Annotated in this window: 29 protein-coding genes; all 29 read left to right on the forward strand. The window is 45.4% G+C overall.

The features are described 5' to 3' along the window. Nucleotides 1-325 precede the first annotated feature (325 nt). The 29 genes from FH749_07410 (at nucleotide 326) to FH749_07550 (ending at nucleotide 40,813) form a co-directional block, all read left to right on the forward strand. Complete coding sequence (locus tag FH749_07410; GenBank protein ID MTI95301.1) at nucleotides 326-1,990, forward strand: hypothetical protein; 1,665 nt, start codon at nucleotides 326-328, stop codon at nucleotides 1,988-1,990. A 95-nt stretch (nucleotides 1,991-2,085) separates the two neighbouring features. After that, entirely contained in the window at nucleotides 2,086-2,775 is a 690-nt protein-coding gene (locus tag FH749_07415; GenBank protein MTI95302.1) for a class E sortase, read from the forward strand. Beyond that, nucleotides 2,750-3,670, forward strand: a complete 921-nt coding sequence (locus tag FH749_07420; GenBank protein MTI95303.1) for an RluA family pseudouridine synthase — start codon at nucleotides 2,750-2,752, stop codon at nucleotides 3,668-3,670. The genes FH749_07415 and FH749_07420 overlap by 26 nt, the downstream gene beginning before the upstream one ends. Nucleotides 3,671-3,691: 21 nt before the next feature. After that, nucleotides 3,692-5,638, forward strand: coding sequence for a hypothetical protein (locus tag FH749_07425; protein MTI95304.1), 1,947 nt, complete (start codon nucleotides 3,692-3,694; stop codon nucleotides 5,636-5,638). A gap of 75 nt (nucleotides 5,639-5,713) precedes the next feature. Further along, nucleotides 5,714-7,105 (forward strand): phosphoglucomutase/phosphomannomutase family protein, encoded by a 1,392-nt coding sequence (locus tag FH749_07430; protein ID MTI95305.1) that lies wholly within the window; start codon nucleotides 5,714-5,716, stop codon nucleotides 7,103-7,105. 81 nt (nucleotides 7,106-7,186) lie between these two features. Further along, the gene (locus tag FH749_07435; protein ID MTI95306.1) at nucleotides 7,187-7,906 is read left to right on the forward strand and encodes a zinc/iron permease; all 720 of its coding nucleotides are present in this window, start codon (nucleotides 7,187-7,189) and stop codon (nucleotides 7,904-7,906) included. A 59-nt stretch (nucleotides 7,907-7,965) separates the two neighbouring features. Then, nucleotides 7,966-9,060 carry an undecaprenyl/decaprenyl-phosphate alpha-N-acetylglucosaminyl 1-phosphate transferase gene (locus FH749_07440; GenBank protein ID MTI95307.1) on the forward strand — a complete coding sequence of 365 codons (1,095 nt, stop codon included), beginning with the start codon at nucleotides 7,966-7,968 and terminating at the stop codon, nucleotides 9,058-9,060. An 18-nt stretch (nucleotides 9,061-9,078) separates the two neighbouring features. Next, entirely contained in the window at nucleotides 9,079-10,215 is a 1,137-nt protein-coding gene (locus FH749_07445; GenBank protein ID MTI95308.1) for a glycosyltransferase family 2 protein, read from the forward strand. A gap of 77 nt (nucleotides 10,216-10,292) precedes the next feature. Continuing rightward, on the forward strand, nucleotides 10,293-11,186 hold the full coding sequence (locus tag FH749_07450) for a glycosyltransferase family 2 protein (GenBank protein MTI95309.1): 894 nt from the start codon (nucleotides 10,293-10,295) through the stop codon (nucleotides 11,184-11,186). Nucleotides 11,187-11,205: 19 nt separating this feature from the next. Beyond that, entirely contained in the window at nucleotides 11,206-11,919 is a 714-nt protein-coding gene (locus tag FH749_07455) for a CDP-alcohol phosphatidyltransferase family protein (GenBank protein MTI95310.1), read from the forward strand. 28 nt (nucleotides 11,920-11,947) lie between these two features. Continuing rightward, on the forward strand, nucleotides 11,948-12,856 hold the full coding sequence (locus FH749_07460; GenBank protein MTI95311.1) for an SDR family oxidoreductase: 909 nt from the start codon (nucleotides 11,948-11,950) through the stop codon (nucleotides 12,854-12,856). A gap of 25 nt (nucleotides 12,857-12,881) precedes the next feature. Continuing rightward, nucleotides 12,882-14,126 (forward strand): LicD family protein, encoded by a 1,245-nt coding sequence (locus FH749_07465; protein ID MTI95312.1) that lies wholly within the window; start codon nucleotides 12,882-12,884, stop codon nucleotides 14,124-14,126. Between the two features lie 27 nt (nucleotides 14,127-14,153). After that, nucleotides 14,154-15,563 carry a LicD family protein gene (locus FH749_07470; GenBank protein ID MTI95313.1) on the forward strand — a complete coding sequence of 470 codons (1,410 nt, stop codon included), beginning with the start codon at nucleotides 14,154-14,156 and terminating at the stop codon, nucleotides 15,561-15,563. A gap of 47 nt (nucleotides 15,564-15,610) precedes the next feature. After that, complete coding sequence (locus FH749_07475) at nucleotides 15,611-16,021, forward strand: adenylyltransferase/cytidyltransferase family protein (protein MTI95314.1); 411 nt, start codon at nucleotides 15,611-15,613, stop codon at nucleotides 16,019-16,021. Between the two features lie 26 nt (nucleotides 16,022-16,047). Continuing rightward, complete coding sequence (locus FH749_07480; protein ID MTI95315.1) at nucleotides 16,048-17,331, forward strand: hypothetical protein; 1,284 nt, start codon at nucleotides 16,048-16,050, stop codon at nucleotides 17,329-17,331. Between the two features lie 49 nt (nucleotides 17,332-17,380). Next, nucleotides 17,381-20,215 carry an ATP-grasp domain-containing protein gene (locus FH749_07485; GenBank protein MTI95316.1) on the forward strand — a complete coding sequence of 945 codons (2,835 nt, stop codon included), beginning with the start codon at nucleotides 17,381-17,383 and terminating at the stop codon, nucleotides 20,213-20,215. Further along, nucleotides 20,212-23,064 carry an ATP-grasp domain-containing protein gene (locus FH749_07490; protein MTI95317.1) on the forward strand — a complete coding sequence of 951 codons (2,853 nt, stop codon included), beginning with the start codon at nucleotides 20,212-20,214 and terminating at the stop codon, nucleotides 23,062-23,064. Before FH749_07485 ends, FH749_07490 begins: the two co-directional genes overlap by 4 nt. Nucleotide 23,065: 1 nt before the next feature. Then, nucleotides 23,066-25,231, forward strand: a complete 2,166-nt coding sequence (locus tag FH749_07495) for a hypothetical protein (GenBank protein ID MTI95318.1) — start codon at nucleotides 23,066-23,068, stop codon at nucleotides 25,229-25,231. 97 nt (nucleotides 25,232-25,328) lie between these two features. Next, nucleotides 25,329-26,153 (forward strand): glutamate racemase, encoded by an 825-nt coding sequence (murI, locus tag FH749_07500; GenBank protein MTI95319.1) that lies wholly within the window; start codon nucleotides 25,329-25,331, stop codon nucleotides 26,151-26,153. 46 nt (nucleotides 26,154-26,199) lie between these two features. Beyond that, a complete protein-coding gene (locus FH749_07505; GenBank protein MTI95320.1) occupies nucleotides 26,200-28,278 on the forward strand; it encodes an ATP-grasp domain-containing protein in 2,079 nt (692 codons plus the stop codon). Between the two features lie 27 nt (nucleotides 28,279-28,305). Continuing rightward, on the forward strand, nucleotides 28,306-31,623 hold the full coding sequence (locus tag FH749_07510) for a DUF362 domain-containing protein (GenBank protein ID MTI95321.1): 3,318 nt from the start codon (nucleotides 28,306-28,308) through the stop codon (nucleotides 31,621-31,623). A gap of 69 nt (nucleotides 31,624-31,692) precedes the next feature. Further along, on the forward strand, nucleotides 31,693-33,198 hold the full coding sequence (locus FH749_07515; protein ID MTI95322.1) for a hypothetical protein: 1,506 nt from the start codon (nucleotides 31,693-31,695) through the stop codon (nucleotides 33,196-33,198). Between the two features lie 183 nt (nucleotides 33,199-33,381). Continuing rightward, nucleotides 33,382-34,161 (forward strand): ABC transporter permease, encoded by a 780-nt coding sequence (locus FH749_07520; protein ID MTI95323.1) that lies wholly within the window; start codon nucleotides 33,382-33,384, stop codon nucleotides 34,159-34,161. Nucleotides 34,162-34,221: 60 nt separating this feature from the next. After that, on the forward strand, nucleotides 34,222-35,475 hold the full coding sequence (locus tag FH749_07525; GenBank protein ID MTI95324.1) for a hypothetical protein: 1,254 nt from the start codon (nucleotides 34,222-34,224) through the stop codon (nucleotides 35,473-35,475). Nucleotides 35,476-35,518: 43 nt separating this feature from the next. Beyond that, the gene (locus tag FH749_07530) at nucleotides 35,519-37,027 is read left to right on the forward strand and encodes an ABC transporter ATP-binding protein (protein ID MTI95325.1); all 1,509 of its coding nucleotides are present in this window, start codon (nucleotides 35,519-35,521) and stop codon (nucleotides 37,025-37,027) included. A 122-nt stretch (nucleotides 37,028-37,149) separates the two neighbouring features. Then, complete coding sequence (gene galU / locus FH749_07535; GenBank protein MTI95326.1) at nucleotides 37,150-38,067, forward strand: UTP--glucose-1-phosphate uridylyltransferase GalU; 918 nt, start codon at nucleotides 37,150-37,152, stop codon at nucleotides 38,065-38,067. 30 nt (nucleotides 38,068-38,097) lie between these two features. After that, nucleotides 38,098-38,571, forward strand: a complete 474-nt coding sequence (locus tag FH749_07540; GenBank protein MTI95327.1) for a small multi-drug export protein — start codon at nucleotides 38,098-38,100, stop codon at nucleotides 38,569-38,571. Nucleotides 38,572-38,596: 25 nt separating this feature from the next. Further along, a complete protein-coding gene (locus tag FH749_07545; protein ID MTI95328.1) occupies nucleotides 38,597-39,763 on the forward strand; it encodes a nucleotide sugar dehydrogenase in 1,167 nt (388 codons plus the stop codon). Between the two features lie 135 nt (nucleotides 39,764-39,898). After that, nucleotides 39,899-40,813 carry a LytR family transcriptional regulator gene (locus FH749_07550; GenBank protein MTI95329.1) on the forward strand — a complete coding sequence of 305 codons (915 nt, stop codon included), beginning with the start codon at nucleotides 39,899-39,901 and terminating at the stop codon, nucleotides 40,811-40,813. Nucleotides 40,814-41,049: the final 236 nt, after the last annotated feature.

A 41,049-nucleotide genomic window follows, 5' to 3' on the forward strand; every position in this document is an offset into this window, starting at 1 on the left:
ACCCCTTATGCACCGATTATGTAGGAATAGCTCGATATTCCTAGGTATTACTTCAATTTCCGGGGTGCAAAATCCTGCCGTTAATGGAAGAAATTATAAGGGAAAAGGGACTTTCTGCAGTGGAATCACTAATATATAGCAAATAACATCCATTTTAATAAAATTTTTTTTATATTTAACAAGTTTAAGACAAGGCTTGTCACAGCTAGTTGTTAAAATAACACTGTGATCCTTGTTTTTGATTTTAACTCGGGTTTAAAAGGGGTGATTGATGAGATAGGAAGATGATTATTTGACAGTAAAAAATATTAAAGGAGGGTTTTTTGTGAAACGGTTTGGTATTCTGTTTGTTGTGGCAACAATGATTTTGGCTGCTTTTTCTTTTACTTTTGCCGTGGAAGAACCTGCAGAGGTTTGGGTAGGAGACGAATCAAAGCAAGAGTTGAATTTTGGTACAATCGCGGAAGCTATTGACGCAGTAAAAGATGGTGGGATTGTCAATGTTGTTGCTGGTGAATATGAAGAGAACATTGTTCTATCAAAATCCATTATTCTTGTTGGGCCTAATGCAGGAGTTGACCCCAATAGTGGAAACAGAGAAAACGAAGCAGTGCTCAAATCGGATAACGGGCATATCTTCAAAAATACTACAGACGAAATCGCCGTTACCATACAAGGGTTCACTTTTGAGGTAGGTGCAAACGACATTCGCTTTGTTTCTCAAACCAGCGGTAATGATACTGCGTGGACGATAGAGAATAATATTTTTGAAACAACAGATAAAAATTATGTCGTGAACGGTCATTTTTGGTTCACGGGTGGCTCCGGGCTTGTTCTCAAGTTCAACAACAACTATGTGTCTAACTATTTTTCCAATGGTTTAATGGTGGCCCGGGATGGGCAAATAGAAGTGATGAACAATGTTTGGGATGACTATTTAGGCTGGGCCTTAAACTTAAACAATGTTACTGGTGTAATCTCTGATAATGTTATTGAAGGTGCTATGGGTGGGGTCTTATTGGAGAACCCTGCAAATGACGTTGATATAATGGGCAATACTTTTACGGTTAGCGCCGACCCGGATTATGGTGGTGGCGTGGGACTAAATTTCTACCACCGTTTTGCAGGCACTGCCAATGTTATTGATAATCAGTTTGCCAATAATGCAATTGGTATAAATGTTCGGATCGAAAACGATGTTGAGCCGGATCTCGGTGATGTTGTTATCAGCGGTAATCATTTTGATGGCAACGAAAACGACATTGTTAATAATGCTAGCAGTTCAATTACTGCTCCGTTAAACTGGTGGGGAAGCGCGGATGAGCCTGTAGCTTTTGTTGGCGATGTTGATTATGCCCCCTGGGCCATCAGTGAAGACCTTACTACCTTCGCAACCCGCAAAGCCGTATCCAGCGCTGATGCTCCCGTAGAGCTTGAAGAAGACGTTAACTATATCAACATCAATGCCAACGACTTTGCTGACGAAGATGTTTTGACCCTCAAACAGAATGGAATGGAGCTTAACTTCCCGGTAAGCTTGTTGCCTGAAGGCGATGCTGAAATCACCATTACAAAGAAGGCTGCTGACGCTCCCGAAGGCTTCAAGCTTCTTGGTCAGGTGTACAGCTTCGTAATGAACGATGGCGCCAACACAGAGTTTGACGGTACATTCACTTTAGTCTTTACCTACGATCCAGACGAAGTGGACAACCCTGAAAATCTCGACATTTACTGGTTTAACAACGGAGAATGGGTGGCTCAGGGTGCTGTTGTTGACACAGACGCCAACACAGTCACTCTCGAACTCGATCATTGGAGCGACTTCGCCCTGATGGAAGAGGCTGCCGAAGAAGAGACCCCGGCTCCGATTGACGAAGATGATGACGATGAACTGGCAGAGACAGGTTCAAACATCATGTGGCTGATTCCCCTCGGCCTGATGTTGATTTATGCCAGCGCATTTGTTCTGCGCCGTCGGGTACTTGCATAAGTTTGTTTAGGGGCCAAACCTGGCCCCTTTTCTTATCACTTATACAACTAATATTTGTGTGAATTTATGGTATAATTAGCTGTGGGGGTGACTAAATGTCACGGTTTCAGAAATGGCGCGACATGCGCCACAAGACGAAAGTTAATATTGCAATTGGCCTCATTCTTGTAATTGGCGGTCTGGCTTTAGTCGGCTATCCTGCTTGGTTATGGGTGGAGGGTAAAATAGAGCAGTACCATTTGGAGCAGGCCTTCAATAATCCATCGATAGAGTTTCCCGATGAAGAATATGTTCGACCCCAGGTGCCTGGCAATGGCGACAATGATGACTATGTTGTCGACATACCGGAATGGACAGATTTTCCTCCCACAAAGGTGGTAATCCCCAAGCTGGATGTGGATGTAAATGTGGTGGCTGTAGATGATCTGGATATTTTCGCCCGACGGTTAAACCATCCCCCCGGCTACTACCCCACCAGCGCCTATCCCGGCCAGGTGGGCAATGTGACGATTGCCGGTCACCGGGACGGTCCCGCCGGTTATTTTCTCAGGGTAAATAACCTGGAGGCAGGGGATTTGGTCATTCTCGAAACTCCCGGCTACAGCTTCCGCTATGAAGTGGAGCGGGTGTGGATTGTTGAGCCCACAGACTGGAGCGTGGTTGCAGAAACAGACTACGCCGCTCTTACACTTACTACCTGCCAGCGGGTAGGCACCGATTCGTCTGCCAAGCGCCTGATTGTCCGGGCCAAATTAAAGGATGTGGTCCTCAATGACACAGAATAAGACATTGACCTGGACTGTAAGTCAGGATGAAGCCGGTGCCCAATTGCGCCGGCTTTTGTACAACAAATATGGCTTTTCCCGTCGCCAGTTAATCCGGCTTCGCAAGGAGGGGGTGGCCCAGGTAAACGGAAACCCGGTGTCGCTTACTGTCATCCTTGCCCAGGGTGACCGGGTGTATGTTGAGCTGCCGGAGCACCTTGCGCTGCCCGAGCCGGAGAACATCCCTCTCACTGTCCTCTACGAGGATGCGGAACTCACCGTTATCGATAAGCCCGCCGGCCTGGTGGTCCATCCCACCCGGGGCTACCCCAATGGCACTTTGCTCAACGGCCTTGCCTGGCGCTGGAGGGAGCAAGGGCGCCCCGGCCCGGTGCGTCTCGTTACCCGCTTGGATCGGGAGACCTCGGGCCTGGTTTTGGTGGCCGCCAATGCCTGGATGCATAACGCCCTGATAAATACACGAATAGACAAAGAGTATTTGGCTGTCACCCGGGGGGTGCCTTCCCCTCTTGAACGTACAATAGACGTGCCCCTGGGCCGAGTGCCTGACTTCCCCGGCCGGGGAGTGACGGCGGATGGCAAGCCCAGTCGCAGTCATTACCGGGTAGAATCGGTGGCCGGAGAGCTTGCGCTCGTGCGCCTCTGGCCGGAAACCGGCCGCACCCACCAGCTGCGCCTGCACATGGCACATATCGGCTGCCCGATTGTAGACGATTATCTCTATGGCCAGGAAGAAGGGCTAGTAGGTAGAGTCGCCCTTCACGCCTGCCACCTGACATTTAAGCACCCGGTAAGCGGCAGAGATTTGGAGTTTTCGTCACCCTTGCCAAAAGATATGGGGAAATTTTTTCCCGGCAGGGAAAATTCAGCCATGCGAAGAATTAATACCCTATAACTTTGGGCAAAGGGTGATGCAATGAAGAAGGGTATATTAATCACGCAAATTGTCGCAGGCGTCCTGGTCGTCAGCGTTGGCCTGACCATTGTCTTGGGAAGTGGTTTTGGCGGCTCTGCAACTGCACCCGAAAGCTACTCCAGTTTGGATCAGAATTTAATAACATATTACTCTTGGCGCGATGCCCTTAATGCACCGCCAACCATCGAGATCAGCACGCCGACTGATTGGCAGCTGCTCTTTGGCGGCATTGCCTCGGCTGCGCCAAAAGCGCCGTCGGTTCCAGTACTGGTGGAGCAGCCAGAGCCTGAGCCGGAACCACCGCCGCCACCACCGCGGAAGCGGACACTGCCTCCCGACACTTCTCCGGGCGAGGAGCCGGATTCCCGGCAGGATACACCCCCCAAAGAGGAGGCAACTCCACCACCTTCCTCTGGCAGCGGGCGTGAATTTGCCCGGGACTTTCCCCCAGATAATATTGAAGAGCCCGAGGACAGCCTAACCGGAAAGCGGGTTGTGATGTCCGCCAACACCAGCATGCGTGCGGAGCCCGGCGCCGGCGAGACTCGGCGCTACCCCTATGCCGGTTATGTAACCGAGGTCTTGGCAGATAACGGCGAGTACGTGTGGATTCGCTTTGGCAGCCGGGGCGGCTGGGTGCCTAAGGAAGATGTCTCAACCACCAGCCGCAGCGAGGATTACTACCGAGTTGCCTGGCAGTGGATTAGCGGCCGGGACACCAGTTGGCTGCAGCAGCGGCCGCAGAACTCCGGCTATAACGTGTATGCCCCGGTTATGTACTATGTCCGTGGCTCTCTGGGCTCAAGCTCCAATTATACTTACATCATGAGCGGCGCCAACTTTACCAACAACATCAAGTTTGCCCGGGAGCGGGGCTACCAGGTCTGGCTGACCTTCCAGCATTTCAGCACTTCACCGGGACTGGGCAGCGCATCTTCCCGCAAGGCCAAGATTGACGAGATCATCGGCCGCGCCCTGGAGCACGATGTCGACGGCATTAATATCGATTACGAAGCTCTGGGCAGCAGCAACCGCAGCGATTTTACCAAGTTCATCAGTGAAATGTACGTGGAGGCGAAAAAGTATGACTTAATCCTTTCGGTGGATGTGGTCCGCCCTGCTTCTGGTGTCTATGGCGAGTCCTACGATCGGCCTGCCCTTGCCAAAAACTCCGATTACCTGGTTTTGATGGCCTATGACCAGCACTGGGGTTCCAGCCCCACTCCCGGTTCGGTGGCCACCTTGGCCTGGACCGAGAGCGCCATTCAGGCCATGCTCAACCAGGGTGTGCCTGCAAGCAAGCTGATTCTGGGCATTCCCTTCTACAGTCGCAACTGGCGGGTGGAGCGGCCAACAATTACCCCCGAAGAAGATTCGGTGGTCACCACCGACGGTGTGAACATTCGCACCGAACCGTCCACCCGGGGCGGCAGCAGCACCGTAGAGTTTACGGCTTCCCGCTACTCGGTGTTCAAGTACTTGGATGAGGTTACACAAATCGGTGGCAGCGCTACCTGGTATAAAATTGAACATGAGGGGAAGGAACTCTACGTCCACAGCGATTATGCCCAGTTCGTAGCTGCAGGCGAAACCTTCACCGCTGGCAGCCTCAGCACCATCAGTTCGTACGCCATCCATCTGGAAGTCGGTCTGGAGATTCTTAAGAATTATGACCCGGAAACCAAGACCAGCCATTTTGAGTCCTTTGCCGGCACGCATCGGCCAATGACCGATGTGGAGATTACCAAGAATCATTCCTCAGGTCAGACTTTAATCACCTATTATGACCCCGATGGCATCTATAACATGATCTGGATGGAAAACTGGGACTCCCTTCGGGCCCGGCGTAAGTTGATGGAGAAATACAAGCTTCCTGGCCTTGCCGCTTGGAGCTTGGAGTGGATGGATAACAATCGGCAGGCATGGAACCAATTAATAAAAAATTAACATTACAGAGGGCTTCTGCCCTCATTTTTTTCTGCCAATTGTGGTATAATTTGACGGAAAGAAAGGGGTGTATGTATGCAGATAAAATTTGGGACCGACGGCTGGCGCGGCATCATCGCCGAGGACTTTACTTTTGGCAACTTGCGCCGGGTTTCAGCCGCCGTTACCGAGTATTTGCATCAGCAAGATCTGGCCCGTAAAGGGCTTGTAATCGGCTACGACACGAGATTCTTGGCCGAACAATTTGCCGAGACTGTGGCCGCTCACCTGACTGCCCGGGGCATCCCGGTGTACATGGCCAAGGCCGCAACGCCAACTCCGGTAATCGCCCATTCTATCCTGGACAAAAAAGCGGCCGGCGCTGTGATGCTCACCGCCAGCCACAATCCCCCGGAATACAACGGCTTTAAGTTTATCCCCGAATATGCGGGACCGGCGACTCCGGATATTACCGACGCCATCACCGCCCTGATTCCCGAAACAGCTGAACCAGTAAAAATCAACCGGGACCTGATAACCGAATTCGATCCTGCTCCGGCTTACAAGCAGTTCCTCGCACAGCAGGTAGATTTCGCTAAATTGAAAAAGATTACAAATAAAATTATAGTGAACCCAATGCACGGCGCCGGCGTCGGATATATGGAAGCAATTTTAGCTGACCTGGGATTGGACATAGATGTTCAGCGGAACTGGCGCGATCCCCTATTTGGCGGCATAATGCCCGAGCCAAAGCCTGAGTTGCTTACAGACCTTCGCGAGGCAGTCGTGGCAGCACAAGGTCTTGGCCTGGCACTGGATGGCGATGGCGACCGCTTTGGCATCATCGACAGCGCCGGTAAATATTTGCTGCCCAACCAAGTGCTTTGTCTGCTGGCCAATTACCTGCTCACCCAGCGGGGGATTAAGGGCCCGCTGGCCAGGACTGTTTCCACAACAACCATGTTGGACCGGATTGCCAAAAAGCATGGTGTCGAGATTATTGAGACGCCAGTGGGTTTTAAATTCCAGGCGGAAGCGATGCGCAAACAAGGAGCAATCCTCGCCGGCGAAGAATCCGGTGGGCTCTCGATTGCCGGTCACATTCCCGAAAAGGACGGTATCCTTGCTTGCCTGTTGATGGCCGAGATCACTGTCCACTACGGCAAGCCTCTGAGCGAGCTGATGGATGAGCTTTATGACGAATATGGCAAGCTCTACACCCGGCGACTGGATTTCCGCACCGATGCAGACAAAAAACAAGCGATCTTGAAACAACTTGAAGCATTTAAACCTGAGACCATAGGCGAAGCAAGGGTTACTGACATTGTCCGGATTGATGGCTGGAAATACCTGCTGGATGATGGCAGTTGGCTGCTGGTTCGCGCCTCCGGCACTGAAGCGGTGTTTCGGATTTACTGCGAAACCGATTCGGAAGCAAAGCTGGATACTCTGCAGCACGCGCTTGCCAAAGAGCTGGAATTAGAGTAACTTTTATTACCAAAAAAATCGGCAGGAATAGTTGCCGACACGCTTGAATACTAGATAGTAACCCAGTTGGAGGGGAGATTTATGGAAATAGTACTAATCAGCGCGCTCGCCGGTCTTGCTACCGGTCTGGGAGCTGTGATAATATTCATCTTTGGACAGCCTTCTAAGCGACTACTGTCCGGAATGTTAGGATTTGCCGCTGGCATTATGTTGGCAATCTCCGCCTTTGACCTTTTGCCGGAAGCTGTAGAGCTTGGCAGTGTCACCGGCGCTGTCCTCGGTTTTCTGGCCGGTGTGGCCCTGATGATGGGCCTCGACCTTCTGGTCCCCCACTTGCATATTGGCTCCGGGGAGCAGGAAGGTGGCGATCCGGAGATGGTCAAGGTTGGCTACTTCATCTTCCTCGGCATCGCTCTGCATAACCTGCCCGAGGGCCTGGCGATTGGCGCCGGCTACTCGGCAGATTTACGCCTGGGCGCGGCGATTGCTCTCGCCCTGGCCTTGCATAACGTGCCTGAAGGCATGGCAACTGCCATGCCACTAGTTGCCGGCGGAGTCGGCAAGTGGAAGGTAATTGGCCTCACAACTCTGGCCGGCCTGATGACTCCGGTTGGCACTTTGCTTGGCAAGGTTGTTTTTGCCGCCGGCTCCGGCCTAGTGGCTGCGGCCCTGGCCTTTGCTGCCGGCGCCATGGTCTATATTGTTAGTGATGAACTGATTCCCCAGTCCCATAGATTCCACAGCCACTGGGCCAACATCGGGTTGGTGGCCGGATTCGTCCTGGGCTTTGTAATAGCATAGTTACATTTCCTATGAACAGTTCGCAAGCCCTGCCTCAGGGCTGAAAGGCGGTGCTCCCATTGCAAGAAATAATCGTATTCATTACCGCAGCTGCGTTTAGCTCCCTGTTGGCACCGGCTACCATTAGATGCGCAACCAAGTGGTCCTTCATGGATAAACCAGGGGCACGGAAAATTCATGTCGCTCCCAAACCCTGTCTGGGTGGAGCGGTGATTTTCCTGTCCTTTCTCACGACAACGCTGTTTTTCATTCCCCTGAGTCCCAAAGTGCTAATCATCCTCGGGGGAGCGGTCTTTTATTTTATCCTCGGGCTGGCCGACGATCGGCAAAGTTTGCCGGCTGGCATGAAGTTTGTCGCCGAAATTATTGTCTCGACAATTATTGTCCTTCTGGGCATTAAATATGGCTACCTGCTTTCTAATCCCTTCGGACAGCTGGGGGCTAGCTTCGTCTGGCTCAGCGTGCCCTTTTATGTGTTTTGGATTGTCGGTATCGCTAACGCCGTCAACCTGATTGATGGCCTCGATGCCCTGGCCTCCGGCGTGGTGCTGATTGCATGTTTTGTCCTTAGTATTTCGGCGCTGCTTATTCCGGTAATCAGCCTCAACCCGTTGCTTTTGGCGATAATGGGCAGTCTTATCGGCTACATTCGCTTTAATCTCTATCCGTCTAAAATCATCATGGGCGATAACGGCAGTTTATTCCTTGGGTATCTGGTGGCGATTATCTCCCTTGTGTCCTATGTGAATGTAGACCGCTCAATTTTTCTCTCAATCATCCCCCCGGCCATGGCCTTATTTGTACCAATCCTCGATACGACTTTGGCTGTTATTCGTCGGGGCCTAAACGGCAGAAAAATATTCTCGCCCGACCAAAACCATCTTCATCATCATCTGCTAAAGAACTATTCCCACCCCCGGGCGGTACACATAATCTGGATTCTTAGTTTTTCCTTTGGCATGATTTCGGTGCTGCTCAGTTATTTGATTGAAAAGCAGGTCTATATTGCCCTCACGGTATTGGCAATTGTCTGCGTCTGGTCATTGTTCAGTGCCCGTCAAATGGGGCTCTTCCGGCATAAGGTTGAGAAGTTGCCCACCCAGGCCGCTATGGACACTGTCGCCATCAGCCGGGAGAAAGAATCAAGTGCATAGTTTGGAAGGTATGATGCAATGATTTATCTGTTTTGGACCAGTGTTGCCCTCTTACTCCTGACTTATTTGGGCTATCCATTGCTGTTGTCACTGGCGGCGGCAATAAAAAAGACGACACGTTTTGGGGCAGCAACAGAGCTGCCCTCTGTTGCATTAATCATCTCGGCTTATAACGAAGAAAAGGTAATAGCCGACAAACTAAAAAACAGCCTTGCTTTGGACTATCCCCCGGACAAGCTGCAGATAATTGTTGTCTCCGATGGCTCCACCGACGCGACCAACGAAATTGTGCGCTCCTTCGAAGATAAGAACGTAAAACTTATAGTCGTCCAGGGGCGTGGCGGCAAGACCCATGCCCTGAATGAGGTCCTGCCGACTTTGACCACCCAAGTTGTCGTATTCAGCGATGCCAACTCGATGTACCACTCCAATGCAATAAAAAGGCTTACTGATCATTTCAACGACCCCAAGGTGGGGGCGGTATGTGGCGAGCTGGTGCTAACAGATAGCGAGAATGGCACCGCCAAGTCCGAGGGGCTTTACTGGCGCTATGAACAAATGCTTAAAAAATTGGAGAGCAAAATCGGCCGCCTCACCACTTTCAACGGCGCCATCTACGCGCTCCGTCGAGAACTCCACAAACCGATGTTTCCCGGCGCCGCCAATGACTTCCAACATGCATTGCAGCTGGCAGCAAGAAAGCATAAGAGCGTCTACGAACCCAATGCCCAGGCGTATGAAGAAAGTGGCGATAACAATCAGGTTGAGTTTAGGCGCCGGGTGCGCATTATTGCCCGGGGCTGGTACGGCCTCACTGCCAACATCGCCGTACTCAATCCCTTCAATGTCGGTTTCTTCACCGTTCAGATTATCTGCCACAAGCTGCTGCGTTGGCTGGGGCCCGTATTCATGCTCCTTGCATTTATAAGTAACATCTTTTTGCTTGATATGCCACTGTACCAACTGGCTTTCATTGCCCAGGCAATTTTCTATTTGCTGGCGATCCTGGGCAAACACTTAACCGTAAAACCCATGGCCTTTGCTCATTACTTTTGCCTGATTAACTGGGCGGCTTTGCTCGGGTTTATCCGCTTCTTGCGGCGTCAAGACGCTTCGGTCTGGGTGCCCACCACCCACAGTCAGAAAGAAAGCTAAGAGCTGGACAAGCTGAAAAACTTGGAATTTTATGTTATATTATTCAAGGAAAAACACCACGGAGAGCGGTGAAATCTATGCGCGTCAGTTATTTAATCCTCACCTACAACCGCAAACATGATCTTCAGCGCTGCCTGGACAGTGTCATCAATCAGAATTGGGACGACTTGGAGATTGTTGTTGTGGACAATAACTCTGAAGATGGTACCGACCAAATGGTGACAAATAAATATCCCCAGGTCCAATACGTCCGGGTGGACTATAACAGCGGCGTCTGTCAGGGCCGGAACATCGGCTTCGAGGCGGCTACCGGAGATGTCATTGTCGTTATTGACGATGACGGCGAGCTGCCCGATAATAATGTTACCGAAGCGATAGCAAAAGGCTTTCAAGAACACCCGCAAATGGGTATAATGGCACTAAAGGTTTTAAATCCAGCCGACCCAGCCACCCGGCGGGTAATTCCCAGCACCGACAAGTCCATTGCCGATTTGCAAACCGATATGGAAGTAGCGTATTTTCTCGGTGGCGGCGTAGCAATACGCCGTGAGGTTTTGGACGCGGTCGGCACGTACCCCGCCGCTTATTTTTATTCCATGGAGGAATTGGATCTCTCCTACCGCCTGGCCAAAACCCAGTGGCGCATTCGCTATTTCCCCCAGATTACGGTCTTGCATCACGAGTCGGTGGGCCAGCGCCCCTCCTGGCGCCGGTACTACTACGACTACCGCAACCGTATCTGGCTTACAACCAGCTTTCTCCCTCTGCGTTATCTTGTCGTCAACTTGGGTCTATGGGGAGTGAAACTGGGATTAGGGGCCTTGCGCCATGGGCACTTTAAGAGCTTTCTCAAGGGGGCCCGGGACGGCGTTAAGGGGCTATCTCCCTACAAGCAAAGACGAAAACAATTGAAACTTAAACCGCAAGAAGTTAAGCGGATTCGTAATTTAAGCGGACGTTTGTATTACTAACCAGAAAGGGGTGGACTAGATGCAGCAGATATTCCAGCGCATTGAACAGGGTTATGCCGGCAAACGAGCCGGATTGCTATACACACGCTATGTGTCCCGGAAATTTGCCATGCTCTTTACCGCCCTGTTTTTTAAGTTAAATATCTCTCCCAACATTGTCACCGTCCTTTCGGCGGTCTTTGCCCTATCCGGAGCTGGCGTTCTGTTTTTGCCAGTGGGCAGTGTGTCTTCTGCAATAATTATGCTCATTTTTTTGCAAGTCTCATATGCCCTGGATTCAGCCGATGGCCAACTGGCACGGCTGTTGGACAAACCGTCCCCGATAGGCGCTTGGTTCGACCTGCTCATGGACAGGATTACCGGTTTTTTGGTAACCGCTGCTTTGTTATACTGGTATTGGGAGCAGGACATGTTCTCCGGTTTTCCGCAATTTTACGGCATTTTTGTTTTTGTCATGTTTGCAAATCTAACGTTTTCATATGCCACCAATCTGAAAGGTCTGGTCATCAAAGCCAAACCTGGCCCGGGCAAATCATCTCTGCTTAAGGAGCTGGTGTTGGCCCCTTCAGATACCGGTATATTCTATCTCATCTTGACACTGACTGTTCTGATTACCAATTATCTACCAGTACTTATCTACAGTGTTTATAAGTTCCTGCTCTTACTCACGGTAATTGGGCGTACTTTGTCGGCACCTGAGCAGATGGACAGGACAGAACAATCAGCTTCTTAGCTGTAAGCCTGGGGACGGAGGTGGAGTTGTGGACAACTGTTTGGTAACCGGCGGGGCCGGATTCATTGGCTCCCATCTTGTTGATGCTCTAATTGACCAGGGATACAAGGTTGTCTGCGTTGACGATCTGTCCCATGGCAAAGAAGAGAATATCAATCCCAAGGCGAAGTTTCATAAACTGGACATTCGCAGTCCCGAACTCATACAGCTAATCAAACAGAGCAATATCCGCTATGTTTTCCACACCGCTGCCCAAGTTGACGTGCAGACTTCGCTCCGTGAACCCGTGGAGGATGCCGGAGTCAATATAATTGGCACGTTGAACTTGCTGGAGGCGTGTCGCAGTGCAGATGTAAAGAAAGTAATCTATTCATCTTCAGCGGCTGTTTACGGTGAGCCGCAATACCTGCCCATTGATGAAGAGCACCCCGTCAACCCCTGTTCGGGGTACGGGGTCAGTAAATATTCAGCCGAGCTTTACCTACGGCTGTACCAGCAGCAGTATGGTCTGGACTTCACAATCCTTCGTTATGCCAATGTCTACGGTCCCCGACAGGACGCCACTGCAGACGGGGGCGTGGTGGCTATCTTCAGCGACCTTCTGGCCAAAAGGCAGTCGCCGGTAATCTATGGTGACGGCGAACAAACCCGGGACTTCATCTACGTCGGGGATGTGGTCAACGCCAACTTGGCTGCTATGCAAAGAGCAGGAGGACAAGTACTGAATGTCAGCACCGGTCAGGCCACATCTATCAACACGCTCTGTGCCTTACTTTTAGAACTAACGGGCCAGGATTGTCGCCCGGTTAATGAGGCGCCAAAGCCTGGCGATATCCGGCATAATTATCTCAGTGTAAACAAAGCGGCGCACGCATTGGACTGGCAACCCCGTTATAGCTTGCAAGCCGGTCTTCGTCAAGCAGTTAAAGTGGATTAAACAGAGGAAGTTTGGAGTGATTGCCGTGGAGGCGAAGAAGATTCAAAAACCATTGCATAGAAAACTGATTGACAGCACCTTGCATCGGAAGCAAGAACTACAATTCTTGGTCAATAACGTCCTCAGCAAAGTGCATATCTCAAGCGTTGAAGATCCACTGTTTAATTGTAAACTTACTGCGGGCAAGGCGGTCCAGCCCAAGTTTTCCGCTGCCTTTGTCATTGTGCCGCGTTCGATGGGCATAACGATTAAAGGTCATATGGAGCTTGATGAGTCTGCGGGCCGACCCGACTCAATTGAAGTGAAATTAGATGGAAAGACAATCCGCAAAGAGCAGCTGGTGTTCAAGAATAATCGCGCTAGTTTCGCGTTTCCTATTAAACGCCCTACCTTGGCCCATTTCCCTAAATCTTCGGAGCTCCAGGTTGTTACTTCCCTGGGGGATATAATTCCCTGGAAAAACTCGGATCGTGTATGCCTGGAGTACCCCAGCGGAACTGGTCAAATCCACCAGCTTATCGAGGAGCGTGGTCTACTGGATAAGAAGGGGTTTATCAGGTTGTCTGCTGAAGAGCTTAAAGAGCGACAGAACGAATATTTAAAGCTCTATGAAAAGGTCCGGGCGGTGTTTGACAAAGACGTTGGCAGGCCGCTGTTCATTATTTATGGCACACTCCTTGGCATGTACCGGGATGGCGATTTTATTCCCGGTGATGATGATTTTGATGTTGGCTACATTTCCAAGGCCCAGGACCCTCTGTCCGTAAAAAAAGAGGTGGAGGAAATAATCTTCACCTTGATGCGCTCTGGGTTTACGATTGTCTTTAATCGCCGTGGAAAACCGTTCCGAATTCGGGAAACGGGTGGCGACCCGGAAATTCACCTGGATGTAAGACCAGTCTGGTATCAAGATGGTCATGTCTGGGCCCATAAACAAGCCTGTATGCCCCTTAAGCTAGAGGGGTTTGAGAATATAGTTGAAGCTCAGTTGCGAGAAACCAAAGTTTATATCCCACAAGATACCGAAGGGTTCTTGCGCGCATATTACGGCGAGGGCTGGAAAACGCCTGATCCCAGCTTTTCGAATTCCAGCACCGCTGTTCCCGATCATGTGCGGCAGAATCTAAAAGCGAACTGTTTTAGCCCTTCAGAGCTGCTAAAACTCAAAAGGTTGGTTGAAAGAGAGAGAGCCCAAAATCCAAATATGGGCGAATTAATCGCTATCGGGCTGATGGATTTGTACCCGTTAAGTGATTATGAAATAAGCTAGGTTTTTTTGTTGGAAGGAGGTCGCCCAATGCCCAAACAATCAAGTATTCCACACGCAGTGTCAAGTGGTATAAAAAATCAGTCCCGGATATTACTTGGCTATTTCTCAAACAACCCGGTGTGGGCCATGCGAGCGGCTGAGAATTACCTTGAAGCAGGTAATAAATCAAAAGCAAAACACTTTTATCAAAAAGCTTTGGAGAGGGTTAATAACTCCCGAGATACAGTTGTCTTGGAAAAGCGCCATGAACTACAGTTTCGTATTTGCCATGGTCTGTATCAACTCGGCGTCGAAGTTGCGGATGATCCTTTGTTTAAATGCCGTGTTCGCCCCTGTAAATCTAGCGCCGGAAAACCAGCAGGACGTTATTGGACAGCAATGCGCCCGTTTGGCTTAAAAATGAAGGGTGAAGTGGCGTTGGAAGGGGCAGCATGCGCCCGCCCAGAGACAATAGATATATTTTTGGACGGAAATCTAATCCGCAAAGAACGCCTATATTTTCAGCAAAACCGGGCATCTTTTTCGTTCATGCTAAAACGTTCCACTCTAGCCCATTTGCCAGAGCAGAGCGAAATGGTCCTGAAAACTTCAACAGGTGATCACTTGTTGGACAACTACCATAAAACAAATAAACTGCTTATTGAAATGCCAGGTGGCACGGGAAAAATTTATGAAATTTTAAACCAGAATCTACTCTGTAAAAAAGGATTTTTCCCTTTATCTGCTGAAGAAATTAACCAACGTCAAGATGCGTATTTAAAACTCTATGAAAAAGCACGTGCAGTGTTCGATGATATGCTTGAGCGCCCGCTGTTTCTGATGTATGGAACTTTGCTCGGGCTCTATCGAGATGGGGATTTCATCCCTGGAGATGACGACTTTGATGTGGGCTATGTTTCAGAACATCGGGATCCTGTTAGTGCCAAGGAAGAAGCTGAAAAGCTTATGATTGCCCTTATCAAGGCTGGGTTTACTGTGGCTATTAACTTGAGGGGTAAGCCGTTTCGCCTTCGGGATAAGGATGGTGATCCCAATATACATCTCGACGTACGGCCAATATGGTACCAAGACGGAAGGGTTTGGGCTCATAAACAGGCGTGTTTGCCACTGCAGCTAGATGACTTCAAACAAGTAGATACAAAGTTTTTGCGAGATACTGAGGTCTATATCCCCTCGGGCACAGAGGCCTTTTTGAGGTCTTACTACGGGGAAAACTGGAAAACTCCTGACCCAGGCTTTTCAAACTCCAGCGTCTCGGTGCCTGTAAAAGTGATGAAGAATCTTCAACGAAATTGCTTTAATCCGGTTGAACTATTGAAACTCAAGGAGTCAATAGACAAAGAGCGGAGTTTAAATCCGGAAATGGGTGAGTTTATCGCGGTAGGCCTGCAGAGTCTATATCCATTAAGTGAGTTCGCTAATAAATGTGGCCTTTAGATATGCTTTCATAGCGCTCGCATAACTCTTAAAATGGAGGAATTGGAATGAAAAAAATTGGCTACACCACCGGGGTTTTTGATCTATTCCATATCGGACATCTAAATATCTTGCGGCGAGCAAAGATGAACTGCGACTACTTAATTGTCGGAGTTACCACTGATGAATTGAGCGAACAAAGAAAGAAAAAACGCCCGATAATTCCTTTCGATGAGCGGATGGAAATTGTTCAGAGCATCAAGTTCGTTGATGAAGTTGTGCCCCAAGTTCATATGGACAAATTTGAGGCGTGGAAAAAACTTAAATTCAATGTAATGTTTGTTGGTGATGACTGGAAGGGAACACCGAAATGGATCCAGTTAGAAAAGGATTTCAGTCAAGTTGGAGTTGAAATTATCTATTTCCCCTATACGCAACACACGTCGAGCACCAAATTAAGACTGGTCTTAGGGATTTAGTTTTTATTTAGCAAGGGGGGACAAGAGTGAAAAAAACAATTCGTGACCTCAAAATCCCAAACATCCTCTTTTGGGGGATTTTGCGGCGGCCTAAAAGTAATGCCGATCGAATTCACCGGTCATTTGTAATTTACTTCTGGAAAAATTCCAAAGGAATAAAAGTGCGCATTAAAGGTCTAATGTTATTTTTGTTGTCCCCCTTAGCAATTACTAGACGGATTAACAAACAAGTAAGTGAGCTGGGTAAGAAGGCCAGAGCCTTAGCGGGTAAATCAATTCTTCGCCAATGGCTGGAGCAATTCTACCTGGCATATTTTTATTCTATTACGCCTAAAACCTACTATCTGCAGGAGTTTTATCTTGCTGATGGATTGGCAAGGGCGCGGAATTATGTGAATCGAGACGCCATGAAGCAAGGAGTTTATGTGCTGATAAAAGAATACCTCTCTTCTCAACCCAGTAATCCAAAAACTCCTCCATTATCGGATAAGCTGAGTGTATCCCAATTCTTGCTTCAGAATGAACTTATGGCTATTCCTGTATTATTGGTAGTTAATGAAAACGGCTCGTTTTTGGACAACCAAAACAACCCCACAGATAAACTGCCACAAGCGGATATGTTCTGTAAGCCAAGGAATTCCAAGGGCGGAAAAGATGCTGAAGTATGGTACTGGCTGAGCGATGACAGTTACAAAAACCCACTAGGGGAGGTCCTCTCTAGCCAAGAACTCAAACAGAGATTTATCAATTATGCTCACAAGCATAGCTCGTATATTATTCAACCCCTGGTTTTGCCGCATCCTGACTTGCAGGATTTTCGGATTCACGCTACACCGTCTCTGCGGATTATTTCCTATTTAAAAGGCACAGAAGTAAAGATTGACAGCGTGCGTTTCAAGTTTTCCCTGGATAATAATTCTGTCGTTGACAATACCCATGCCGGAGGCGTATCTGTTCCAATTGATCTTGATACAGGTGAAATGACCACTGCTGTAGAGAGCAGGTTAACCGGGATGAATGCTCGTTGGGATCGACATGAGTTGCTAAACGGTCCAATCAAGGGGCGCAAGCTCCCGTATATGGACGAGACAATCGATTTAGTTAAACGAGCACACACTCTCTTCCCCAGTGACATTATCATTGGCTGGGATGTTGTTATCTCTAAGGAAGGTCCAATTATTATCGAAGGTAATAATCAGCCTGACTCAACCTTTCCCCAGAGGGCTTACCTAATGCCTTATGGATGCAAGGAGATTGGTCAAGTAATTGCTGATTATGCAGAGAAAGCAATAACTGAAATGTATCAGTAGCAACATCTTGGAACCTTGGTAAAAATACAGTTCTTCTGGGGGGCGCACTGTGTTCAGTAAGGTTAACCTGATTCGCGTGCTAAAATTTTTATATTATAAGCTTTTATGTAAGTTGCTCCATCCCTCTGGTCCGGGTTTGGATCCCTATCGGGCTGCACCTGTCAAACGATGGTTTACTTCGTTGCTTTCCCGCAACAACAAAGCTGCGGTTAGTTTAATTGTTTCCGGAAAGCATGTCGGCTCGGGATATCGTTCCTGGATTGGACGAAAAGCTCGGATTAATGGTGTTGAGTGTTGGGCCATAAAACGGGGAAAACAGGCCGAAATCCTTTTGCTCGGCGATAGCCCGGCAATTGAAACCGTAATCAGGTTTGCCTGGCGAGGCCCAGATAAATCAATAATTGAGAATATAAAATGTTGGTGGTTTAATAAACCCACCAGTTACACAAAAAAAGCAGACACAGGGCATACCTTATGGCAGCAAGATACGATTGCCCAATTTATGCATACTTTGCAATATCTCAGTCCCTTACTGGAAAAACCCAACAGGTTTGATGTCAGCAGGGAGGTCAGTGATGCCAGCGAAGTACGCAGAGCAGCCCTAGCTAGGGGGCTGTTCGTTAAGCGGATGGGCAAGCTTAACTATCTAATGACCCCTGCAAAGGTAGAGGGCGTTCAAAAATCACAGCCATCCCGAGTTTCAACTTTAATTCGCTCCCTTTCTTGCCATAAACACCTGACCAAGCTACACTTGGCTAAGCATAATCTGCCTGTTCCTAACGGGAGAGTGTTAACTGAATTAGATGAAGCAAGGGAATACTTTCGTGCTTGTCGCTGTCCAATGGTTGTAAAGCCACTCTCGGGTTCTCACGGGCGTGGAATCACTGTAAATGTAGAGACTGATGATGTTTTGGAAATTGCCTGGGATTATGCAAAGAAGTTTCACGACGAGGTAATTCTGGAAGAGTTCGTTAAAGGCGTTGATGTCCGTGTACTCGTTGTCGGTGGTAAAGCCCAGGCAGCGTTGTTCAGAGTGCCTGCCAACGTCATCGGCGACGGCAAACACACCATTGAAGCTTTGATAGAAAAGAAAAACAAGGTCAGATTACTCAATCCAAGGATGCGGAAAGCATTGATTATCCCGGACAGTTATACAGAAGAATTTCTTGACCGGCAAGGATATTCGCTACGCTCGGTGCCCAAGTCAGGCCAGATAGTGTTTTTGCATTTGAAGGCAAACATTGAGGCAGGAGGAGACAGCATCAGCCTGTTGGGATATATTCATCCTGACCTCATGTCCCTGGCGGAAGAGGCAGCTGCATCATTTGGCACCGATGATTATTGGGGCATTGACCTATTGGTTGAGCGGATAGATTTGCCTCGGAGTCAACAAAATTGCAAAATAGTCGAGGTTAACTCCAGAGCAAACATCTTCAACGTACAGTTTCCCATGTATGGAGAACCTGCTGATGTAGCTCAAGTTCTCGTAGACCACCTTGCAGGCGACACCACCGATTATCCCCAGCAGACGGTGCAAGTCAAAGTTACGGGAGCACTGACATCGGAATTTTTTCACTGGGCCGAGAGAGGCTTCATTGAACTTTCTCTACAGGGAGACATAGAGAAAGTCGGTGCGCATGCGCTAATCAATCTGCATGGCCCCCACAATTTCTTGCTTCAGTACATTGATAACTTGATGGGTTGGCGTGATCAGAAGGCTTGGGTAGATGGTGTCCAAATTCTCGGTAACAAGGCTGAGAAAGTAATGAGGGAAGCTATTTCGAAGAGCAAACCTAGCGTTTCCAACGTGCAGAAAAATCACACTGACCTGGATGAATGGTTATTTATCAATGAATTTGAGTCTATGGGGTATGAGGCTGAAGTCCTCCCCGAAAACTTAATAAAGCTCCAAAAAGATGGCGCTATCGGTATAACAGCAACGCGCTTTAGCTCAAAGTTCTGCGATAAATTATGTGCCTATTGGTATCACGGGAAAAAAGTGCTCGCTTTGAATGGAATACCCGTTCCACGTGGCGTGCACTTTAAGTGGACTGAATGGAGCAAGGCAGTGAGATATCTGAAGCAATTCCCTGAGCACTGTGTGGTTTCGGATCTAAATCCCGCTGGTGTACGGAAAGAAAAAATAACTGAAGAAAATCACCTTAAGGCCTTCTGGGATAGGGCCCAAAAGACCGGCACTAACTATATGCTATTTGAGGAAGATTTGATAGGAGACGAAGTTGCTATAACAGTAGTTGCCGGAAAGGCCGTTTCTGCACTTGCGATTAAACCGGTTAGCATAACGGGGGATGGCGAGAAAACAGTCGCACAACTGATAGCAGATAAAAATGTTGCACGTTCATCCAATCCATTTTATCGAAGCAAGCTGCTTTCCCTTGAAGACAGGGAAATAAATCGGATGTTAAAGTTGGCAGAAGTGAATCCAGCTGACGTTCCTAGTCCTGGGCAGATGGTATATTTAGAAGACCGAGTCAAGTTGCATCTTGGCGGAGAAACCGAAAATGTGACCAATTCTTTGCATAGCGACTTTTTCTTTTTTGCAGTCCAGGCAGTTCAGGCAATCCCCGGCTTGAAAGCCGCCACTGTCCACATGATTGTATCTCAGCCTTGTGAACCGGCAGTAGAACAAAGATGGGTTGTAATTCAAGTTAATACCAGTCCCTCTATTGCCATGTTCCATTATCCGTGGCAAGGCGAAGGATACAACCTGGTTGGCCAGATAGTTAATGATTTATGTCTAAAGGAACAAATTAAGTGGATTGAAGAGTCCGTTAATCTAAGTCCGGGGGATCAATCATTGGCATGCAATAATGACTTAAAAGCCAGTAACCAAGAAGAGCTGGGGGAGGGAGGTTTAGAGTGATTACAAAAAATGTTGTCCGGCGCGCCGCAAAAGTTAACTATTATCGAATCCTCTGTAAATTGTTGGACCCCAAAAACCGGGGTCTAGACCCCTATGAAGATTCTCCGCTGAAACGCAGATTGACTGATATGATGCCTGGGAGAAAAAACTCAGCAGTTTATTTGAAGATAACTGGGGAAGTTACAGGAATAGGTTATGCCGGTTGGCTCTGGCGTAAAGCGCGTGTCCGGGATTTAGACTGCAAAGTATATGAAAACAGTGATGGCACCGTTGAGGCAGTTATTATTGGCAATGGTGAGGATATTGAAGCGGTAGTTTTGTCGGCCTGGAAAGGGTCAAGACGGGCAAAGGTGTCGCACATTAGTGAACATTGGTTTAACAAGCCTGTCAAGTCTGGTGTTGTGGAAATCAAGGAGGAAAAGCAAGTCTCTTGGTCCCAGGGAACAGCAGATTGTATAATCAATACCCTTGACCACATTAAATCAATTACCGGAACACCAAACGAATACCCGGATTTTAATAAATTAGTGGGAACCGATGAACTGGTCAGAGTTGCTGAGGAGCGCAACGTCTTTTATATTCGCAACACTCGGAAAGAAGTATTTTTTGTGTCACCGACTAAAACCATTGGGTTGCAGAGGTCCCAGACAACGCGTGTGCCTTCAATGATACATTCTCTTACTGATCATAAGCAGCTAACCAAAGATTTTTTGCAACAATATGGGCTGCCGGTTCCAGAGGGTAAGGTCTTTACTGACTTAAAACAAGCGAAAGCGTATCTGGCTGAGATGAATCGTCCAATGGTTGTCAAACCGGCGGCGGGATTAAACGGATCAGGCGTTACTGTCGATGTCCGTACTGAAGAAGCTTTGGAGACTGCCTGGCAGTATGCCAAGCTGTTCCACGAGCGTGTTGTCTTGGAAGAATTGGTCCAGGGCGTTGATATCAGGGTTGTTGTGATTGGTGGCACCGCACGGGCTGCGCTGCTACGGGTGCCTGCTAACGTCACTGGGGATGGGTGCAAAACGATCGAGCAGTTAGTTGAGGAGAAAAATAAATTGAGACTCGGCAACCCAAGACTCAGTAAGAATTTGATTATTGCGGACGCCTATTCCGACAGTTATTTGGAGCGTCAGGGGCACTCATGGGAGAGCGTCCCGAAAAAAGGTGAAGTGGTTTTCCTTCACCTCAAGGCCAACATTTGCAAAGGTGCAGATAGTATTAGCGTGACGGATTTTATTCACCCAGACCTAATGCGCCTGGCTGAAGAGGCCGCTGCTGCTTTTGGCATCAACGACTATTGGGGTATTGACTTGCTGGCCGAAAGTCTTGACTTGCCCCGGGATCAACAACAATGCGCAATAATTGAACTCAATTCCACTGCCAATATCGAAAACGTTATTTATCCGCTCTATGGGCCTTCATTTGATTCAGCCAAGAGCTTTATCGACCACTTGTTTCCTGAAGATACCAAAGATTCATCTTATCCTGTAGAAAGCTTGTATGTTGAGGTTGCCGGCTTACTCAACGAGGAGTTCACTCGTTGGGTTATTGATTATGCCAGAGAGTTATCACTTCGCTGCTTCCTCAGGACAGGTGAGAATAGCGCAGATATAATTATTTCTGGTTATCGCCATCATGTTTTCAACTTCTTGGACAAACTGTGGGAATGGAGAAGCAACGATAATGGCATATTCCAGGAAGTGGTTGACGGTTTTCAGGTTCATGAGTATCAGGGGAATATCGATAGCGATGATTCTGCATTCATTTCTAAGCCGATTAGGCTTCATAATTATGAGGCTATCCAGAAAACGGGTCTGCACACTACCGAATATCCTGTCAATCACTATGATTCTGCACACACTGAAGGTGGCCTAAATGAACTCAACACCAAGCTGTTTACTGAAGAATTTTCTCGCCGTGGATTTGATGCCCTTCCTGTATATGAGGACTTGCTGAAAATTAGTAATGGCGATTCTGATGGAATAACAGCGATGCGTTATAGCTCTCTCTTTTGTGACCGTATTTGCGCAAGGTTATATCCCGCGAAAAAGATATTAGCGCTGCACAAGTTACCGGTTGCGCGTGGTGTTAGGCTCACCGTGAGCAAAAAAAAGAAGGCCCTGGACTATATGCAGCGCATAGCTAAACCCTGCGTAGTCACAGGGTTACATCCGGTTGAGTATAGAGCATATAAAATAACAAATGAAGAAGACCTGTTTTTCGCTTGGAAGAAGGAGAAAAAGCGTGGCACAAAAGCCATGCTCTTTGAGGAATTTGTAGAAGGGTTTACTGTTGATATTGCCGTTACCGCCGACAAATTTTCTGGAGCACTGGTAGTTGAGCCAACAAGCTTATTTGGTGACGGTAAGTCAACAATTAAGCAACTAATCGAAGAAAGAAACGAGTTACGAAAGCAAAATCCTTGGTATGCCGTTAAGTCTATCGAAATAAAAAATGGTCTCTTGAGAGTATTGGAGTCTCAGGGCAAGCAAGTTTCAGATATTCTTCAACACGGGGAAAAAATACACGTTGAGTCTGATGTGGACTTGGAGTTTGGTGGCGAGACAGTTAACATCTCAGGGATTCTGCATGAAGATTTCAAACAAAAGGCTGTACAAGCCGTTGCAGCTATACCAGGACTGGAGTTTGCCATTGTCCAGATGCGGATTCCGTATCCTGATTTGCCGGCCGAGAGTCAGAAATGGGTTATCAACAAGATTGACACTAATCCGCAGGTGGCAATGTTCCACTTCCCTTGGCGCGGTCAACCCGTAAATTTAACAGGAAGGGTTGTTGCAGAACTATGTTTATCGGATCGAGCAAGATGGGTAGAGAAGGGGAACTGAAATGAGAAGAATAAATAGAATTGCTAAGTCTTACTATAAGGCGTTTCGTGTGTTATTGAAAAATAAAGATAAGCTAACAAAGCAATCTTCCGTAAAGGAAATCACTACACAACAAGCCAAGAATTTTGTGCTTACTTTTGGTGGTGACACAAATTTTAGAGATTTCGATGATTTTTCGCATAAAGATTTCGATTTTTTGCTCAGGGATAATGACTATTTTATTGTAAACCTTGAACCGTCCTTTGGAGATAAGTTTGATCGACATCTTCGCGCAGGGCGGACAGAATGTCTTCAACCTTTTGTAGAATCCTTGAAGGGATTAGGTGTAACTGCCGTAAGCCTTGCAAATGAAAGCTCTACCACTATTACCCCAGAAGCTCTTCAGATCACAAAATCTTATTTAGAGCAAGCAGGCGTTGTTTGCTTAGGCGCTGGTGTTAATAAGCAAGATGCCTCGTCACCTCTAAAAATCAAACTACAGGGCACTACTTCATGTCAAAATTTATACATCCTAACAGGGTTATGGGTTTCAAAACGTGATAGAGAAACGACAAAGGCCGTTTTTGCTGCCAAGGAAGCTGCCGGTGTGTACTCCTTGAATGTTGAAAAAACAGTTAAAAAAGTTACTTCTTTGAGAAAAGAAGACCCGGAAGCACTTATTATAGTCTTTCCTCATTGGCAAGGTTTTGAGGGAAAGAAGGTGCCATCCAAAGTTAAGAATATTTGCAATAAGTTTATCACGGCTGGAGCTAACTACGTTATTGGCCATGGTACACATTACTTGGATTACTTTGACGTAGTTGGCGATGGGGCAATATTCGGCTCAATAGGTGACTTTCTACGTAATTGTTCATTCTCGAGTAAAAAGCGCAATGTGTTACCGTTTAGTGGAGTTGTTAGGTTGGAAATTTGTGAAAAAGACAATGGATGGGCTATAAAACAAAAACTTTACCCTATTAGCACAGGGCAATCAAAACCTGGAAATGTAGACTACACAGACGCCAAAATTGTTCAGGCACACCTTGCTTCCGCAATTCAAGCAGGCATTAAGCAAGATGGTCTAGGGTATTATTTTTCTGGCGAAGCACACAAAGACTCTACTCCTGAAACAAGTGAAATTGTACCTAATAAACTTGTAAAAGCAATTCAACAAGGATTACAACAAAATGTATACTCGTCAGATGAGCGTTACAGTATTTACGATTTGCTCATGACTGAATTTAAGAAGTATGGTTATGAATGTACCATGGTAGATAAACTTATGACCGTAGAAATTAACGATAAGCAAGTAGCTTTTATAAAGACTGTTTCTTCAAAAACTTCAGCAGTGGCTTCAAGGGTTTTAAAGGATAAGAACTGTGCACGACAAGTTTTTCAACGAGCAGGTGTGAATATCGCAAAGGGGAAACTGTTTGATAGCTCTGACTTTTATAATGCTGTCTCTTATGCTATGACTTTCCCGGCATGCGTTGTTAAGCCTGTAAATGGCCGGAAAGGAAGGGCAGTCTCGGTGGATATTCGGAATGGAGTAGAATTCTATACGGCTTGGAATGCGGCCAGTACTTTTTCGAAAAGGGGAATCCTTGTTGAAGAATGTTTTGATGGGGGAATGGAAGGGCGATTTCTGGTTGTTAACGGAAAGTGTATTGCTGTATATGCTAAAGTGCCTCCAGCTATTATAGGCAACGGGAATAATACAATTGAAGAGTTAATAGCGCATAAAAATAAACTCCGTTCATCAAATCCCCATTTGCAACGCAGTCCGATTCAATTAAGCGAATATAGAATTCAATTTCTGAGAAAACAAGGATATGACTTAGATAGTGTTCCAGCTCAAGGCACCGCAGTGTATATTGACCTAAACTCTAATGTATCAGCTGGTGGGGATAGCTTTGATTTCACCGATGCAGTGCACCCTTCTTACAAAACCGTAGCTGAATTGGCAAGTTCTTCTGTACCTGGCCTTGATATAGCTGGAGTAGATATCATAGCAACCGACTTTACTCAAAAGGCTACTGAGACCAATTATATCGTAATCGAAGCTAATACAGAACCGGCTTTGGGTGGGCACCATTATCCTGTATATGGAACTCCAAGGAACGCTGCAAATGAAATCGTAAAATATATTTTACAGTCCGAAGGTATCGCATTAAAGTCTAATCTCTAGTTTTCAGCTATTTAAACGAAATGCTTGATGCTGAATAGTCAGGTTAGTCTTTTATAGAATGGTTGCACACTATTCGTGACCAGTAAAGGGGTCTTTTATGATAGAAAATTCGAAGGCAATAGGTGTGTTGGATTCTGGAGTAGGTGGCTTAGGGATAGTTAAGTATCTTAAAGAATTACTGCCTGGAGAAAATATTTTATATTACGCTGATACAGCGCATATGCCATATGGTTCTAAATCTGCAAGTGAGGTAAAAAATTTAGCCACAAATGGAATGAAATATTTATGTGCAAAGCATGAGCTTAAATTACTTATTGTTGCGTGTAATACGGCCACCGTAGCAGGCCTAGAATGTTATCGTAAGCATTTTCCTATGCCAGTTATTGGTGTAGTCAAGCCAGGAGTAAAAGCAGCAGTTTCTATAACGAAGAATAAAAAAATTGGTTTAATTGCTACAGTGGGTACGGTTAACAGTAACACTTACCCAAAGCTTATGGTTGAACTTGATCCATCGATAAAAGTTTACCAGATGCCTTGTCCCAAGCTTGCTGGGATAGTCGAAAATCAGGACTTTAACCAGGATGTAATATCTATTGCAAAATCATATCTATATCCTTTATTAAACAATGAGATTGATTCATTAATACTAGGCTGTACTCATTATCCTTCTTTATATCACATAATTCGACCTATTGTGGGGAAGAGCATGAATGTCATTGATCCCAGTTTTTTTACTGTTCGAGAAGTCTATGATTTTTTAACCCAATCACTGGGAAGAAACCCGCAGCGGGAAGGATATCAGATATTCTACGTCAGTGGCCAATCATGGAAATTTTATCAAATTGCACAAAAACTGCTAGGCTATCCAATAAATATTTCATCTATTCGACAAACCACTAGTGATTTTGCTTTATCTTTATAAGAATATGAAGCACAATCAAATCTATAAATTATAAGGGGGTATCTAGGTGAGACCAAATCAATATAAAGGGAAAAAATATAAACCGAAAAAACTTCTTGAGCGTAAATATACAAAGCTGGGACTCGACACAAAAAGAATCGGTAAATATGTTTTTGTGAATTTTGACGATAGATTAATGGTGTATGGCGGAGGGTCTTATTCAAGTAATAAAGGCCTTCTTGCTTCCCAAATTGCGAATAACAAAATCATTACAAAAAAAATCTTCAAAAAACATGGCATAAATGTACCCGAAGGCAAGGTATTCTCTGAAGATAAAAAGGAACTTGCAAAGAAATATCTATGCAAATTTGATAAAGCGGTGATTAAGCCAGTTGATGGGCGCAAAGGAAAAGGCGTCACTCTAGGTGTATTGCCAGCTAATTTCGATAAAGCATGGAATTATGCGATTGATAATTCGAAGTCTAAAAGAATTATTGTTGAAGAGATGTTTGAAGGAATTTATACACGTTTCTTGGTCGTAGATGGGAAATGTGAAGCCGTATTAAAAGTATCTGAACCAAATGTTGTTGGGAATGGTAAGGATTCTATTGAGACATTAATCGAAAAAAAGAATAAAATTAGATCTTTAAATCCCCATCTAAAAAGAGGGTTGATTCAGGTTGATGAGCATAGGATTTCAATACTGAAAGAACAAGGATATAAGCTAAAAAGTATACCTAAGAAAGGTAAGTATGTAAGAATTGATAAAAAGGCAAATTGTGCAGCAGGGTCAGATTCTAGTGATATTACTAACGAGGTACATCCTCAGTTTAAAAAAATAGCAGAACTTGCAACGCAGGTTATTCCTGGGCTAGATGTTGCGGGTTTAGATTTTCTTATTAAGGATCCTACGCAGGTTCCTACCAGTGATAATTACGTAGTTATTGAGAATAACGGTCAGCCTGTACTGGCTGGGCATATGTTTCCATTTTATGGAGAACCAATTAAGATTGTTGATATTATAGCAGATAAAGATTTGAGGAGAGTTAATGCTTTAAAAACCTTTGAGATGGCTAATGGCAACACTAAACAATGCTTCACATCCGGAGGAATAGCCGGAGATAAAGAGTTTAACAAGAACAATTACGAAGAGAAACTAAATGATGGTGAATTAATAGAGACTGAGTTTGCTAGACGTGGGTTTAAACCGTTGAAAGTCGCTGCTTATAATCTTTACAAGATATCAAATCAATGGATAGGATTCCATCAAGCAATTAGTTCAAATTTATCTCTGATTAGCACCAAACTAGTAAAGAATCTATATTGGCGCAAAAATATTTTTGAACAAACCGAAGTTAAAATAAAGACAAGCTGTATATTTAAATTAGACGATAGAGAAGGAGCCGAAAATTACTGGCGCTCCCTAGATAACCCTTTAATGAAGTTTGAAACTGGCAAAGTTGTTCGGGTTACAAACGAGAATGAAGGTAACTTTAAGCTAACCTGGGAAGATGCCCTAGAGAAAAGTAAGTCATTGGTGGGAAAAGGGGTCTTGATTGAGGAGCAATTTTGCAGAGGTAATAAAGCTAAATATCTTGTTGTAGATAACCAGTGCGTGGCTGTGTGCCTATATGAACCTGTAAAGATCGTCGGGAATGGGCAAGATAGCATCTTCTCCTTGGTTCATGAGGATCTCACAAAAATCTGCCACACCAAAGAGGTTAAAATTAGCGAGTCAGATGCTTTATGTGTTGTAAACAATACAGTTTTTAACCTTGGCTATGATAGAGATTATATACCTCAATTTGGCCAAGAGATAGTATTTTATTATGAATGTGAAGACTACGATATTCAAGATAGTTATTCCATCTATGAATACACAAACCCATATTTAATCGAGATAGCTGAAAGTGCTTCAAAAATTTTGCCTGGACTTGACATTATAAGTGTCGACATCTATTCCGACAATCACTTCGGTAAGAATAGTATTCCTAACTATGTTGTAGAAGACATTAATACTTCGCCAAATATCTGTAACTACCAGTATCCAAGTTATGGTAAAGAAAATGATGTGGCAAAAAATATTGTTGATTACATTATGCATCGGGCATATCGAGACAAATTAGTTCGGGAGATGATGGATTAACTTTTGAGTTTCAGAAAGGGGCAGCCTATGAGTAAGGTCTACTTTAAGCGCGTTAGTAATAACTCCATAGACGAAGTTAGCCTTTCAGCAAAATTAGTCCTAAAAAAGTTAATAGAGGTAGAGAGATGTATATTTTCTCACTTTACCCCTATCAAAGTTACTTTTGGCGAGAAAGGTAACAAGACATTTGTTCCGCCTTCAGGTTATGATGGTATTATCGATTATTTGCACAAGCAAAATGTCAGAACGGCTTATATCGAAACAAACGTTCTTTACAGAGGTTCAAGGACTACGACAGAAAACCACATTAAATTGGCGTTGGAACATGGCTTTTCCAGAATACCTGTAATTATTGCTGACGGCCAAGTAGGCGAAGAATACGAACAGATAGAAATTAATAAAGCATTTTATAAGCATTGTAAAATTGCTAAAGGTTTCTCGGATTACAATCAATTTATTGTTGCAAGCCATTTTAAGGGGCACCATCGGACAGGCTTTGGTGGGGCAATTAAGCAATTAGGTATGGGATTCGCTTCCAGGCCAGGCAAGATGGAACAACACACTGATTTTACACCATTAATAAGAAAAAATAGATGTACAGCGTGTGGGGTGTGTGCTAAGCAATGTGATTTTGACGCTATTTCCATACAGGATGTTGCTGAGATTGACCCAATAAAGTGCGTTGGGTGTGCGGGCTGTATCGCTTTTTGTCCAACAAAAGCAATACGAAATAGCTGGAAGGGTTCTAATTTTATTGAGAAGCTCTCGGAGTATGCCTTTGCTGCTCAATTAAATAAAGACAATGTATACATCAACTTCTTAATCAACATAACCGAACATTGTGATTGTAAAGGTAGAAAGCTTCCTTTGGTAATGGATGACATAGGAGTACTTGCTTCGTTAGATCCTGTGGCTATTGATGCAGCTTCGTTAGATATTGTTCAAAAGGAATCCGGCAAACAACTGTTTGATAAAGGCAGAAAAACATTACAGTACTCAGAGAGTATAGGACTGGGTAGTTCCAAGTATGATTTAGTCGAACTTGGTGTCAAGCAGACTTCTAAGTTTGCAGGGTTGCCCAAACGTTGTGCATCAAAACTGATTGAGAAAACCAGCAGTTTGATTTCCCCTTTCGAGAAATTCCATGAGACTCAAATTAACAAGGCATCTAGTACCACTGAATCAGGTAGGAAATTTATTATTACTTTTGCCGGCGATACAAGCCTTGGTGATAATTATATAAGAAAAATGAAAAAACCGTCTCTAAGCAATCGATTGGAAAAGAATCCTCTATCATTTTTTAACAATGTTCATCCTGTTATCAAAGACAGCGATTACTTTATTCTCAACTTTGAAAGTGTCTTAGCCGATAAACCGAAGAAATATTTGGAGGGAAAACAATTCCCGAACTGGGACAGCCCAGAACGGACTTTAGATGTATTTAAACGTTTGGGAGTTAAAGCTGTCAGTATGGCCAACAACCATGCAATGGACTTTGGCCCCAGCGTTATGCTAGAAACAAAACGTCGTTTCGAAGAAGCGGGAATAAGCTGTTTTGGTGCTGGCGCAGATCACTTAGAGGCTTCAAAACCACTAAAAATTACTCTTACAGGTAAGACCAGTTCAGTAAATGTCTATGTTTTTACTGGTATGCGTGCTTCCAAACGTTATCGTGATGACTATGGGTTTTTCGCAGGCAGTAATACGCCTGGTGTAAACTGGTTAGGTGTGAAACAAATAATCCATAGCATTAAACGTCTGAGAAGAAAAGATCCCAAATCATTGATTATTGTTTGTCCCCATTGGCAAGGAGTCGACTATAGACCTGTTAAACCGAAAATGAAGAAGAAGTGTCAGCAACTCGTTGAGGCAGGGGCAAATTTTGTGTTTGCCAGTGGTACACATATGCTGAGCAATGTTGAGCGGTGGGGAACAGGAATAATTTGTTACTCAATTGGTAACTTTGTGTTTAATTCTAGCGGGCGATATGCAAAGTTTAATGCTCCCCCTTATAGTCTCCTTGTGAGAATGGAAATTTTAGAAACAGATAAGGGTTGGCGAGCAACTCCTGTGTTTTACCCCATTATTACGGATAATGCGTCCACTGATTTTCACGTCCAATTACTAGATGATTCAAGCGCAAGTGGTTTCAATCCAGCTTTAATCGGGCAGGGTGCGAAAAAGAGAAAACATAATGGGCATACCGGATTTTGGTTGGATGAATTAGACGAGTCAACTTTACACGACTATATATTGGGAAATACAAGTTTAAACAAGCTTGATTTTAACGACGAATTTGTATTGGAAGATCAGATAAATCAGCTTGAGAATCTGCATGATCAACTCGATTTACAGTTCCATGCTTATTATGATTATTTATTCAGAAGTAAGTTACTCAAAACTCGCAACGAGAAGTCTCGCAGTTATTTTGAGGCATTATCAGGAGCTGTTAAACGAGACTATGTTAGCCATTACATTTTAAGGAAGTTTGAAAGAAGTAAAGTTAGCTTACCCACTACGATATCGTTTAGGGACATAATGGTGGAGAATTCCAGCATCCGTCGTTTAGGTTGCCCTGATTATGCATGGAAGCTTGATAAAAAAAATACTGCATATAAGTTTGCTGATAGTATTGGACTGCGCAGACCAACAACCGATAACAACGTCTATCGCTTAGAGGATATACAACCACAGAGTGGTCCAGTAGTACTAAAACCTGTCAAAGGCACAGGTTCCATGGGTGTGTATCTTATCTTCACTAAGGATATTATTTTTTCTGTCCGGGATGGAATTTGGTTGAAGAGTTGGACAGAGGCAATAAATGATGCTATGAAGAAATGGCAGCAACGTAAGTTGGGTAAAAATACACTTTTGACCAAAGATGAATGGATGTTGGAAGAGCTCATCTTAAAGGAAAAAGGGGCGACCATGCCAGCATCTGATCTTAAGTTTTATTGTTTTTACGGCGAGGTGCTGTTAGTCGTGGAGATTGATCGTGCGTCGCAGTTCGGGAAGTTTTGTTATTGGGACTCAGACATGAATTTGGCTGATACCGGCAAATTCGGAGATAATCAATTCAATGGTGTTGGATTCGATAAAGAACACCTAGAGGTAGTGAAGAAAGTGAGTCTGGAAATACCCGCTCCCTTTGTTAGGATTGATATGCTTAATGGTTACGATGGACTGGTATTGGGTGAATTTACCCCGCGGCCAGGTAAGTTCCAAAATTTTAATGATAAATGGGACCGTAAACTGGGTGAGGCCTATCGCAGGGCTGAAGGTCGTATACAGACTGATTTGCTATCTGGTAAAACTTTTGATGCTTACACGAGTGTTTTTAAGTAGCAGATCAGTTTAATTTCGACTATATGACTTCTACAGCGCAAAATTTTGTTTTAAGGGAGTGAGCGCTAGATGAAAATTAAACGGATGTTTAAGGTTGCATATTATAAGGCACTTTGTGACTTGCTAGGTTCGAAAGATAAAGATTCAAACGTTGTGAAACGTTTCTACCAATTGGTTCCCGGCAAGGAGGCGGTGCATGTCTTCATTACGGGAAAGGTTACGGGGGTAGGTTACCGAAAGTGGTTGAGGCGAGAGTCGAAGAAACGTAAAGTCGATTGTTGGGTCCGCAATAAAGACAGAAACACAGTAGAAGCCGTGCTAATAGGACAAGGCCGAAAATTAGATGCGCTTGTTGATGCCGCCAACATGGGGCCAAAAAGAGCACAAGTTGATACCGTTAGACCTAAGTGGTTCCGTAAATCTTCTGAAGGGTTAGTTGGCAAAGCTGCAGCCGACAGCAATGGGGATTTAAAGGACGTTCTGCTTGGCAAGATAGGTTTAAGCAAAATTGACTTTAATGATGAAAATGTCCTCCGTAATCACATTGTACAGCTTGATGAATTACACCAGCACATTGATGAGCGGTTTAAGAGTTTTTATGATAAGCTATTCAGAAGTAAACCTCTAAAGACTCGTAGAGCTGAGTCCCGACAATTATATGAGAGGCTGGCTGCTATAGTTAAGAAGGATTATATTAGCCATTACACTCTTAGAAAGTTTGAAAGAAGCAAGGTAAATATTTTAAAGACAATTTCTTTCCGAGATATCATGGTAGAAAACTCAACAATTCGTCGTTTGGGATGTCCTGAGTACGCCTGGAAACTTGACAAAAAAAATATTGCATATCGATTTGCTGACGAGATTGGTTTGCGGCGACCTGCCTCGGATTCCAAAGTTTACAAACTATCAGATGTTGAACCTCAAAGCGGGCCTATTGTTCTTAAGCCGGTGAAAGCTACAGGTGCTATGGGCGTCTATCTGATCTTTGCGAAGGATAGAATATACTCAGCCAGGGATGGAATCTGGATGCGGTGTTGGGCTGAAGTTATTGATGATGCTGCCAGTAAGCTGGACAAACGTGCCCAGGGGAAGAACTCCTTGATGACAAAAGATGAGTGGATGTTAGAGGAACTAATTGTTGATCCGGATAATCCCAAAGTGCCGGCATCTGATTTAAAATTCTACTGTTTTTACGGTGAAGTTTTATTAATTCAAGAAGTAAACCGTGAGAGACATTATGGTAAAGTATGCTTCTGGGATCAGGATTTAATCGCTGTAAAAACGGGCAGGTATGATGACAAACTCTTCCAGGGATCTGGCTGCTTGCCGGAACATATGGAGACCGTCAAAAAAATCAGTTTACAAGTCCCTGCACCGTTTATTCGTATCGATATGCTTAAGGGGAAAGAGTTAGTCCTCGGAGAGTTTACCCCAAGGCCCGGTAAATTCGATGCTTTCAACGATGAGTGGGATCGTAAATTTGGTGTCGCCTATCGAAAGGCCGAGGCTCGAATTAAAAGCGACTTGTTGAATGGAAAAGGATTTGACGCGTTCAAAAAAACCTTCCGGGTCTAATTCTACTACGGCTCAATTTAAGTGACTGTTGCTTCCGGGGTCTAGAACGAAAACTTGAAGATTGTGTCTCTTTTACAGTAATCTCATAACAATAGTTGGCACTTACTTTGTATGTTTTGTTCCCAATTGTTTGGTATAATAGGCTTTATAATGGGACAAGTCATAGGAAAGATGGTGTATCACATGAAGAAATATCTCCAGGAGATGTATCGCAGAAAAGATCTCCTTGTTTATCTTGTTTTTTCCGGACTGAAGGCGGAGCACCGGAACAGCTTCCTTGGGTATTTCTGGTGGGTGCTCGACCCACTGCTTCGCGTCGCAATATATTATTTTCTGGTTGGGATACTCAGAGGTAGAGCTGAGGGCTTTGATTTCGTCGGCTTCTTGGTAATTGGCCTGATGGGTTGGCGCTGGACTGCTTCAACTATGAGCAGGTCTGCTAAAGCAATAACCGGTAAGGCTGGAATAATATCAAAGGTGTATCTGCCAAAGCTCATATTCCCTATCGGCACGACTTTTACACAAATGGTCAATTTTTGTTTTAGCCTGAGTATTATTGCCTTGTATCTGATCATTTCCCAGACAATTCCCGGAATGAACCTTATTTGGTTGCCGTTTATTATGTTAATCCAGTATGTATTCCTACTGGCCATTAGTATGGTTTTAAGCTATTCTGCAGTCTTTATTCGGGATATTGAAAACCTGTTGCGCCATATTACAAGGCTCTGGTTTTACAGCTCACCAGTCATCTGGGAACATGGGCGTTTGGGACCGGACTACCAATGGTTTGTTGACCTGAACCCGATGGCATCGATTTTAAATAGCTATCGTAATATTTTCTTGTATGATGCCGCACCGATGTTCAATAAGCTGCTTATTATCGGGGGCATATCTTTGGTTGTTGTAGTTGTAATGACCTACTACTACAGTCGTAACGAGCACAAAATGATAAAGCTACTTTAGAGGAATTGGGCCATCAGGGAGCAATCCGTATTTGTGAGCAATTTTGGGGTGGGATTTACAATGAAAAATCAGATCTATCCAGTCAAACCAATAAGCTTTAAGTTAGGTGGCGCCGAGTCCTCGGAAATAGCACAGTATCTTCATGCGATGTATTTCAAGCATCGTCTGGAGTATCTCAATAAGTGTAAGAAAATCCCTGGCAGCAGTCTTGTTCGCTCCTGGAATTGGTACTACAAAGAGGTCTTGCTTGAATCTATCCATCGCGTTTCCAGAAGCGGAAGAAGAATAAAAAAGGTTTATGGCATTCCACTCACAAAGCAATTTCTAGACATTATCAAAATGTCTCTTTCGTTACCTGCCCGTCCCCAGGAGTACTACATTTTCGACTTGTTCAAGCAACCAAACAGAGAAGTAGCACGGGAGTATATCTTTCGACATGAAGTTAAAAACGTGCTGTATAAAATGTTAATCAATACCCCAAAGATAGCTAAGAAATCGCCCCTTACCAACAAAGGCAGATTTGCCCGTAAAGCACTGCGTAATGGCCTTGCGATAGCACCTACAATCTGCACTATTAATAAGGGTAAGGTAAAGTACTACAATGAACACTCGCCCCAGGGAGATGTGTTCGTCAAGACTTTGAGTGGCCGTGGAGGTAAAGGCGCAGACCTCTGGCAGTACGATCAGGAGACAAATTTATTTACCCATAGTAAGGTCAAAGGTAAATATAAGTTAGAAGATGTTTTAGAGCTCTATTCCAAAAAGAGCAAAAAGGAATCCTATATTTTTCAGCAGAAGGTATCTAACCATCCAGACCTGTCTGAGATAGCATGTAATGCTCTATCAACTTGTAGAATTGTCACCATGCTAAACGAAAACGATCAACCCGAAGTTGTGACTGCTGTATTAAGGATGGCAGCTAGAGCCGATAGCATCGTTGATAATATTCATCGAGGCGGCATTGCAGCTCCGATTGATATAATAGATGGACGTTTGGGGAAGGCAACGAATCTCGGTGTGGTTGACCGCGTCGAACGCCTCTCCAACCATCCTGTTTCCGGTGCGAAAATTGAAGGGCGTGAGCTGCCATTCTGGCCTGATGCCATTAGCGCAGCGCTGCATGCTCATGAAGTTTTTCGTCCCCGAGTAATTATCGGCTGGGATATTGCGATTACTGCATTCGGTCCTGTCATAATTGAAGGGAATGCACAACCATGTGTAGATTTAATCCAACGCCCTTACGACAAACCGCTGGGAAATTCTCGTTTCGGTGAGTTATTGGCATACCATCTCCGTAAACTCAACTTCGGCTAGGCGCCAAGGCACCTACCAGATTAAACAATAAAGGCGTGGTTCGATGAAACTTCAGGCAAATGCTGAACCAGCAAAAAACTATTCTGTCATAGCAAAAGATTTGGGGATAAAATATCTAGCTGGCCGAAAAGGCGAAGATTTAAAATCCCTGGTCCTCAACCCCCGCGTTCGAAGCGGTGTATTTTGGGCACTCAGGCAAGTGGATTTTTCCTGCTTTGCCGGGGACGTAGTGGGGATTATCGGGTCCAATGGTGCAGGAAAAACTACGCTTTGTCGCGTAATCTCTAACTTACTTCGGCCAGATGAAGGGTCAATGACTGTCAAGGGGGAGGTTTCCGCCCTCCTATCTATGGGGACTGGGTTTAACCATGGGTTATCGGGAAAAGACAACATTTTTCTCAATGGGATGATGCTTGGATTCTCAAAAAAAGAGATAACAAAAATGTACGATGACATCGTTGAGTTCTCCGGCCTGCATGAGTTTATTAACCAACCTATAAAAAAGTATTCTTCAGGTATGCGTTCCCGGTTAGGCTTCAGTATTGCCACAATGCTTAACCCTGAAATTCTGGTTTTAGATGAGGCGTTAAGTACTGGTGACGCTGATTTTAAAGCACGGGCGATGCAAAAAACCAAAGAACTTGTTGCCAACGCGAAAATAGTGATTATTGTTTCGCACAATATAGATTTTATCGCTAAAAACTGCTCAAAAGCCGTGTGGATTGACAGGGGGCGGGTAATGGCCCATGGCGAACCCGCCGAGGTTTGCGACAAATACCGTGCAATGGTAGCGGAAAAGCGGCTCAAGAAGCCGCCCAAGCGTTTGCGCTTGCGTAAAACCGAGACCCTGCCTGGTGACGAAATAGTGATTGAAGCTAAAGACCTCGGCCTCAAGTACAATTTGGATGGGAAAGATTTTTGGGCATTGAGACATTGCAATCTGGCTGTCAAAGAGGGAGATATTCTTGGGGTCATTGGCCATAATGGCGCCGGAAAATCTACACTTTGCAAATTGATTAGTGAGATTCTTAAACCTGATGAAGGCTCAATCAGTGTAAAGGGTAACATCAATGCTCTACTCAGTTTGGGATCTGGGTTCAACCGGCAGTTGTCCGGGAGAGATAATATTTTTCTCAATGGTTTGTTGCTGGGGATCCCCAAAAAAGAGCTGGAGTATCTTTATGATGATATTGTCGAGTTCTCCGGGCTGGAGAAATCGATTCATCTGCCAGTAAAGAACTACTCCAGCGGTATGGTATCCCGGCTTGGGTTTAGCATTGCTGCTATGTTGGAGCCAGATATCTTTATCATTGATGAAGCTTTGTCAGCTGGCGATATGTCCTTTTATGAGCGGGCAAGTGAGCGGATTCAGGAAATGGTGAAAAGCGCCAAAGCGGTTGTGATTGTTACTCACAGCATGAAGTTTGTGCAGAATGTTTGTACCCGAGCTGTCTGGATGAAGCAGGGCAATATAATTCAAGAAGGTAATCCCGGGGAAATCATTGAGATGTATAGACAGGATGTTCGCCAAGCTAGAGCGAAGATGAAGTAAATATGGCTAGCCCTCTCCTGTTTTTGGGGAGGGTTTGCTTCTTCATTTAGCATTCAATAGGTGTTGATTGCGTGTTATAATGGTTAAAGTTATATCTATCAATTTGCTAAGGGGGCAAGGCGATGAAAGTACGTAAAGCAATCATTCCTGCCGCAGGGCTTGGCACCCGGTTCCTGCCGGCCACAAAAGCTCAACCCAAGGAAATGTTGCCTATTGTCGACAAGCCTGCTATCCAGTATATCGTTGAGGAAGCAGTGGCTAGTGGCATCGAAGAAATCTTGATTGTAACCGGCCGCAACAAGGGGTCCATGGAAGATCACTTTGACCGCAATATTGAGCTAGAGCTGGCTCTTAAAAACAAGGACGATGATGAGCTGCTCTCTTTAACTAATACAGTCGACGACAGGGTTACAATTCATTATGTTCGGCAAAAGACACCCCTAGGTTTGGGACATGCCGTTGGCTGCGCCAGGACATTTGTGGCCGATGAGCCGTTCGCTGTGCTTTTGGGTGACGATATTGTGGACAATCCTGTGCCCTGTACCAAGCAATTGATAGATATTTATGAGCAGTGCCAGTGCACAGTCCTGGGAGTGCAGGAAGTGGCCCGGGAAGCCGTAGATAAATATGGTATATTAAAAGTGCAGTCGGTTGAGGGTAGCTTGTATAGGGTCGAAGATCTGGTGGAAAAGCCGGCTGTTGAAGAAGCCCCTTCCCACATTGCTCTGCTTGGCCGCTATGTAATTACTCCGGAAATATTTGCGGCGTTGGAGAAAACTGTGCCGGGGAAGCAGAATGAAATTCAACTTACTGACGCGCTGCGGATTCTAGGAAGGTTTCAGGACATCTACGCTTACCATTTTGCCGGCAAACGATATGATGTCGGGAACAAGCTGGGGTTCCTGGAAGCCACAGTAGAGTTCGCCCTCAAACGACCGGATCTTGCAGGGCCATTTCGGGAGTATTTAGCACAGCTGATGAAGACACCACTTGCTCAGGCGGAGGTTGCTGTGTCAAAGGGAAAAGATCCAGGGAAATAGATATGTTATGTTGGACTCAGGGGGTAATTCATGACCTGGTTGTTGGAAGTAGTTACATTAGAAATTAAGGTTTTATTCATTTCAATGCTGCCTGTTATTGAGTTGCGGGGCGGGATTCCCTTTGGTGTTGCCATGGGGTTGTCACCGGTACATGCCACTTTGTTAGGGATTTTTGGCGGCATTGTTCCCGTACCCTTTATTTTGCTAATGATTCGCCCGTTTCTTGAGTTTTTGCATGCAAGGAATATTTTCCGGTCTTTGATATATAAGCTGACTCATACTACAATTAAAAATAAATCCCGGATCCAGAAATATGGTTTTTGGGGAATTATTTTAGTCGTGGCAATTCCGCTGCCCGGGACAGGAGTGTGGTCTGGTAGTTTTGCGGCAGCGCTTCTTGATTTACGGATCAAGCGGGCCTTGCCGGCAATATTTATTGGGAATGCGATTGCAGGACTCATATTCTTTATTATTACCTATGGCGCGTCGATTGGGCTTGGGTAAAGTCTGATTAATGGAGGGAAGCGTTATGAAGATAGCTGTGGTTGGTACTGGGTATGTTGGGCTTGCCAATGCCGTCTTGCTGGCCCAACATAATGAAGTGGTGGCTTTGGATATAGACGCATCCAAAGTAGATATGATTAATCAGGGCAGGTCGCCAATTGCTGATACGGAGATAGAGGATTATCTTGCTAACAAATCGTTGAACCTTGTGGCGACGACTGATAAACACGCCGCTTATCATGGCGCCAAGTATGTAATTATCGCTACTCCCACAGATTATGATCCGGACACGAATTACTTTAATACCAGCAGCGTGGAATCGGTGATTGAAGATGTTTTAGCGATTAATTCCGATGCAAGAATGATAATTAAGTCTACGGTTCCGGTAGGCTATACAAAAGAAATTAAAGAGCGGTTTGAAGCGAATAATATTATCTTCTCGCCGGAGTTTCTGCGCGAAGGTAAAGCTCTCTACGATAACCTGTACCCCTCTCGGATTATTATCGGGGAGAAATCGGAGCGGGCAAGGGAGTTTGCTGATTTGTTACAGCAAGGTGCATTAAAAGAGGAGATTCCTGTATTACTTATTGAGTCTACGGAAGCAGAGGCAGTAAAACTCTTCTCCAACACCTACTTGGCAATGCGTGTTGCCTATTTCAATGAACTGGATACTTATGCAGAGCTCAAGGGATTGGATGCCCGGGAAATAATTGAGGGGGTCGGCTTAGACCCCAGGATAGGCTCCCATTACAACAACCCTTCCTTTGGTTATGGGGGGTACTGCTTGCCCAAGGACACCAGGCAATTGTTGGCCAACTATGTAGGCGTGCCCAACAATCTTATTGGCGCTATCGTTGATGCAAATGAAACCAGGAAACAGCATATTGCCAGAATGATTCTTGATAAGCAGCCAAAGGTTGTCGGTATTTACCGCCTGACCATGAAGACCGGCTCGGATAACTTCCGTGCTTCGGCTATCCAGGGGGTTATGGAGTATATCCGGAAGGCCGGGGTTGACGTGGTAATATATGAACCTGGGGTTTGGGAAGCAAGCTTCAACGGCTACAAAGTTGTTCGGGGCCTGGATGAATTCAAACAAGTAGCAGATATAATTGTTTCCAACAGACTAGCTTCTGAACTTGAAGATGTTGCAGCTAAAGTATATACCCGGGACATATTTAACCGGGATTAATCTGGGGCTGTCGCACTAGCGGCCTCTGAAAACTTGAGTTAGATACGTTTAACAATTATTTTACGGTACAGACAAGCAGGAGTTGGGGTGCTATAATTCTTCTAATAGACATGGGAGAGGACGGAAGATGCGTCTATGAAAAAGATACTCTATAGCTTTATAGCGGGATTACTAATATTCGCACTCTGGTTTGCCGGTTCACTGTATATGGATATTCGGGAGATTTATCGGGACCGGGATGATGATTATGACTTTGCTGACGACTATGATGAAGAAATACCGGAGCCGCCGGAATTGGACTCCTTTTCCTTGGCTGATCCAGGTTTCATCGCCGACCCTGAGCGGGTGAACATTCTTCTGATCGGCGTCGATGGTGACGCCAGCGCCCGGGCGCCGCGCAGCGATTCGATAATGCTTTTCAGCGTCAATAAGAAAACCGGTGACCCGGTTTTAATTTCCATTCCCCGGGACACCTATGTGCAAATACCAGGTAGACGGGCGGATAAAATAAACCACTCCCATGCCTTTGGCGGTGCTGCGTTACTTCGGGAGTCGGTATCTGGGTTCATGGATGTGCCGGTAGATTATTATCTCAGGGTAAACTTTGACGGCTTTAAAGGGATTGTGGACATGCTTGGCGGGGTAAATATCTATGTTGAGCGGGATATGCCCAACCGGAAGCTCTGGAAGGGGCAGCAGGTTCTGACTGGGGAACAGGCTCTTTGGTATGTGCGAGACCGGGAAGATGGAGATTTAAATCGAGCCGCACGCCAACAACAGTTTCTGGTTGCTGTTGCAAAGCAGGCACAGTCTGCGCCTTTTACCCAGTTTTCACCTTTGATTCGTGAAGGGGTTAAGCATGTGGACACTGACATGCCAATGATGACTTTGCTGGATTTTGCCCAGCAGTTTTGGAATATGGACCCTGATGCGGCGAATAGGTACGTTATTCCGGGAAGCGGGTTTATGCATGAGGGAGTTTATTACCTGCAACCGGATATTGAGGTGGCCAGGACATTTGTAAACAAAAATCTGAAGGTGCCCAAGTAGATAGAGAGTTCGCTCCCCTCATGTGAGGGGAGTTTTTATTTTGGAGGGAAAAACAGTCACTTGTCGAATTTAATTGTTTTTGCTGAACCATATAGCCCAAAAGTTGACTGTATTGCCTGTCCAACAACTGCTAGGTATAATGACCTTATCTTATGAAAGGAAAGGACGCCCCGTTAGCGTGCTACCCATTACAGCAGCACCAGGGCGTCCCAACTCAAAAACCATGGTCATTATAT

This window comes from Bacillota bacterium (genome assembly GCA_009711825.1).
In the GTDB taxonomy this organism is placed as follows: domain Bacteria; phylum Bacillota; class Proteinivoracia; order UBA4975; family VEMY01; genus VEMY01.

Excerpts from the sequence above, each read along its gene's own strand:
- FH749_07415 (MTI95302.1), top strand. The coding sequence starts at position 2,086 with ATGTCACGGTTTCAGAAATGGCGCGACATGCGCCACAAGACGAAAGTT.
- FH749_07420 (MTI95303.1), top strand. The coding sequence starts at position 2,750 with ATGTGGTCCTCAATGACACAGAATAAGACATTGACCTGGACTGTAAGT.
- FH749_07425 (MTI95304.1), top strand. The coding sequence starts at position 3,692 with ATGAAGAAGGGTATATTAATCACGCAAATTGTCGCAGGCGTCCTGGTC.
- FH749_07430 (MTI95305.1), top strand. The coding sequence starts at position 5,714 with ATGCAGATAAAATTTGGGACCGACGGCTGGCGCGGCATCATCGCCGAG.
- FH749_07435 (MTI95306.1), top strand. The coding sequence starts at position 7,187 with ATGGAAATAGTACTAATCAGCGCGCTCGCCGGTCTTGCTACCGGTCTG.
- FH749_07445 (MTI95308.1), top strand. The coding sequence starts at position 9,079 with ATGATTTATCTGTTTTGGACCAGTGTTGCCCTCTTACTCCTGACTTAT.
- FH749_07450 (MTI95309.1), top strand. The coding sequence starts at position 10,293 with ATGCGCGTCAGTTATTTAATCCTCACCTACAACCGCAAACATGATCTT.
- FH749_07455 (MTI95310.1), top strand. The coding sequence starts at position 11,206 with ATGCAGCAGATATTCCAGCGCATTGAACAGGGTTATGCCGGCAAACGA.
- FH749_07470 (MTI95313.1), top strand. The coding sequence starts at position 14,154 with ATGCCCAAACAATCAAGTATTCCACACGCAGTGTCAAGTGGTATAAAA.
- FH749_07475 (MTI95314.1), top strand. The coding sequence starts at position 15,611 with ATGAAAAAAATTGGCTACACCACCGGGGTTTTTGATCTATTCCATATC.
- FH749_07495 (MTI95318.1), top strand. The coding sequence starts at position 23,066 with ATGAGAAGAATAAATAGAATTGCTAAGTCTTACTATAAGGCGTTTCGT.
- murI (MTI95319.1), top strand. The coding sequence starts at position 25,329 with ATGATAGAAAATTCGAAGGCAATAGGTGTGTTGGATTCTGGAGTAGGT.
- FH749_07510 (MTI95321.1), top strand. The coding sequence starts at position 28,306 with ATGAGTAAGGTCTACTTTAAGCGCGTTAGTAATAACTCCATAGACGAA.
- FH749_07515 (MTI95322.1), top strand. The coding sequence starts at position 31,693 with ATGAAAATTAAACGGATGTTTAAGGTTGCATATTATAAGGCACTTTGT.
- FH749_07520 (MTI95323.1), top strand. The coding sequence starts at position 33,382 with ATGAAGAAATATCTCCAGGAGATGTATCGCAGAAAAGATCTCCTTGTT.
- FH749_07525 (MTI95324.1), top strand. The coding sequence starts at position 34,222 with ATGAAAAATCAGATCTATCCAGTCAAACCAATAAGCTTTAAGTTAGGT.
- FH749_07530 (MTI95325.1), top strand. The coding sequence starts at position 35,519 with ATGAAACTTCAGGCAAATGCTGAACCAGCAAAAAACTATTCTGTCATA.
- galU (MTI95326.1), top strand. The coding sequence starts at position 37,150 with ATGAAAGTACGTAAAGCAATCATTCCTGCCGCAGGGCTTGGCACCCGG.
- FH749_07540 (MTI95327.1), top strand. The coding sequence starts at position 38,098 with ATGACCTGGTTGTTGGAAGTAGTTACATTAGAAATTAAGGTTTTATTC.
- FH749_07545 (MTI95328.1), top strand. The coding sequence starts at position 38,597 with ATGAAGATAGCTGTGGTTGGTACTGGGTATGTTGGGCTTGCCAATGCC.
- FH749_07550 (MTI95329.1), top strand. The coding sequence starts at position 39,899 with ATGAAAAAGATACTCTATAGCTTTATAGCGGGATTACTAATATTCGCA.